Origin of the sequence: Chimaeribacter californicus, assembly GCF_002858675.1 — a bacterium.
GTDB classification, from domain to species: Bacteria; Pseudomonadota; Gammaproteobacteria; order Enterobacterales; family Enterobacteriaceae; genus Chimaeribacter; species Chimaeribacter californicus.
Genome location: NZ_PJZF01000023.1, coordinates 1 through 57,671, shown reverse-complemented (window position 1 = coordinate 57,671; position 57,671 = coordinate 1). Strand labels below are relative to the sequence as shown.

The following is a 57,671-nucleotide window of genomic DNA, read 5'->3' as shown; positions in this document are numbered from 1 at the left end:
GCGGACACTGGAAGCCTTCAGTAAGGCGAATTTACCGCCAGAGGTAAAGCTGGTATTTACCGGCAAGCCGAATGAAGAGCTGACCACCTTAATGGAAAAATTAAAGGTGACCGACCGGGTACATTTTACCCACTTTGTCGCCCTGGAAGATTTGCCTTCACTCTATAAGAGCGCAAGCGGCCTGGTATTTGCCTCGCTGTATGAAGGATTTGGCCTGCCGGTTATTGAAGCCATGGCCTGCGGCACGCCGGTGATTACCTCGAATACCACCTCATTGCCGGAAGTGGCGGGCGATGCGGCTATTTTGGTCAACCCACTGGATGTGGACGATATTTCAACTGCAATGAACCAGCTCTATTTTAATGAGGCATTGCGGGAAAAACTGATTGCGAAAGGATTCATTCAGGCGAAGAAATTTTCGTGGGAAAAAACCGCTGAGAAAGTCAGGAAAGCCCTGAATGAAGTCATTGCCGAGGAACACAATGGAAAATAACTATAGCGTAGGGTTTGTCACCGATTGGCTGGTGACCTACGCCGGTGCCGAGAAGGTGCTGAGCGAACTGGTGCAGATCTACCCGGACGCGGATCTCTACTCCGTGATTGATTTCCTGTCTGACAAAGATCGCCAGAAAATCGGCAACAAACGCGCCATCACCTCCTTCGCGCAGAACCTGCCGCGGGTGAAGAAGAAGTACCAGAACTACCTGCCGCTGATGCCGCTGGCGATTGAGCAACTGGATGTCTCCGCGCATGACGTGGTGCTCTCCAGTTCCCACGCGGTGGCAAAAGGGGTGCTGACCGGCCCGGACCAGCTGCACATCAGCTATGTGCACTCACCGATCCGCTACGCCTGGGACCTCCAGCACCAGTACCTGCGCGGTGCCGGGCTGGACAAAGGGCTGAAAGGCTCGCTGGCCAAGTACCTGCTGCACAAGATGCGCCTGTGGGACTACCGCACTGCCAAGGGTGTTGACCATTTCATCGGCAACTCGCAGTTTATTGCCCGCCGTATCCACAAGGTATACGGCCGCAAGGCGGATGTGATCTATCCGCCGGTGAACGTTGATCGCTTTATGCTGAATGAGAACAAAGAAGAGTTCTACTTCACCGCCTCGCGCATGGTGCCGTACAAGCGTATGGACCTGATCGTCGAAGCCTTTGCCGCCATGCCGGACAAAAAACTGGTAGTGATTGGCGACGGCAGCGAGATGGAGAAAGTGAAACGCCTGGCTAAGCCCAACATCGAGATCCTGGGCTTCCAGGATGACGCCACGCTGGTGGATTACATGCGCCGCGCCAAGGCGTTTGTGTTTGCCGCTGAGGAAGATTTCGGTATCTCCCCGGTGGAAGCGCAGGCCTGCGGCACGCCGGTGATTGCCTTCGGCAAGGGTGGGGCGCTGGAAACCGTGCGCCCGCTGGGCGTGGCGCAGCCGACCGGCCTGTTCTTTGACGCGCAGACCGTGCCGAGCCTGGTGGCCGCCGTTGAACGTTTCGAACAGAACCGCGACGCGATTACCGCCGCGGACTGCCGGCTGAATGCCACCAAGTTTTCAGAAGCGCGTTTCCGTCAGGAGATGCGGCAATACGTCGATGCCAAATGGCAGGCGTTCAACGAATCCAAGCAGATCATTTACTAGGTGTAAGGGGAAATCTCATGAGCTCAACGAAACTCTATCCAGTGATTATGGCAGGCGGCTCCGGCAGCCGTTTGTGGCCCTTATCCCGTATTCTTTACCCGAAGCAGTTCCTGAACCTGAACGGCAGCGAGACTATGCTGCAATCCACGCTGAAACGCCTGGATGGGCTGAGCTGCCAGAACCCGGTGGTGATCTGCAACGAAGTACACCGCTTTATTGTGGCGGAACAGCTGCGTGAAATGGGCAAGCTGACCAAAAACATCATTCTGGAGCCGGCCGGCCGTAACACCGCCCCGGCGATCGCCCTGGCGGCCCTGACGGTGGACCAGGCTGAAGGCGCGGACGAAGACCCGCTGATGCTGGTGCTGGCCGCAGACCACGTGATCAAAGACACCGCCGCTTTCCAGAAAGCCGTGACTGACGCCATCCCGTATGCGCAGGAAGGCAAACTGGTGACCTTCGGCATCGTGCCGACCGGCCCGGAAACCGGCTACGGTTACATCAAGCGCGGCGAAGCCGTGGCGCTGGACAACCCGGTCAACGCGCCGGATGAAGTGGCGTTCAGCGTGGCCGAGTTCCGTGAAAAACCGGATCTGGCCACCGCCCAGGCGTACCTGGAGAGCGGCCACTACTACTGGAACAGCGGCATGTTCCTGTTCCGTGCCAGCCGTTACCTGGAAGAGCTGAACAAATTCCGCGCCGACATCGGCGGGGCCTGTGCCGACGCCGTGGGCACCATCGACCCGGACCTCGATTTCGTGCGGGTGGACGTGGACGCGTTCCTGCGCTGCCCGGACGAATCCATTGACTATGCGGTGATGGAAAAAACCCAGGACGCCATCGTGGTACCGATGGACGCCGGCTGGAGCGACGTCGGCTCGTGGTCTTCCCTGTGGGAAATCAGCGAGAAAGACGAACTCGGCAACGTGCATCAGGGTGATGTCATCAGCCACAACTCGCAGGACAACTATGTGTTTGCAGAGTCAAGCCTGGTGACCACCGTGGGCGTGCAGAACCTGGTGGTAGTGCAGACCAAAGACGCCGTGCTGATTGCCGACGTTAACCAGGTGCAGGACGTGAAGAAGATCGTTGAGAAGATCAAATCCGCCGGTCGCCAGGAACACCACATTCACCGCGAAGTTTACCGTCCGTGGGGCAAATATGACTCCATCGACGCCGGTGCGCGTTACCAGGTGAAACGCATCACCGTGAAGCCGGGCGAGAAACTCTCCCTGCAGATGCACCATCACCGTGCTGAGCACTGGGTGGTGGTCGCCGGGACGGCCAAAGTCACCAAGGGCGAAGAGCAATTTATCCTGACGGAAAATGAATCCATTTATATTCCGCTGGGTGAAACCCATTCGCTGGAAAACCCCGGCAAAATTTCGCTGGATTTAATTGAAGTGCGCTCGGGCGCCTATCTGGAAGAGGATGATATTGTCCGTTTCCAGGACAATTACGGCCGGGTGTAATTTACCCTTTATTATCTTTTTATTATTCACCAGATTATTATTCACCAGGGCGTGCCGTTTCCGGCACGCCGGTGTGGGATATTTTGCTCAAGGAACTGTATATGCCAACTTCATTGTCATGCTTTAAAGCCTACGATATTCGCGGTCAATTAGGTGAAGAACTTAATGAGGATATTGCTTACCGGATCGGGCGTGCCTATGGGGAATATCTGAAGCCGGAGACGATTGTCGTCGGTGGGGATGTGCGTCTGACCAGCGAAGGGCTGAAACTCGCCCTGGCCAAAGGGTTGCAGGACGCCGGCACCAACGTGATTGACATCGGCCTGAGCGGCACGGAAGAGATCTACTTCGCCACCTTCCACCTGGGCATTGACGGCGGCATCGAAGTCACCGCCAGCCACAACCCGATGAACTACAACGGCATGAAGCTGGTGCGTGAAAACGCTAAGCCGATCAGCGGCGACACCGGCCTGCGCGATGTGCAGCGCCTGGCGGAAGCCAACGATTTCGCCCCGGTTGACCCGGCCAAACGCGGCAGCTACAAGCAGATCTCCCTGCTGGATGCCTACACCGAACACCTGCTGGGCTACGTGGACCTGAAAAACTTCACCCCGCTGAAGCTGGTGCTCAACTCCGGTAACGGCGCGGCCGGCCATGTGGTTGACGCCATCGAAGCGCGCTTCAAAGCGCAGGGCGTGCCGGTGGAGTTCATCAAGGTGCACCACGAGGCGGACGGCAACTTCCCGAACGGCATCCCTAACCCGTTGCTGCCGGAGTGCCGCGCAGACACCACCGCCGCCGTGCTGGCGCACAACGCCGACATGGGCATCGCCTTTGACGGTGACTTTGACCGCTGCTTCCTGTTCGACGAAAAAGGCCGCTTCATTGAGGGTTACTACATCGTCGGCCTGCTGGCCCAGGCGTTCCTGGAGAAAGAGCAGGGCGCGAAAATCATCCATGACCCGCGCCTGAGCTGGAACACCGTGGACATCGTCACCACCGCCGGCGGCGAGCCGGTGATGTCCAAAACCGGTCACGCGTTCATCAAAGAGCGTATGCGCAAAGAAGACGCCATCTATGGCGGCGAAATGAGCGCGCACCACTACTTCCGCGACTTCGCCTACTGCGACAGCGGGATGATCCCGTGGTTGCTGGTGGCTGAGCTATTGTGCCTGAAGAAAAAATCGCTGGGCGAGCTGGTCTCTGACCGCATGGAAGCCTACCCGGCCTCCGGCGAGATCAACAGCGTGATTGCCAACCCGAAAGAGGCGATTCAGCGCGTGTACAACCGTTTCGCCCCGGACGCGCTGAACATCGACCAGACCGACGGCATCAGCCTGGAGTATGCCGAGTGGCGCTTCAACCTGCGCAGCTCCAACACCGAGCCGGTGGTGCGCCTGAATGTGGAATCACGCCGTAATACCGCGCTGATGAATGAAAAAACCGAAGAAATATTAAAACTATTACGGGATTAATTTTTACTTGGCACAAACGGGCAGCGCTCAGGCACGCGTTGCCCGTTTGATACCTTCTTGGCAAGTATGAATATATAAGAAGAGTCAATTATGCGCGTTTATAATGTAAATTTGAGTGGCTTTTTTGTTAAGCTGTCACTGGCAATATCCGATTTCCTGTTCTTTAATCTCTCGCTGTTTTTCGCGATCGCGATATTACGTCATGTCACTGACGACGTGTATCTCTATATTCCGCGCTACGAGATGACCTCTTTCTATTTAGCGCATCTGTTGCTCTCATTGATTGCGGTGGTCTGGTTCTGGGTTCGCCTGCGCCATTATACCTACCGTAAGCCGTTCTGGTTCGAGCTGAAAGAGACCCTGCGCACCCTGGCGATTTTCGCCATTATCGCCCTGGCGATGGTGGGCTTCTCAAAATGGGAATTATCCCGTTACTTCTGGCTGCTGACCTGGGTCACTATTCTGATCACCGTTCCGCTGGCGCGTTCGATTGTGAAACGCCTGCTGAACAAGATGGGGTACTGGCGTAAACAGACCGTGATCATCGGTAACCAGAAAAACGCCCGCGAAGCCTATGTGGCGTTGCAGAGTGAAGAAGTGCTGGGCTTTGACGTGGTGGCGTTCTATGCCGTCACCCCGTGCAGCGATACCGAAATGATGGGCAAGCCGGTGATTCAGGATGAGAAAACCCTGTGGGACCTCACCAACACTGAAGATACCCAGTTCATTGTGGCGGTGGAGTTTGAAGAGCACTCGCTGCGTGACTACTGGCTGAAAAACCTGGCGAAACATCAGTGCCGTTCGGTTTCCGTGATCCCGACCCTGCGTGGTGTGCCGCTGTACGGTACCGACATGTCGTTCATCTTCAGCCATGAGGTGATGATTCTGCGGGTCAGTAACAATCTGGCGAAACGCACCTCACGTATGATTAAGCGCGCCTTCGACATTTTTGGCTCGCTGGTGATTATGCTGCTGCTGGCACCGGTGCTGTTTATCCTGATGTATCTGGTGTCGAAAGATGGCGGCCCGTCGATCTACGGCCATGAGCGTGTAGGGCTGGGCGGCAAGAAATTCAAATGCCTGAAGTTCCGGTCGATGGTGACCAACTCTCAGGAAGTGTTGCAGAACCTGCTGGAAAACGACGCCGAAGCGCGTGCGGAGTGGGACAAGGACTTCAAACTGAAGAACGACCCGCGCATCACCAAGGTGGGCAAATTCATCCGCCGTACCAGCCTGGATGAGCTGCCGCAGCTGTGGAACGTGTTCCGTGGTGATATGAGCCTGGTCGGCCCGCGCCCGATTATTGAGAAAGAGCTGGAACGCTACGCCGGTGAGGTGGACTACTACCTGATGGCCAAACCGGGCATGACCGGCCTGTGGCAGGTCAGCGGCCGTAATGATGTGGATTATGACACCCGTGTCTATTTCGATGCGTGGTATGTCAAAAACTGGTCACTGTGGAACGACATCGCGATTCTGTTCAAGACCGTGAACGTGGTGCTGAAGCGCGATGGTGCATACTAAGAATTCTACTATTCTTAGTGATCGTTGAACGTATAACCAAACAAGTTACTACCTACACGAAAGGGAAGAAAAACCTATGGCGAATTTGAAAGCGGTAATTCCTGTAGCAGGGCTGGGGACACGTATGTTGCCTGCAACGAAGGCGATCCCAAAGGAGATGTTGCCGGTCGTGGATAAACCTCTGATCCAGTATATCGTGAATGAGTGCGTCGCCGCAGGGATCAAGGAGATCGTACTGGTCAGTCACTCCTCCAAGAATGCCATTGAAAACCACTTCGATACCTCGTTCGAACTGGAAGCAGTGCTGGAATCCCGCGTGAAGCGCCAGCTGCTGAAAGAAGTGCAGGCCATCTGCCCGCCGGACGTCACCATCATGCAGGTGCGCCAGGGCCAGGCCAAAGGCCTGGGCCATGCGGTACTGTGCGCCCAGCCGATGGTCGGTGACTCACCGTTCATCGTGCTGCTGCCGGACGTGCTGCTGGATGACTCCACCGCTGACCTGACCCGCGAGAACCTGGCGGCGATGGTGAAGCGCTTCGAAGAGACCGGCCACAGCCAGATCATGGTTGAGCCGGTGCCGGAGAAAGATGTCTCCAAATATGGCGTGGCAGACTGCAACGGTGTGGAGATCGCCCCGGGCGAAAGCACCGTGATGTCCGCCGTGGTCGAGAAGCCGAAGCAGGAAGAGGCGCCGTCCAACCTGGCCGTGGTGGGCCGTTATGTGCTGTCCAAAGACATCTGGCCAATCCTGGAGAAAACCCCGCCGGGTGCCGGTGATGAAATCCAGCTGACCGACGCCATCGCCCTGCTGATGAAGCAAGAGCCGGTAGAGGCGTTCCACATGAGCGGGAAATCCCACGACTGTGGCGACAAACTCGGTTACATGAAAGCCTTCGTGACCTATGGCGTGCGCCATGACACCGAAGGCAAGAAGTTCGCCGAATGGCTGAAGAAGCTTGACGCCTGATTTTACTGATTCTCTTCAATTGCATTGAGCTGTGAGGACTTTTATGACGACGTTGAAAGCGGTTATTCCGGTGGCGGGGCTGGGCATGCGTATGCTGCCCGCAACCAAAGCGATTCCGAAAGAGATGCTGCCGATAGTTGATAAACCGATTATCCAGCACATCATCAATGAGTGCGTGGCTGCCGGCATCAAGGACATCATCCTGGTGACCCATTCCTCCAAGAATGCCGTCGAAAACCATTTCGACACCTCATTCGAACTGGAAGCGATGCTGGAAGCGCGCGTGAAGCGCTCGCTGCTGGAAGAAGTGCAGTCCATCTGCCCGAAAGGCGTCACCATCATGCATATCCGCCAGGGCCAGCCGCTTGGCCTGGGCCATGCAGTGCAGTGCGCCAAACCGCTGGTGGACGGCTCGCCGTTCGTGGTCGTGCTGCCGGACGTGCTGATTGACGATGCGCAGGCCAGCTACCAGCGTGACAACCTGGCGGAAATGGTCCGGCATTTTGAAGAGACCGGTGAAAGCCAGGTTCTGGTACAGCCGCTGGGCGCAGAGGAGCTGCCGAACTATTCGGTGATCAGCTGCGAAAATACCGCGCTGCAACCGGGCGAAACCAGCCGTATCACCAAAATGGTAGAGAAGCCGGATGATACCACCGGCCTTGACTCCAACCTGGCGGCAGTAGGGCGCTACGTGCTCTCGGCGGACATCTGGCCGTTCCTGGAGAAGACCGAGCCGGGTGCCTGGGGCCGCATTCAGCTGACCGATGCCATTGATGCCCTGAAGGATCACAGCCCGGTCAACGCGCTGGCGCTGAAAGGCACCGCCTATAACTGTGGTGAGAAGCTGGGCTATATGCAGGCTTACGTCAGTTACGGCCTGCGTCACGACAAGCAGGGCGAGGATTTCAAACAGTGGCTGGCTGAATTTAAAAAGCAGGCCACTGCCTGAGGCGCTCCCCGCGCACTCTGCCATCCTGTTAGATCAGGCTGCCGGGCGCGGTTCCCCCCATCCGGGGGGGCCGCGGCCCGGCCCATCGTTATGCGCTTCCCTTTATTGAATCACAGACTGGTCTGGCTGCCCGTTGTGGCCGGCCGGTCTGCGTTTTTTTGCGCGCTGTTTTCCGCTTTTGTTATGAGGTTCTGATGCGACTGCTTAAAAATTTGACCGATAAAACTAAAAATACGATTAACACTTCCCGCCGGTCGGCACTGACCAAAGTGCTGGTGGGTACACCTCTGGTCGCATTGCTCACGCTCGAAAAAACCCAGGCCGCGCCCGCCGCTGCCGCCCCTATCACCACGCTGCCGCCTGACAATGAGATGACCGGGAAAGATCTGCGCCGCATGATGCGCGCCAGTGACGGCCTGAAATCGATTGGGCGCTGTTCCAACATCCGCGATCTGCGGACCATTGAGCCGACCATTATCGGCCAGAAAATTGACGTGGCCAGCTACCATCCGGGCTGGTCAGACATCGCCAACGGTGCGCTCGGCGGCGGTGAGTTCTGGTATGACGCCGCAGACACCTCCTCGCCGGATGACGGCGGCCGGGTGATTGTCACCAAAGGCGGCAAGCGCTGGAAACGCATCACCGACCAGCTGCTGCCGAGCCATTTCGGCTGCGTGCCCGGCGGCAAAGTGGACGTCACCGACAATATGCGCCGCTACATCAACGCCTGTCAGGGCGGGGTGGCGGACTTCACCAACGGCCCGTGGCTTATCAGCGGTACCCTGGATTTGACCAACCTGTCGAAAATTGTCAGCGACAGCACCGGCAAATTCATGGTGGACACCGAAAACTTCCACGGTGACTGGGCGATCCAGCTCGGTGACCCGAAACAGAAAGCCGGGCAGGGCCGCTGCGGCAGCGTCTCGCTGGACGGCATCCTGATCGCGCACTCCCACAGCCGCAGCCGCAAGCTGAACGGCATCTATATGAAAGGCAGCTGGCTGAACATCGGCCATGTGCGTGCCGAGAACTTTAACGGCATCGGCATCTATCAGGATTCGGTGTGGGATTCCACCACCCAGCGGTTGTCGGCAGAGCTGTGCGGCAACATCAGCACGCCGCAAATCAAGCTCGGCAGCAACGGCGACACCCATAACGCCTCGCACATCGTCAGTATCCAGAGTGAGCAGGCCTACCACTATTCGCTTTACATTGATGTGCTGCGCGATGTGATTGACAACATCCACGCTGAGCGCACCTACATCCTGACCAATGATGACGGCACCAAGCTCCAGTCAAATGTCAAATACCGCAACGTGTTTATCCTGCTCGGCAACTCGATAATCAACCACGCCGTGATGGACGCCGCGACCACCAAAACCGCGCCGGACGGCACGCCGGTCACCAGCCACCAGCTCTCTGTCAACCTGAATGCCGACTATGGCGCGGTCAACACCCTGAACGCCCGCAACAGCATTCTGTGCACCAATTTCGGCCATCTCTCCACCTTTGATGTGGTGGCGTGCGACGCGTGGTACTTCTCCGATCCGGTGACCAAACTGTCGATTTCCGACCTGCGCGCCAAACGCGTGGTCGCTTCCTCCGATCTTCAGTTCACCAACTGCGTAATTTCAGAGGAATTCGAATTACGCTTTAACGCAAAAAATGTGACCATGAGCTCGGTAGATATCGGATTAATTGATTTTACAGCGGAATATCAGGGCGACATCAGCTTCTCCAACTGTCATATCAAGACGGTGAAGGGGCTGGGCAAGCCGAAACCGGCGTTCTCCGTCACGGTATTCCGCGATTGCCGTATCGATAACCTCACCGGGGCCAACGGCTCGCGGGCCAGATTCTACGGTGGATTCATTAACGCCATTAATCTGGCCTCGGGCAGCAGCACGGAATTCTACGATCTCTCCTGCGGCAGTTTCGGCTACCAGGGCAGCGCGGAATTCATCACCCGCGGGGTGCGGGCGCAGAAGGTGAACAACTGGGCACACCCGCAGCATGTGCCGTTCCCGGCGGGCACCACCACCGATGTGCTGGGTGAGATTAAGGCCGGTCAGCCGTTCCGCTACATCAACGTGGACGGCAAAACCGGCTGGCGCGGTGAGAAGTAAGGCGGGGCAGGGACACGCCGTCAGGCATAAGCAGTAACGACGAAGACGCCGTGGCCCGCCTGCGCAGGCAGGCGGGCAGGACAGGTAAAATAAAAGGCGCCAGGGAGGCAGGAGACGCGCCTGGCAGCCGGTTAAGGAAAAGCACGTCATGACCTTTTGGCAAGTGGACATAACAATATGAGCTTACGCGAGAAAACAGTAAAAGGGGCCAAGTGGTCCGCCATGTCGACCTTTATCGTGATCGGGCTGAGCTTCCTGCAGATGACGATTCTGGCGCGCATGATTGACGGCCGGGAGTTCGGGCTGCTGACCATCGCCATGGTGGTGATCGCGCTGGCTGACACCCTGTCCGATTTCGGTATCTCCAACTCGATTATCCAGAAAAAAGATATCACTGAAGTCCAGCTCACCACGCTTTACTGGCTGAACGTGTGTATCGGCATTACCGTCAGCGTGCTGGCCTTTGCATTCAGCGGGCTGATTGCCCACCTGCTGCATGCGCCGGGGCTGGAGCCGCTGATCAAGGTGCTGGCGCTGGCGTTCCTGGTGATCCCGCATGGTCAGCAGTTCCGCGCGCTGATGCAAAAGGAGCTGGAGTTCTCCACCATCGGCATGATTGAGTCGCTGTGTGTGCTGGTCGGTTTCGTGACCACGCTGGCGGTGGCGTATGTCTACCCGTTTGCCATGGCAGCCATCATCGGTTACCTGGTCAACGCAGCGGTGCGTACCGCGCTGTTTGCCTACCACGGCCGTAAAATCTACCGCCCGAGCTTCAAATTCTCATTCCCGGCGGTGAAGGAAAACATCAAATTCGGCGCGTACCTTACCGCCGACAGCCTGGTGAACTTCATCAACACCAACGTCTCGACCGCCATCCTGGCGCGCACGCTGGGCCCGGTGGTGACCGGGGGCTATAACCTGGCGTACAACGTCGCGGTGATGCCGCCGACGCGCCTGAACCCGATCGTGACCCGTGTGCTGTTCCCGGCGTTCTCCAAAATCCAGGATGACATCACCAAGCTGCGTGACAACTTCTACAAGCTGATCTCGCTGGTCGGGGTGATTAACTTCCCGGCGCTGCTGGGGCTGATGGTGGTCTCCAACAACTTTGTGCTGTTTGTGTTCGGCCAGAAGTGGGCCTTCATCACCCCGATTCTGCAGATCCTCTGCATCGTCGGCCTGCTGCGCTCCGTGGGTAACCCCATCGGCTCGCTGCTGATGGCGAAGGCGCGCGTGGACATCAGTTTCAAATTTAATGTGTTCAAAGTCTTCCTGTTTATCCCGGCGATGATTATCGGCGCGAAAATGGGCGGCGCGGTGGGTGTGGCACTCGGTTTCCTGCTGGTGCAGATCCTGAACACCTACCTCAGCTATTTCATCCTGATCCGGCCGGTACTGGGCAAAAGTTATCGCCAGTATGTGGAGAGCCTGTGGCTGCCGTTCAAGATGACTATTCCTACCATTGTCGTCAGTTGGGCGGCAGGGTTTGCGTTACAGTCCCACCTGTCAGTGGGATCGGTGTTGTTTATTCAGATAGTGCTGGGTGTCGCTGCGTTTGCCCTGGTGTTGTTGTTCAGCCAGGCACCTCTGGTGTTGGAAGTGAAAGCGCAATTAATTAAAAACGAGAAATTACGGAAATTATTTAGGGCGGAATGCTAACCATGAATCATATGCAAACTTTGAAAAATGACTTGTCTGTTATCGAAAAAGTAGTACCGCGCGGCAGTAAAATTATTTACCTGGACTATCCGCTGCATCTTAACGTGGGCGACTTGCTGATTTTGAAAGGGGCAGAACAATTTTTTAAAGAGAACAACTATGATGTGCTGGTTCGCCGCTCGGACCAGACCAGTATGCAGTATGTGGAAAAAACCCGGAGCATTCCGCAGGATGTCACCATCGTGCTGCACGGTGGCGGCAACTTCGGCGACCTCTACCCGGCGCACCAGCGCCTGCGTGAGGCGGTGGTCACCAAGTTCAAAAACAACCGGGTGATCATTCTGCCGCAGACCGTTCACTTCAAAGAGCAGGCGAACCTGGAGGCTTCCGGCCGCATCTTTAAACAGCACCCGAACCTGACCATCTTCTGCCGCGACACCACCAGCAAGCAGATCCTCGAGACCCATTTCTGCGACAACGTGGTGCTCTGCCCGGATATGGCCCAATCCCTGTGGAACATTTTCCCGCAGCAGCGTAAAGAGAACATCAAACACGACCGGATGTGGATGATCCGCCGTGACATCGAAGAAACCAACCTGAGCAGCCTCGGCGAAACGCCGGACCCGGCGCACTGTGTTGACTGGCACGATATCTGTACCGACCGCGATCGCGAGTTCATGGTGATGATGCACCGCTTTGAACGCCTGAACCGCAAGATCCCGGGCAACCTGTTCCCCACCACCCGCATGTGGTATCGCTATACTGACAAGCTGGTGGCGCGGGTCAATGAGCTGTTCATGTCATATCAGTCAGTGACCACCTCGCGTATGCACGGCCATATCCTGTGCTGCCTGCTGAAGATGGACACCCGGCTGCTGGATAACTCTTATGGCAAGAACTCCGGTTACTATGAATCCTGGACCAAGTCGGTTCCCGGCTGTGAGTTAGTGAAACTATGAGCACAGACAAATCATCTGCGACACTTTCCGTCATTATCCCGGTATACAACGTCAAAAATTACCTGGAGACCGCGGTCGATTCGATCCTGAACCAGACGGTGACGCCGTCTGAGGTGGTGATCGTTGATGACGGCTCCACGGACGGCTCCGGCGATATGCTGGAGCAGTTATACGGGCATATTCCTTTTGTGCGTATTGTACATACGGAGAACCGGGGCCTCGGCGAGGCCCGCAATGAAGGTAACCGCCACGCCACCGGCGACTATATCTACTATTTCGACTCGGATGACGTGGCAGTGCCGACGCTGGTGGAGAGCTTTTACCGCCACCTGGCGGAGCACCCGGCGCTGGACATCTACTGCTTCTCGGCGGCGTCGTTCTGGGATGTGGTGCCGGAAGACCCGGAGGCCGCCAAACTGTTGCCGCAGTATGATCGTCAGCTCGACCAGCCTTATGAGAGCGGCGTCAGCGCGTTTAATATCCTGTCAGAGCGCAGTGCGTTTTACCCGAATGCCTGGCTGTATGTGTTCCGCCGCGCGCTGATTGTCGACAATAACCTCTGGTTTATGCCGATCATCCACGAGGATGAGGAGTTCACGCCGCGCCTGTTCTTTGTGGCGCAGCAGGTGGTCTCCTCCACCGAAGTGCTGTTCCGCCGCCGGGTGCGCATGGGTTCGATCATGCAGACCAACCGCAGTGAGCGGAACGTGGTTGGCTATATCGAGAGCATCCGCAGCCTGGAAGCGCTGAAATCTCAGGCGCAGGACAGCACGGTGATCAAGAACCTCTCAACCCGCATCCTGAATAACATCATCGCCATCTACCGCATCCTGAAAGAGGATGGGGTGGTGCTGTCGGACGAGAGCAGCCGCCGTTTCAATGACCTGCTGGAGCGCAACAGCACCCCGCAGGTCAAGCTGGCCGGCCGCAGCCTGTTCGCTTTCCGCGTCTATAACTTTGCCCAGCGCCGCGCAAAACAGCTGTTCGGCAGCTGAGCGCCCGGTGTCACGCGACAGCCCCGGCCGCACGCCGGGGGCTGTCAGTCTGGGGGGACGTGGGGTATGATGAAAAAAGAGTGAAATTGCAACACGTTACCCATCTATCTTTCTGTCAGTCTGGCCGATGTGCCAATCAGGAGTGACTATGTCTATTCTCGTTACCGGCGGTGCCGGTTTTATCGGTTCCCATACGGTGCTCAGCCTGTTGTCACGCGGTGATGACGTGGTGGTGCTGGATAACCTCTCCAACGCCTCTGCGGAATCCCTGCACCGGGTCGAGCAACTGGCCGGCAAGGCCCCGGCCTTCTACCAGGGCGACATCCTTGACCGCGCCTGCCTGCAAACCATTTTTGCTGAGCACCAGATCGAGGCGGTGATCCACTTTGCCGGCCTGAAAGCGGTGGGGGAATCCACCCGCAAGCCGCTGGAGTATTACGAGAATAACGTCAGCGGCACCGTGGTGCTGCTGGAAGAGATGCGCCGCGCCGGCGTCTACAACTTTATTTTCAGCTCCTCCGCCACCGTCTACGGCACCGATGCGCCGGTGCCGTATGTGGAGACCACCCCGATCGGCGGCACCACCAGCCCTTACGGCACCTCCAAACTGATGGTGGAGCAGATCCTGAAGGATTACGCCAAAGCGGATGAGAAGTTCAAGGCGATTGCCCTGCGTTACTTCAACCCGGTTGGCGCCCATGAGTCCGGCCTGATTGGCGAAGACCCGAACGGCATCCCGAACAACCTGCTGCCTTACATCGCCCAGGTGGCGATCGGCAAACTCGAGTCGCTGGGGATTTTCGGCGGTGACTACGAGACCAAAGACGGCACCGGCGTGCGTGACTACATCCACGTGATGGACCTGGCGGAGGGCCACCTGAAGGCGATGGATCACCTGCCTAACCTGCAGGGTTACAAAGCCTACAACCTGGGGGCCGGTGTCGGTTACTCGGTGCTGGAGATGGTGCAGGCGTTTGAGAAGGCCTCCGGCCGCAAAGTGCCGTACAGCATCAAGCCACGCCGTGACGGCGACCTGCCGGCGTTCTGGGCCGATGCCTGCCTGGCCAAGCAGGAGCTGGACTGGGAAGTGACGCGTGACCTCGACACCATGATGCGCGACACCTGGAACTGGCAGAGCAAGAACCCGAACGGCTACAAGGCGTAACTGCCCGGCTGTTGACGAAAGGCACCTGCGGGTGCCTTTTTTGATCGCGGTGCCTGGGTTTTTGCAGGCAGGGCAGGGGGTTAGCGGGGCATAATTCGCTGCGGGATCTGGTCAGGCGGGCGGCAGCGTGTATACTGCGGCGGCGCGAATTCGGATTATTCGCACTGTTATGTCAGCGGACGTACACGCAACGCAGCCCGGCGAGGGCAGCGCGGGCGGGGCTTCCGCTGCCCCTGGTTACCCGCGAAGAGGTAAGTGACATCATGATGAAAGCTGTTATCCCGGTTGCCGGCCTGGGCACCCGTATGCTGCCCGCCACCAAGGCGATCCCGAAAGAGATGCTGCCGATTGTGGATAAACCCCTGATCCAGTACATCGTCAATGAGTGCGCGGCCGCCGGCATCAAAGAGATTATCCTGGTAACGCACTCCTCCAAAAATGCCATTGAGAACCACTTCGACACCTCGTTTGAACTCGAAAGCATGCTGGAGACGCGCGTCAAGCGCCAGTTGCTGGACGAAGTGCAGTCGATCTGCCCGAAAGGCGTCACGGTGATGAACGTGCGCCAGGGGCACTCCAAAGGGCTGGGCCATGCGATTCTCTGCGCCCGCCCGCTGATTGGCGATGCGCCGTTCGCCGTGCTGCTGCCGGACGTGCTGATGGATGATGTCTCCTGCGACCTGAAGAAGGACAACCTGGCCGCGATGCTGGCGCGTTTTGAAGAGCAGCAGACCAGCCAGATCATGGTCGAGCCGGTGCCGCAGCAGGACGTCTCCAAATACGGCATCGTGGACTGTGCCGGCAAAGCGCTGGCGGCCGGTGCCTCCACGCCGATGCATGCGATTATTGAGAAGCCGGATGCCGACAAAGCGCCGTCTAACCTGGCGGTAGTGGGCCGGTATGTGCTGTCGAAGGAAATCTGGCCGCTGTTGCAGGTGACGCCGTACGGCGCGGGCAATGAGATCCAGCTCACTGATGCCATCGCCATGCTGATGGCCGAACACCCGGTTGAAGCCTATGCGATTGTCGGCCGTTCCCACGACTGCGGCGACAAGTTCGGCTACCTGAAAGCCTTTGTTGAGTACGGTATGCGCCACCCGACCCAGGGCGCGGCGTTCAGCGCCTGGCTGAAGCAGACCCTCGCTTCCTGAGCCGCCATAGCGCGCAGCCATAAAAAAAGCACAGCCTGCGCTGTGCTTTTTTGTCTCACCGGGCGGGGGGTTACTCCGCGATCAGATCTTTCAGGTATTTCCCGTAAGCGGTTTTCGCCAGCATCTGCGCCTGTTCCGCCACCTGCTCAGCACTCAGCCAGCCTTTGCGGAACGCAATCTCTTCCAGGCACGCGACCTTGAAGCCCTGACGTTTCTCAATGGTGTGGATGAACTGCGAGGCTTCAACCAGGCTGTCATGGGTGCCGGTGTCCAGCCAGGCAAAGCCACGCCCCAGCAGTTCCACCTTCAGCTCACCCTGTTGCAGGTACATTTCATTCAGGGTGGTGATCTCCAGCTCGCCGCGGTGCGACGGCTTGACCTGCTTGGCCATCTCCACCACGCGCTCGTCGTAGAAATAGAGCCCGGTCACCGCCCAGTGGGATTTCGGTTGCAGCGGCTTCTCTTCAATCGACAGCGCATTGAAGTTGTCATCGAACTCCACCACGCCGAAGCGCTCCGGGTCCATCACCTGATAACCGAACACCGTGGCGCCGTGGGTGCGTTCAGCCACGGATTCCAGCTTCTTGCCGAAGCTCTGGCCGAAGTAGATGTTGTCACCCAGCACCAGGGCGCAGCGCTCACCGTTGATGAACTCCTCACCAATGATAAACGCCTGGGCCAGGCCATCCGGGGACGGCTGCTCAGCGTAAGAGAGCGACAGGCCAAACTGCGAGCCGTCACCCAGCAGGCGTTTGAATGCCGGCAGGTCATCCGGGGTGCTGATAATCAAAATTTCCCGGATACCGGCCAGCATCAGCACAGAGATCGGGTAGTAGATCATCGGCTTGTCATAAATAGGAAGCAGTTGCTTCGAGATGCCGCGCGTAATCGGGTAAAGGCGGGTGCCGGAGCCGCCCGCTAAAACGATGCCTTTCATTGACTCACCTTCCAGGTAATTATTTTTGCAGGCCGAGACGCTCGCCGGCGTAGGCGCCGTTTTGCACGCGTTGCCACCACTCTTTATTGGTCAGATACCATTGCACGGTTTTCAGGATACCGCTCTCGAAGGTCTCTTCCGGTTTCCAGTCCAGGGTGCGCTCAATTTTGCTGGCATCAATGGCGTAGCGCATATCGTGGCCCGGACGGTCGGTGACATAGGTGATCAGGTCAGCAAAATGGGTAACGCCGGCCGGTTTGTCGGCAATCAGCTCATCCAGAATGCCGCAGATGGTTTTCACTACATCGATGTTTTTACGCTCGTTATGGCCGCCGATGTTGTAGGTTTCACCAATCTCACCTTCGGTCACCACTTTATACAGCGCACGCGCATGGTCTTCGACGTAGAGCCAGTCGCGGATCTGCTGGCCGTTGCCGTACACCGGCAGCGGCTTGCCGGCCAGCGCATTCAGGATAATCAGCGGGATCAGTTTTTCCGGGAAATGGTACGGGCCGTAGTTGTTGGAGCAGTTGGTCACCAGCGTCGGCAAACCGTAGGTACGCTGCCAGGCGCGCACCAGATGGTCACTGGAAGCTTTTGAGGCGGAGTAAGGGCTGCTCGGTGCATACGGGGTGGTTTCGGTAAACAGGTCATCGGTGCCGTGCAGGTCACCATACACCTCATCGGTGGAGATATGGTGCAGGCGGAAGGCCGCTTTGCGCTCGCCTTCCAGCGTTCCCCAGTAGTGGCGGGCCGCTTCCAGCAAGGAGTAGGTGCCGATGATATTGGTTTCAATAAAGGCGGCCGGGCCGTCGATAGAGCGGTCAACATGGCTCTCAGCGGCCAGGTGCATCACAACGTCAGGCTGGTAATCGGCAAACAGCGTGTCGAGGGCAGGGCGGTCGCAGATGTCCACCTGCGCGAAATGATAACGTGCATTGTCCGCCACTGCGGCCAGCGACTCCAGGTTCCCTGCGTAGGTGAGGCTGTCCACCACCAGAACGCTGTCGTCCGTGTGGTTAATGATGTGGCGCACCACCGCCGAACCGATGAACCCTGCTCCACCCGTAACCAAAATTTTCATAAACGTAGACTCATATCTGGAATATTTACTCTCACGTCACTGGCGTGAGTCGCTCAGACGTATCGATGGCACCCGGTCGCCGGATGCAACACCCTGATACAAAACCGACGAATTATACCTGTTGGCAAGATATGCTCAACAGGAATGGTCGAGGATTTAAAGATAAGTAAAACTGAGGCAATTCTTATTTTTCAGATTAATCGCAAAGTAAATGAGAATACAGGGATCGGCCGGGCATCTTACCGGGCAATAATAAGCCAAAATAAAATAAACACTAAAATTAATAGGATGCTAATCATGCAGTAAACAGCGCTTATTGTGTGAAAAACCACCGGCTGCAAGCGAAAGCGGGTCTTAAACCGGCGCGGGCGGTGGATATTGAAAAGGAGTTGTGAAGTAGAACACGGAACGTGTAACCTTCACGCTGTTTAACCCGAGATATTTCCTTTAAGAAGGTTCTGGCATAACGATCATCTGTGCTAACATTTTGGGATAAATTACACCCGCAATCAGACGCATACTTGATATGTTTTTGACAGGGTATTTTCCCAGCGGAATGAGATATCGGCAGCACGTTGGCGTGTCAGTATATGAGTGAATGACGAAATGAATGTGATTGAGACCCGGGTCAAAGGTGTGAAACTGATCGAGCCTAACGTTTTTGGCGATCAGCGCGGCTTCTTTTTAGAAACGTTCCAGCGGGATCGCTATCAGGAAATGCTTGATATCGATCTGGAATTTGTTCAGGACAACCACTCGCGCTCCTCGCAGGGTGTGTTGCGCGGCCTTCATTTCCAGACGGCCAGACCCCAGGGGAAACTGGTGCGTGTCGTGCGGGGTGAAGTGTTTGATGTCGTGGTCGATATCCGCCCCGATTCCCCCTCTTTCAGGCAGTGGGTCGGCGTGACCCTCTCCGAAGAGAACAAAAACCAGCTGTGGGTGCCGCCTGGCCTGGCGCACGGGTTTGTCGTGATTTCAGAGTTTGCCGATTTTGAATACAAGTGCACGGATTACTATGATCCGGCCAACGAAGGCTGCCTGATTTGGAACGACCCGGAAGTGGGCATCGACTGGCCGGTGGCTGAGCCGCGCCTTTCGGCGAAAGACCAGCTGGGCAAAACGTTCTCTGAATTGTTCTGAACAGACGCAGTGCCTTTTACCGAGGCCCCGGGAGAACCCTGGGGCCTTTTCCCTTATAAAGGCTGAGTGACCGATCTTTATCCAAGGTAATAAAAACGATTATGAAACTGTTGATTGTTGGCGGGGCCGGGCAAGTGGGCAAGGAACTGGTATGCCGTGCGCCGGCAGACTGGGACGTTCTGGCGGTAGATCGCCAACAGCTGGATATTACAGACAGCGCAGCGGTTCTCCGGCAGGTTACGGACTTCGCGCCGGATGTCATTATTAATGCGGCTGCCTACACCGCCGTTGACCGTGCGGAGAGCGAGCAGGTGCTGGCGTACGCCATTAACCGGGATGGCCCTGCGGCCCTGGCGGCGGCGGCAGAGACCACCGGCGCGGCGTTGCTGCACATTTCGACCGACTATGTCTTCCCCGGGGATAAAGAGGGCACCTATCAGGAAAATGACCAGACCGGCCCGACCGGCGTCTATGGCGCCAGCAAACTGGCGGGTGAAGAAGCGGTTGCGGCGGCCTGCCCGCGCCACATTATTTTGCGCACGGCCTGGGTGTTTGGTGCCTACGGCAATAACTTCGTCAAAACCATGATCCGCCTGGCCCGGGATCGTGACCAGCTCTCCGTGGTCAGTGACCAGCTTGGCAGCCCAACCTATGCGGGTGACATCGCGGACACGCTGCTGGCCATCGCGCGCCGGGTGGCCGGCAACGCGGATGCGCCCTGGGGCATCTACCATTACAGCGGGGCACCTTATACCTGCTGGTCTGATTTTGCGGACGCGTTGCTGAGCCAGGCTGTCGAGGCCGGCATCATTGCCGCGAAACCGCGCATCAACCCTATCACCACGGCAGAATACCCTACGCCTGCGCAACGCCCGGCCAATTCCCGGCTGGATTGCCGCAAAATTGAGGCGGCTTTCGGGATTGCCCCCAGCGACTGGCAGGCTGCCCTGCGTGACATCACACGCTATGCATAACGGCATGGCTCAGCAATGCTGGTTCACCATACCCCTGTAAGTACCGCACTGCCGCCCATACCGGGCGGCATAAAAAGCGTGCCGGCAGGGTTCAGGACGTAAGGTAAAAGAAAGGTAATGAATCCACATTCACGTAAGCCCGCCTCGCTGCTTTCGCTGGCGGCAACCACCTGGGGGCACCGGAACCTCATTTTTCAGATGGCCAAACGGGATGTTATAGGCCGCTACAAAGGCTCTGTCATGGGGCTGCTCTGGTCTTTTATTAACCCAATCTTTATGTTGGCAGTCTACACGCTGGTCTTCTCCGTGGTGTTTAAGGCCCGTTGGGCGGGCGGCGGTGCCACTGAGTCAAAAACAGATTTTGCGGTGATTTTGTTTGTCGGGCTGATTATTCACGGGCTGTTTTCTGAAGTGCTGAACCGGGCACCCTTCCTGATTGTGCATAATGCGAACTATGTCAAAAAGGTCGTGTTTCCGCTGGAAATCCTGCCGATTGTCACCCTCTGCTCCGTGCTGTTTCACAGCCTGATCAGCCTGCTTGTCTTGGTAGCCGCCTTCTTTATTTTTAATGGCTTCCTGCACTGGACCGCCATCTTCGCTCCGCTGGTGTTTTTGCCGTTGCTGTTTTTGACGCTGGGGCTGGCATGGTTTATTGCCTCGCTGGGGGTCTTTCTCCGTGATGTGGGCCAGACCGTGTCACTGCTGATGGTCGTGACCATGTACCTGTCTACAGTGTTTTTCCCGATTTCTGCCCTGCCGCAAGAGCTTCAGCCCGTGATTCTGCTCAATCCGCTGACCTTTATTATTGAACAAGCCAGGGCAGTATTGATCTGGGGGAAAATGCCTGATTTTGTTGGCCTGGGCACCTATACCCTGGTGGCCCTGGTGGTGATGTGGCTGGGTTATGCTTGGTTCCAAAAGACGAGAAAAGGGTTTGCTGATGTCCTCTGAAGATTTTGCGATCCGCATTGAAAATATAAGCAAATGCTATCAGGTTTACGAAAGCCCGGTTCGTCGCCTCAAACAGTTCATTGTGCCGCAACTGGATCGCCGCCTTGGCCGCCAGCCACGGGTCTACCACCAGGACTTCTGGGCGCTGCGGGATGTCTCACTGGAGCTGCCGCGCGGCCAGACCATGGGGATTGTCGGCCGCAATGGTTCCGGTAAATCGACCCTGTTGCAGATCATTGCCGGCACCCTGACGCCGACCTCCGGTGACGTCAAGGTCAATGGCCGGGTAGCGGCGCTGCTGGAGCTGGGGGCGGGGTTTAACACCGATTTCAGCGGGCGCGACAATGTGTATCTGAACGCCTCTCTGCTGGGTCTGAGCAAAGAGGAGACCGATGCCAAACTGGATGACATTTTGTCGTTTGCTGACATCGGCCACTTTATCGACTCCCCGGTACGTGCCTACTCCAGCGGGATGCTGGTGCGCCTGGCGTTTGCCGTGCAGGCGCAGATTGATCCGGAAATTCTGATTGTTGACGAGGCGCTCGCGGTCGGCGATGCCAAGTTCCAGGCCAAATGTTTTGCCCGCCTGAAAAAGCTGAAAGAACAGGGCACCTCCATTCTGTTTGTTTCCCATGCCACTGAACAGATTGTCACCCATTGCGACAGTGCGCTGCTGCTGGATGGCGGTAATGTCCAGGTACAGGGGAAACCACGGGATGTGGTGAACCGCTACCTGGATATTCTGTTTGGCAAACCCCAGGCGGAAAAAGGGGCGCGTGAAGAGGCTGAAGCGCTGATTGAAGAAGCCGTAATCGGTGAAACGGCGCGCTCGGCACGGGAGGAGGGGAAAACGACCCCGGCCTCAAGCGGCGCATTGAAAAATCTGGTGAATGGCGCGTATGAAGAGCGGGTGAATTATAACCCGGCGGAATACCGCTGGGGCGACCGGGCCGCCGAGCTGGTGGACTTCCACCTGCAACAAGGGGATGAAACCTACCCAAGCCAGGTTATTCCCCGTAAACCCTTGACACTGTTGTTCAAAGTCAGGTTCCACCAGCACGTGGTACGTCCTATTTTTGGTTTTGCCATCAAAACCAAAGAAGGGGTCACCGTTTATAACACTAACTCAGAGTGGCAGTCGGTGCCTTGGATTGATGAAGGGCAGGCAGGGCAGGAAAGCGTTGTGTCGATTACGCTTCCGATGATGTTGCCTGAAGGCGATTTTTTTGTCTCAGCAGGTATTGCCAGCAGTTCCCTGCAGGGTGAGGTCACGCCTCACGATCGTCGCTATGACTCTATTCATCTGGCCGTTGGCTCAGTAACTACATTCACCGGTTTGGCTGATTTGAATGCGAGAATTAACTTTGAAACTCAGTAATATTCACTCTGTTTTGCTTTCCAATAATTTTATCCGCGCGGAAGACAGCGGTGTCTGGTGCCCGCCGGTGCTGCCTGACTTCGCTTACAGCGATGGCGATGAAGCTGAAAATTACGTCTGGCAAACCATTAAGGCCGCCGATGATGTCAGTGTTAACTCAAATGAACTGGCGAAGGCGATAAAAGACTGGCCATCGACTTACCATCTCAGTTCACGTCGCTCCAATTTATTACGGCCGTTTAAAAGTTGGTTTGCCGGTAAGCGGGTGCTGGAAATTGGCTGTGGCTGTGGGGCGATAACCCGTTTCCTGGGGGAAATGGGGGCCGAAGTGGTCGCCGTTGAAGGGAGTCTTCGCCGCGCCAGTATTGCCCGACAGCGAACGCGCGATCTGGAGAATGTTGAAGTCATCTGCTCACCCAGCGACCGCCTGCCCGATTTAGGCCAGTTTGATGCGGTGCTGCTGATTGGTGTGCTGGAGTATGCGCGTGTTTTCCTGGGGCCCGACGGGCAGCAGGAGATGCTTGCTTTCTGCCGCGGGCGTATGCTGCCAGAAAGCAAACTCTTTATTGCCATCGAAAATAAGCTGGGCATCAAGTACTTTGCGGGTGCCAACGAAGATCATGTCAATTTGCCGATGTATGGCATCAATAATGCGTACCATGAGCATGGTGTCGTCACCTTTGGTCGCCAGGAGCTCTGTACCTTACTGCATGAGGCAGGTTTTACCGACACTCAGACGTACCTGCCGTTGCCTGACTATAAACTGCCGGTATCCATGGTGACCCCGCTGGGGTGGCATGAACATGCAGAAGCGCTTGGGCCGCTCGCGGTAGAAAGTGCGCATAAAGATAAGCAGGTCATTGCGGAAAATGTGTTCTCTTTGGAACAGGGCATCAGCAATATCTGGAAAAACGGGCTGGCCGCCGATCTTTCCAGCTCTTTCCTGATGATCTGCAGCCAGCAGCCGCAAGACGCCATCACGGAAAATGTGGCGGCTTATCACTATTCTGACAGCCGGTTACCCCAGTACTGCAAAGAGATACAGTTTACCCACCTGGAAAAGGGAAAACTGACGATTACGCCTGAAGGCCCCTCTATGGAGGCCGGGAACACTAACCCGGTGCATAACATCGGTGGCGAGAGCCAATTCTATTCCGGTGCCTCTCTGTGGTCAGGCCTGACCTATATTGTTAACCGCCCTGACTGGTTGATAACGGAAGTCGGGGACTGGGCACGGGGCTGGGTAAATGAGCTGTTGCTGCGTGCAGATAAAGTCTCCGGCAATCTTGATAAGACATTGTCTCTCCCAGCGACTTATCAGGATGCACTCCCTTTCAATATGATTCGCCAGGATAATGGTAAGGTCGTTTACTTCGATCAGGAGTGGATTGCTAATGAGCCAATTTCTTTGGGTTATATTGTATTCCGGGGTGTTTTCCACTCTCTGTTACGCATCACCTCTTTCGCGGCCACCCGGTTCTACCACACCAATAATCTGGGCAGATTTACGCTGGATGTCCTGCAGTCTATCGGTTTTAATTGCGATGAACAGGATCTTGAGGCTTACCTGCACCAGGAAGCCCGGTTTATGGCTTTCGTCCAGTTGAAAGAAGAGAAACAGATCTACCCTGTGCTCAGGGATGTCTCTTGTAAATTCCGTGCCCCATCCTTTGCCTCCTTGCGTAAGGAGGGTGAAAAAGCGGTCGAAAACGTGGCCCAGTTGCAAGAGACCCTGGATGAGGCGAAAGCCTTACTTGTTCAGAAAGAGGCGCGACTTCAGCAACTGGAGCAGGAGCAGCAGGCCCAGGCGCAGATTCTGGCCCAGCAGGCCCAGTTGATTGAGCGCCAGAACCACGATATTGCCCAGCTGCTGGGGTCAGCCAGCTGGAAAATATCCTCGCCACTGCGGGTTGTTGGGCGCCGTATGCCGATGTCGGTACGGGCGCCGGCGAAGCGGATCTTTATCCGTTGTTTTTATATTGGACAATCACTGAAAGTCAAAGCCGGAAAAGTGCTGCGCCGTGGCAAGGCTGCCCTTTCCACGCGTCTGGCACATTCCACTACTGCCCAGCAACTTAAACATAAGAGCCGGAACGCCGCCCGAAGCCTCTACTACAAAGTCCCTGAGCGCCATAAAGGGCGTCTGCTTACTCTGGCTATGAAAGTCAGGCCGGGCTGGTTCCTCCATCATCCTGCTTATCAGCAGCAGGCCTATCGTGAAAACCTGGCCACGGGCAATGCGCTGCAGCAACCACATGCTTTCTTTAACCGGGAACCGGATGGCCACTATCACCTGGCGGAACGGCCTGCGGACTATGTGTATATTCCGGCGGCTAAGCCTCATTACTTTAACGAAATTGTTGCCGGATTTGCTCACAAGCCTACCTTCTCGATTATTGTACCGATCTACAATACGCCGCTGGATTTACTGGAACTCATGGTGAATTCAGTGCGTAACCAATGGTATCCGGAGTGGGAACTGATCCTGGCCAATGACGCCAGCCCCGATCCGGCCATTACGCCGGCGCTGAATGCGTTTGATGACCCACGTATTAAAGTAGTGCAGCTGGAAGAGAACCGGGGGATTGCGGGTGCCACTAACGTGGCCATCGACAATGCCACCGGGGAATATATTGTTTTCCTGGATCATGATGATGAGCTGACAGATGACTGCCTGTTTGAGCTGGTCAAATGCATCAATGCCGAAGATCCTGACTTTATCTACAGCGATGAAGATAAGTTCACCCCGGAAGGGCATTTCTCGCAGCCACACTTCAAGCCGGACTGGTCGCCTGACACCATGATGGGCACCATGTTTACCTGCCATGTCGCCTGTGTGCGCCTCAGTGTGGCGCGCCAGCTCGGCGGGTTACGTTCTGAGTTCAATGGCTGCCAGGACTGGGACTTCATCCTGCGCCTGACAGAGATAACGGATAAGATCAGCCATATTCCCAAGGTGCTGTATCACTGGCGCATTATCCCGGCTTCTGTGGCCTCAGATATGACAGCCAAGCCCTATGTGCTGGCTGCTTCCCGTGCGGTACGCGAAAGTGCGCTGGAACGCCGTGGCCTTAAAGGGACAGTGGAAGAGTTACCCAACTATCCGGGCTACTTTCGGGTTAACTATGCCGTCAGCAATGAGCCGTTAATCTCCATTATCATTCCTACGCGTGATAATCATGATGTTCTGGCCCGCTGTATCGACTCCATTCTGACAAAGAGCCGCTATCCGCACTACGAAATTGTGGTAGTTGATAATGGCTCACAGAAGCCGGAGACAGTAGCGTATCTATCCCACCTGGCTAGCCAGCCAAAAATCAGGATGCTCCGCCACGATAAACCGTTCAACTTCTCGGAGCTGAACAACCGTGGTGTTGAAGTGGCGCAAGGCAGTATTCTGCTGTTCCTGAACGATGATACGGAAGTCCTGCAGGAGGACTGGCTGGAGCGGATGGCCGGTTATGCGCAGTTGAAACATATTGGCGCAGTGGGCGCAAAACTGGTGTATGGCGATCAGCAGACCCTCCAGCACTCCGGCGTCCTGAACCTGCAGAACGGGCCGATGCATGCCTATATGCGCCAGCATAAAGACCATCCCGGCTATTTCCTGCGCAACCAGATTGAATATAACTGGCTGGCGGTAACCGGGGCCTGCCTGATGGTAGAGCGGACCAAATATGAGCAGATCAATGGGTTTGATGAAACCTTCCCGGTTGCTTATAACGATGTTGATCTTTGTATGAAACTGGTGGAAAACGGCTTCTATAACGTTATGTGCCAAAGCGTCACCCTGGTTCATCATGAATCGGTATCGCGCGGGCTGGATCATATGGATGCGGAAAAAGTAGCGCGCTTACATCGGGAGCTGAGTCATCTCTACAGTAAGCATCCGCACTATTTCCAGTACGATCCGTTCTACAATTTGAACTTTGCGCCGAATGGCTACAACTTTGAGATTATGCAATAAGTGCGGGGAAAGAGAATGAATTCCACTACTATCAAGGGACAGGCGTTGGACGCACTTTATACTTTGGCGGCTTCCGCCAAAGTCATCTCTTTTGATTTTTTTGACACCTTGTTTACCCGGCCGCTGACCGACCCGGAAGATGCCTTTGATCTGATTGGGGCGCAATACAATGTGCCGGAATTCCGCCAGCTGCGACGCAAAGCGCAGGCTGACGCATTCCGGCAAATGGTAAAAGAGAAGCGTAAAGAGATTACGCTGACGGGCATTTACCAGCATTTCAGCGCCGGGAACCTCCCGGCAGAAACCTTGAAACAGGCTGAGTACGATCTGGAACTGAAGCTGGTTCAGCCTAACCCGGAACTTTTTGATTTATTCAGACAATGGCGCGAACAGGGAAAAGAGGTGGTCATTACGTCCGATATGTATTTCGGCCGTGACTTTTTCCTGAAGGTTCTGAAACGCTACGGTATTACCGATGTCCCGCTTTTTATTTCCGCGGATTGTAATGCCACCAAACGCGATACCGGCGAATTGTTTGATTATATTATTCGCCAGTATCATGTTGAGCCTAAAGAGATCCTGCATATTGGTGATAACTACCTGGCGGATGTCCAACGCCCGCAGGAGAAAGGGCTGCTGGCATTCCATTACCAGCCTCAACCGCCGATTGAAAAAAACAAAGGCGAAAGCCTGGTCAGCTCGCTTACCAAGGGCATGCTGCGTTGCGATGCTGAACAGCGTATCAAACCAGGTACCTTTGAAGAGTTCGGTTACCGTTATCAGGCACCCGCTACCCTGGGCTTTTTACGCTGGATCAGTGAGCAGTGCCGGCAGGACAATATTGACACCCTGCTGTTTGTGTCGCGGGACGGTTATACCCTGGAAAAAATGGCATCCGGTTATGACGGCATCACGTTACCTTCATTCCACTATTTCATGGGATCCCGTATTGCCTTTAACCTGGCCTTGATGGATGAGGCCAATTATGAGCAGCACCTCGCCTTCCTGATGTCGGGCGCGGATGGGTTATCGCCGGGCGAACTCCTGGAGCGCATCGGGCTTGAGCCGCCGGTTGAAAAAATCATGACGGAGATCGGGCTGCCGGCGACCCTGATTATTGGGCCTGAGAATTACGACCTGGTCAGGAAGTTCCTGATGGCTTACCGGGCAGAAATTGTGAAAATCTGCCGGCGTAACCGCCGCGGGCTTTATATGTATCTCCACCTGCTGGGTATCCGCTCCGGCAGCAGGGTGGCGCTGGTCGATGTAGGCTGGAGCGGCACCACGCAAGAAGCCTTCGAGCGGGCAGTCAAACCTATGCTGGATATCAGTGTGGTTGGTTATTACTTCTGTCTGGCCAATACGCATGAGCGTCGCCGCCGGGAAGCGACCCATACGATGAAAGCGTTGGTCAATGCTTCAGCCGCGCCTGCGTCGATGATAGACAGTATCTATGAGAACCGTATGGCAGCAGAATTATTCTTTTCTGCCCCTCATAACACCATTATTGGTTACCAACCTGTTGGACAGCGTGTCGTACCCATAGATGATCCGGGCCGGGCCAAAGCGAAAGATCACAACCAAATTAACGCCCGGTTAAATCAGGGGGTTGATATCTTCATGGAAGATTATCCGGCCTTTGAGAAGCGCATGGAGGTCACATTATCTCCCTGGCAATTGGCACAGCCGCTGATTGAGTTAGTCTCCAACGATAAGTGGCGGGCGCACGAATTGTTCCGGATGGTTGAAAATTTTGACTCCTGGGGCAGCTCACGCAACCAGACTGTTAAATTTGAAGATTACTTCAAGCACTGATGGTCATATCTAAACCGGTCTCTTCCTCTGTCGCCATTCTGCTCGGTACCTATAACGGTGCCGGGCATCTGGCTGCCCAGCTGGACTCTTTCCGTGCGCAGACTTACCCGCACTGGACGCTGTGGGCGTCAGATGATGGGTCGACGGATAATACCCCGGCATTGATTGAGCAGTTTCTGCGGCAGCCGGGCGTGAAGGGGCAGTTGCTGTCCGGCCCGCGGCGGGGATTCTGTGACAATTTTATGTCGATGGTGTGTCATCCGGCGATCGAGGCGGAGTATTATGCTTTTGCTGACCAGGATGATGTCTGGCTGGATGACAAGCTGAGCCGGGCGGTGGCCTGGCTGGAAACGGTCGACCCGGCGGTGCCGGCGCTGTATTGCTCGCGTACCCGGCTCACGGACGCGGAAGGCACGCCCACCGGGCTGTCGCCGGACTACCGTAAAGCACCGGGGTTTGGTAATGCGCTGTTGCAGAACATTGCCAGCGGCAACACCATGGTCTTTAATCAGCAGGCACGGCGGCTGTTGCAAAAGGCGCAAGGTACGCCGATGGTGGTGCATGACTGGTCACTCTACCAGATTGTCAGTGGCTGCGGTGGTGCCATCCGGTTCGATCCCACCCCCACGGTACTCTACCGCCAGCATGGGAATAATCAGATTGGTAACGGCATGTCACCCCTGCGTCGTCTGCGTAATTTTATTGCGGCGCATAAGGGAAGGGCAGCCGGCTGGAATGACCGTAACTATCAGGTGCTGATGCGTGTGGCCGATTCTCTGACCCCTGACAACGCCCGGCGGCTGGCGGCGTTCAGGCAGATCCGCCACAGCAGCCTGCTGACGCGCCTGCGGTTAATGGCGGCGTCCGGCCTTTACCATCAGCAGCCCGCAGGCATGCTGACCACGCTCACGTATGTGCTGCTCAACAGACTTTAATTTTGGTGTCTTTGGTGAAAATAATTGCTTCTCTGGTGCTGTATAAGCACCTGTATCAGGATGTTCAAGAAACGCTGACCTCGCTGTTCAATGAGGAGAGCATTGCAAAGGTGGTCATCGTGGATAACGGTGCCCACTGCGGCTGGCTCTCTACCCTGACCCATGAGAAGCTGGAAGTCATCACGCTGCCTGTCAACCGCGGTTTTGGGGCGGGCCATAACGCGGTAATTACGCGCTACCGCCTGCAGGCAGAATTTATCCTGATCTGTAACCCGGACATCGCCTTTGAGCAGGGCGAAGTGGACAAACTCTACGCCTTCAGCGTACGCCACCAGACCGGGTTGTCGATCCCGAAAGTGGTCTACCCGGACGGCAGCCTGCAACATGGTTGCAAATTGCTGCCGTCGCCCTACCAGTTGCTGATCCGCCGGTTTATCTCGCGCTTTTCCAGCAATATCAACACCGAATATGAGCTGCGTAATGCCGATTACAGCCGGCCGTTCTTTGCGCCGTCGCTCTCCGGCTGCTTTATGTTGCTCAGCCAGCGCGCCTTGTCAGACGTCGGCGGGTTCGATACCCGTTTCTTCCTCTATCTTGAAGATGTGGATCTCTCGCGCCGTGTCTGCCAGGCCCAGCATGTGGTGCGTTATTGCCCGGACGCGTTGGTGATCCATGAATCGCAACGCCGTTCTTACCGTGATGTCCGGTTTTTGCTGTTCCATATCACCTCTGCTATCCGCTACTTCAATAAGTGGGGCTGGTTCAGTGACCGGCAGCGTAAAAGTCTTAATCAGCGCTGCCTGGCCGAACTGCCCAACGCCAAATAACCGCGGCGGGCGCGGTTTTGGCAGGGCATCTGCGCATTGTTCGCTAAAATTAAGCGTCAGCCGGCGCATTTTGCCCTGTATTTTTTCAATGTTACCGGTAAAGTAATCCGGCAGACCCGCAAGGCGGCAGGGAAGGGCGTGTGCAGGCAGCCGTGCGTTGTAAGAAGAATGTAATGGCTGCGATAGGTACACGGGCGCCTTTTCTCATGTACAATGCGGGTGTTCATCTGTGAGATCCGGCGCATTAAATCCCCTGATAACAGAGGGTTATGCAGTAATCGGGTTATCGTATATTTCAGACAGGAGTTGCTAATGTCCAAACAACAGATCGGCGTTGTCGGTATGGCGGTCATGGGCCGTAACCTCGCGCTTAACATCGAAAGCCGTGGTTATTCCGTTTCCATTTTTAACCGTTCAGGCGATAAGACCGACGAAGTCATCGCTGAGAACCCAGGCAAAAACCTGGTTCCGCATTATACGGTTGAAGAGTTTGTTGAGTCGCTGGAAAAACCGCGTCGCATCCTGCTGATGGTGAAGGCCGGCGAAGCAACCGACAAAACCATCGCCTCCCTGACCCCGCACCTGGATAAGGGTGACATCCTGATCGATGGCGGCAACACCTTCTACAAAGACACCATCCGCCGTAACCGCGAACTCTCTGAGCAAGGCTTCAACTTCATCGGTACCGGTGTTTCCGGCGGTGAAGAGGGCGCGCTGAAAGGCCCGTCCATCATGCCTGGCGGTCAGAAAGAAGCGTACGAACTGGTTGCCCCGATCCTCGAGCAGATCGCAGCCCGCGCCGAAGGCGAAGCCTGTGTGGCCTATATCGGTGCTGACGGTGCCGGCCACTACGTGAAAATGGTGCACAACGGCATCGAGTACGGCGACATGCAGCTGATTGCTGAAGCTTACTCGCTGCTGAAAAATGCCCTGAACCTGAGCAACGACGAGCTGGCGAAAACCTTCAGCGAGTGGAACGAAGGCGAACTGAGCAGCTACCTGATCGACATCACCAAAGATATCTTCACCAAGAAAGATGAAGAGGGTAACTATCTGGTGGATGTGATCCTGGACGAAGCCGCCAACAAAGGCACCGGGAAATGGACCAGCCAAAGCTCCCTGGACCTGGGCGAGCCGCTGACCCTGATCACCGAATCCGTGTTTGCTCGCTACCTCTCCTCACTGAAAGAGCAGCGCGTTGCGGCCTCTAAAGTGCTGAGCGGCCCGGCGGTGAAAACCGTGGAAGGCGACAAAGCCGAGTTCATCGAGAAAGTGCGCCGTGCGCTCTACCTCGGTAAAATCGTCTCTTACGCACAGGGCTTCTCCCAGCTGAAAGCCGCCTCTGACGAGAACAACTGGGATCTGAACTACGGCGAAATCGCCAAGATCTTCCGCGCCGGCTGCATCATCCGCGCCCAGTTCCTGCAGAAGATCACCGATGCCTACGCAGAAAACGCCGCTATCGCAAACCTGCTGCTGGCGCCGTATTTCAAAAACATCGCTGACGAATACCAGCAGGCGCTGCGTGACGTGGTGGCCTACGCGGTGCAGAACGGCATCCCGACCCCGACCTTCTCTGCGGCCATCAGCTACTACGACAGCTACCGTTCTGCGGTGCTGCCTGCGAACCTGATCCAGGCACAGCGTGACTACTTCGGCGCGCACACCTACAAGCGCATCGACAAAGACGGCGTGTTCCACACCGAGTGGCTGGACTAATCTCCGCCCCGGCGTAACCGCCATCCACAAAAAAGCCGCCGGGTAACTGCCCGGCGGCTTTTTTTATGGCGCAGCGTCAGCGGTTACTGGTGGCGCTGGCGCAGGTTGGCGATCACGTCGCTCAGGGAGAGATCCTGATCCTGCAACAGCACCAGCAGGTGATACACCAGGTCGGAGGCCTCGTTGGTCAGCTCATTGCGGTCATGCACCGTGGCGGCCAGCGCTGTCTCCACGCCTTCTTCCCCGACTTTCTGGGCGATGCGCTTGGTGCCGCTGGCATAGAGGCTGGCGGTGTAGGAGCTGGCCGGGTCGGCGGTTTTACGGCTGGCGAGCAGCTGTTCAAGCTGGTAGAGGAAGCCCCAGTCGCTGGCGGCCGGGCTGAAGCAGCTGGAGGTGCCGAGGTGGCAGGTCGGGCCGATCGGGTTGGCCAGCACCAGCAGGGTGTCGTGGTCACAATCCGCGGTGATGCTCACCACCTTCAGGAAATGGCCGGAGCTCTCGCCCTTGGTCCACAGCCGCTGTTTGGTGCGGGAGAAGAAGGTGACGTTGCCGCTCAGCTCCGTGGCCTCCAGCGCCGCCGGGGACATGTAACCCAGCATCAGCACCTCGCCGGAGACCGCATGCTGAATAATGGCCGGCATCAGGTTGTCGGTTTTTGCCCAGTCAAGCTGGGCTTTTTGCTGTTCAGTTAACACAGTCGGATCTCCACGCCATTCTCTGCCAGGTAAGTTTTCAGCTCACCGATATTGATAATTTGTTTATGGAACACCGAGGCGGCCAGTGCGCCGTCAACGCCGGCGACCTTAAAAGCGGCCAGGAAGTGCTCCATGGTGCCGGCGCCGCCGGAGGCGATCAGCGGCACATGGCAGGCGTCGCGTACCAGTTTCAGCTGGGTCAGGTCATAGCCGTTGCGCACGCCGTCCTGGTTCATCATGTTCAGCACAATCTCACCCGCGCCGCGCGCCTGCACCTCTTTCACCCAGTCCAGCGTCTGCCAGGTGGTGACTTTGGTGCGGCTCTCGTCGCCGGTGTATTGGTTGACGTGATAAAGGCCGGTGTCGGCGTCAAACCAGGTGTCGATGCCGATCACGATGCACTGCACGCCGAAGCGGTCCGCCAGCCGGGTGATCAGCTCCGGGTCCGCCAGCGCCGGGGAGTTGATGGAGATTTTATCCGCGCCGAAAGAGAGGATCTGCGCCGCGTCATCGGCGGTTTTAATGCCGCCCGCCACGCAGAACGGGATGTCGATCACTTCCGCCACCCGCGCCACCCAGCTTTTATCCACCACCCGGCCATCTGACGAGGCGGTGATGTCATAAAACACCAGTTCGTCCGCCCCTTCCTGCGCATAGCGCTGCGCCAGCGGCACGATGTCGCCGATGATCTCATGGTTGCGGAACTGCACGCCCTTGACCACCTGGCCATCTTTCACATCGAGACAGGGGATTATCCGTTTTGCCAGCATGCGATCGCCTCTTTCACGTTGAATTTACCTTCCAGCAGGGCGCGCCCCACAATCACACCCTGTACGCCGCTGTCGCGCAGGGCGGCGATGTCGTCCAGGTTGCCGATGCCGCCGGAGGCCTGAAACGCCACCTGCGGGTAACGGCGGCTTACGTCGCGGTAGAGCGCCACGTTAGAGCCGGCCAGCGTGCCGTCACGCGAAATATCGGTGCAGAGCACATGCTTCAGGCCAAACGGCAGGTAGGTGTCCACCAGCTGTTCCAGCGTGGCGTCGGAGTTCTCCTGCCAGCCGCTCACCGCCACCTGTTTGTTGCCGGCCGCGTCGATGCGCACGTCCAGCGCCAGCACCAGCGCGTCCGGGCCGAAGCGCTCAAACCAGCCCTGTACGGTTTTTTGCTCTTTAACGGCGGTAGAGCCGACCACCACGCGGGCCGCCCCGGCCGCCAGCAGAGCCTCGACATCCTGCTCGGTGCGGATGCCGCCGCCAACCTGCACCGGCACGCTGACCCCGGCCAGCAGGCTGCGCAGCAGCGGGATCTGGCGCGCGGCAGGGTCTTTCGCGCCGGTAAGGTCCACCAGATGCAGCACCTGCGCCCCTTGTTGCTGATAATCCTGTAAACGCGGCAGCGGGGTGTTGCCGTAGTCACGTTGCTGGCCGTAGTCGCCCTGGTGCAGCCGCACCACGCTGCCGTCGATCAGATCCAATGCGGGAATAATCATGCTGCTCACATCTCCAGAAAGTTTTTCAGCAGTTGCGCGCCCGCGGCACCGGAGCGCTCGGGGTGAAACTGCACGCCGAAGAAGTTGTCTTTGGCGACGGCGGCGGTGAAGGGCTCGCCGTAATGGCCCTGAGCGATGGTATTGGCGCATACGGGCATGGCGTATCCATGGACAAAGTAGAAGTAGGCATCATCAGCAATGCCGCGGAACAGGTGGCTGTCAGCATTCGCCGTGACCTGGTTCCAGCCCATGTGCGGCAGCGGCAGGCCGCGGTCTTCCATTTTGATGACCGGCGTATCAATAATCCCCAGCGTCGGCACGCCGCCGTTCTCCTCACTGGAGGAGGCGAGCAGCTGCATCCCGAGGCAGATGCCCAGCACCGGCTGGGTGCAGGCTTTGATCAGGTCGATTAAATCACGCTGTTCCAGCTGATCCATCGCCGCCTGGGCGGTGCCCACACCGGGCAGGAACAGCTTGTCCGCGCGCAGCACCACGTCGGCGTCACGGCTCACTACCGGGGTATAACCCAGCCGCTGGATGGCGTAATTCACCGAAGAGAGGTTGGCGCAACCGGTATCCAGAATCACCACGTTCATCACAGCACTCCTTTTGAGCTCGGCAGGGTGTTGCCGTCCACCTTGATCGCCTGGCGCAGGGTCCGGCCAAAGGCTTTGAACAGGCTCTCGACGCGGTGGTGATCGTTCTTGCCCTTGGTTTTCAGGTGCAGGGTGCAGGCCATCGCGTAGGAGAGCGAGCGGAAGAAGTGCTCCACCATCTCAGTGCTGAGGTCACCCACGCGCTGGTAGCTGAACTCCGCTTTATACTCCAGGTGCGGGCGGCCGGAGATGTCCAGCGCGCAGCTGGCTTTGCACTCATCCATCGGCAGCACAAAGCCGAAACGGCCGATGCCGCGCTTGTCACCCAGGGCTTTGTTCAGCGCCTCGCCGAGCGCCAGCGCGGTGTCTTCCACCGTGTGGTGATCGTCGATGTAGAGATCGCCGTTCACCTCAATGTTCATGCGGAAGCCGCCATGGGTGGCGATCTGGTCCAGCATATGGTCGAAGAAACCGACGCCGGTCTTGATCTTGCTGTCGCCTTCGCGATCAAGCCAGACATCCACCTCAATCGCGGTTTCACGCGTCACGCGTTTCACATGGGCGTGGCGGTCACGCTGGGTCAGCTGTTTCTCAATCGCTTTCCAGTTCAGCGTGTCGCGCTGGTAGCGCAACCCGGCAATGCCCATGTTCTGCGCCAGCACGATGTCGGTTTCACGGTCGCCAATTACATAGCTGTTGGCGGTGTCCATCACGCCGCTCTCCAGATAGGAGGTTACCAGCGCGGTCTTCGGCTTGCGGCAGGCGCAGTTGTCGGCCGGCAGGTGCGGGCAGATCAGCGTCTCATCAAAGCGGATGCCCTGGGAGGTCAGGATCTGCATCATCAGGTTGTGCGGCGGATCAAAGGTCTCCTGCGGGAAGCTGGCGGTGCCGAGGCCATCCTGATTGGTGATCATCACCAGCCGGAAGCCCGCCGCCTGTAACGCCAGCAACGCCGGGATCACATCCGGCTCCAGCGCCAGCTTATCCAGCCGGTCAACCTGGAAATCCTCCGGCGGCTCGGCAATCAACGTACCGTCACGGTCAATAAACAGAAACTTCTCGCTCACATCGGCTCCTTGCTGGGGCTGTTAAGGGGGGCGGCCGCGGCCGGCAGCGCGCGCAGGGCGTCAATCACCCGGCGGCACTCGTCCGGGGTGCCGACCGTGATGCGCAGGCATCCGGCCAGTCCCGGCTGTTTGTTCTGGTCACGCAGGATAATGCCCTGATCCCATAAGGATTTAAATACCGCTGAGGACTCGGTGAAGCGGGCCAGCACATAGTTGCTCTCGCTGGCAAACACCTGCTCCACGCCGTTGCACTGTTGCAGCGCCTGCATCAGCCAGGTGCGGCTCTCCAGCACCCCGGCCACGCGGGCGCGCATCGCCTTGATGCCTTGCTCACTCAGCGCCTGTGCGGCGATGTCCGCCACCGGGGTAGAGAGCGGGTAGGGGGCGATCACTTTCAGCAGCAGCGCAATCAGCGCCTCGTTCGCCAGCGTGAAGCCGCAGCGCAGCCCGGCCAGCGCAAACGCCTTGGAGAGCGTGCGCAACACGGCCAGGTGCGGGTACTCGGCCAGCCAGCCGGTGACGGTGGCCTGCGGGCAGAACTCGATATAGGCTTCATCTATCGCCACGATCGCCCGGCCGCGCGTCATCTCCAGCACCTCGCGCAGGGCCGCCGGGTCAATCAGGTTGCCGGTCGGGTTATTCGGGCTACAGATATAGACCAGCTTGACGCCGTCGAGGTTGCGCGTAATCGCCGGCAGATCGAGCTGCCAGTCCGCTTTGGCGGGCACGGTGCGGCGCTCAACGCCAAAGGTCTCGGCGCTGACGCCATACATGCCGTAGGTGGGCGGGCAGTAGAGCACGGCGTCCCGGCCCGGTTCGCAGAAAGCGCGGATCAGCAACTCAATGCCCTCATCCGCCCCGCGGCTTACCAGCACCTGTTCCGGCAGCAGCCCGGCATAGGCGGCGTAACGTGCAATCACCTGTTTCGGCTGGCACTCAGGGTAACGGTTGAAGGTCTGGGCGGTCAGCTCGAAATGCGGCGCTTGTGGGTATTCATTGGCATTCAGCCAGACGTCACCGTTGCCGCCGAGGCGGCGGGCGGACTGGTAGGGCGTCAGTTCCCGTACATTGGCGCGCGCCAGCGCGCTGATGTCGTCACGATCGGTCATTGTTGTTTCTCCCGGAGGGCGGCCACGCGCAGGGTCACGGCGTTTTTGTGGGCGGTCAGCTGCTCCGCCTGGGCCAGCGTTTCAATGGTGGGGGCGAGTTGCAGCAGCCCCTGCGGCGTCAGTTTCTGCACCGTCATCCGTTTCTGGAAATCCGCCAGCCCGAGGCTGGAGTGGGTCGCGGTGTAGCCGTAGGTCGGCAGCACGTGGTTGGTGCCGGAGGCGTAATCGCCCGCCGACTCCGGTGACCAGTCACCAAGGAACACCGACCCGGCGCTGGTGATGCTCTCCACCAGCGCGTCCGGATCGCGGGTTTGCAGGATCAGGTGCTCCGGCCCGTAACGGTTGCTGATCTCAATGCATTGAGCCAGGTCGCGCGCCACGATCAAGCGGCTGGACGCCAGCGCCTGGCGGGCAATCTCACTGCGTGACAGGGTCGCGAGTTGCTCCTCGACGGCCACCGCCACGGCGTCAGCCAAGGCGCGATCCGGCGTTAACAGCACCACCTGGGAGTCGGGGCCGTGCTCCGCCTGCGACAGCAAATCAGAGGCGACGAACGCCGGGGTGGCGCCGCTGTCGGCAATCACCAGCACTTCACTCGGCCCGGCGGGCATGTCGATCGCCGCGCCGTCGAGCTGCTGGCTCACCTGACGTTTCGCTTCGGTGACATAGGCATTGCCCGGCCCGAAGATTTTGTCCACTTTCGGCACGCTGCCGGTGCCGAACGCCATCGCGGCAATCGCCTGCGCGCCGCCGATCTGGAACACTTCCTTAATCCCGCACAGCTGGGCCGCGTAAAGGATCTCATCGGCAATCGGCGGCGGCGAGCAGAGCACCACGCGGCGGCAACCGGCAATGCGCGACGGCGTGCCGAGCATCAGCACCGTGGAGGGCAGGGGCGCGGAGCCGCCGGGAATATAGAGGCCCACGGCGTCAATCGGGCGGGTCACCTGCTGGCAGCGCACGCCCGGCTGGGTTTCCACATCCACCACCGGCAGTTTCTGCGCGTTGTGGAAGGTTTCGATATTGCGCACCGCCACGGCCATCGCCTGCTTCACGTCGTCACCCAGGCGGGCGGCAGCGGCAGCAATCTCGGCGTCGCTGACGCGGATGGCGTCAATGGTGGTCTTGTCGAACTGGGCGCTGAAATCACGCAGTGCGGCGTCGCCCTCCTGCCTGACCCGGCTGAGGATCGCCTGGACAGATTCCGTTACCCGCGCCGAGGCGGAAACCGCCGGGCGGGTCAGCAGCGCCTGCTGTTCGGCGGCGCTGCACTGCTGCCAGTCAATAATCTGATCGAATGCGCGCATGGTTACTCCATCATCTTCTCAATCGGCAGCACCAGAATCGAACTGGCACCCAGGGCTTTCAGCTTCTCCATGGTTTCCCAGAACAGGGTTTCACTGCTGACCATGTGCATCGCCACGCGGTTCTGGTCACCGGCCAGCGGCAGGATGGTCGGGCGCTCCGCCCCCGGCAGCAGGGCGATCACCTCTTCCAGACGCTCGCTTGGCGCGTGCATCATGATGTATTTGGATTCACGCGCCTGGATCACGCCATGGATGCGGGTCATCAGGCGGTCAATCAGCAGCTGTTTCTCCTGCGGCATCTCGCCGTCACGCTGGATCAGGCACGCCTTGGAGCGGTAAATCACCTCGACTTCACGCAGGCCGTTGGCCTCCAGCGTCGCACCGGTAGAGACCAGATCGCAGATGGCGTCCGCCAGGCCGGCGCGCGGTGCCACTTCCACCGAGCCGTTCAGCAGGCAGGCTTTAAATGCCACACCCTGTTTGTCGAGGTATTGCTTGAGGATGTGCGGGTAAGAGGTGGCGATGCGGGCATTCTGCAAACTGCGCGGGCCGGTGTAGTCAAAGTCCAGCGCGGCAGCCAGTGACAGGCGGCACCCGCCGAAGTCCAGGCGGCGCAGGGTGGTGTAACGCGGGTCGTCACCCTGGGCGCGGCGGCTGAGCAGCTCCTCTTCCAGCACGTTCTCGCCAATGATGCCGAGATCCACCACGCCATCCATCACCAGGCCGGGGATGTCATCATCCCGCACGCGCAGAATGTCGATCGGCATATTCTCCGCGAAGGCGATCAGGCGCTGTTGCTGCAGGTTGATTTTAATCCCGCAGCGCGCCAGCAGCTCCTGCGACTCCTCGCTCAGGCGACCCGATTTCTGCATGGCTATCCGTAAACGTGTTTTATCCAACATGGTGACGCCCTCTTACCCGTAATAGTGATTAAAAAATTCTTTATGATGAAGGAGTTAAAAAAAAAGCCCCCGGAAGAATCTTCCGGGGGCTTTTCTGTCGCGTTCTGCCGCCACTGGAAGATTCGTTAAACGTCTTCCAGCACACATCGCCTGAAAGACTAGTCAGGGTGATGGTGATGATGGTGGTTGAACTGAACGCGATTCATAATCATTTTCTCGTCTGTTTGGGTAACCGGCACACAGGCCGGTTCAGATTTAACTGTTGATTAACCTAAACCATCGGCACGGCGTCACGCAACCTTTTTTTATGAGGATGATTTATTTTCATCCCGGCGGCTTATTCATCACTGGCGGTAATAGAATAAGCAAACGGTATTGCTATGCGCCGCTCTCAGGCCAGTCCTATTGCTGGTGGGTGCCGGGCGGCGTAGCGTGGCAATGAGAACAGGCCACTGCAGGAGAAAAAAGATGGAAAACGTGGCGATAAAAAAAGTCGCAATTGTCGGGTTAGGCTGGCTGGGTATGCCGCTGGCGCTGGCCCTCAAAGCCCGGGGAATGGAGGTTGTCGGCAGCAAAACCACCCCGGATGGCGTGGATGCCGCGCGCATGGCCGGCATTGAATGCTACCCGCTGGAGATTACGCCGGAGATGGCGTGTGACGCGGACGATCTGGCGCAACTGCTGGATGTGGACGCGCTGGTGATCACCCTGCCGGCGCGCCGTACGCCGGAAGGCAGCCGGCTCTATTTACATGCGGTACAGCTGCTGGTGGACAGCGCGCTGGCGCATCAGGTGAAACGGATTATCGTCACCAGTTCTACCGCCGTATATGGCGACCAGCCGCGGGAGGTAGATGAAGAGAGCCCGCTCGACCCGGTCACCCACAGCGGGCAGGCGCTGGCCGAGCTGGAAGTCTGGCTGCACCGCCTGCCTAATATCGCGGTGGATATCCTGCGCCTCGGCGGGCTGGTGGGGCAGGATCGCCACCCAGGGCGTTTCCTGGCCGGGAAAACCGGCATCAAGAATGGGTCGCACGGCGTCAACCTGGTGCATCAGGACGATGTGATTGCCGCCATCCATGTGCTGCTCAGCCGGCCGGGCGGCAACCGCACCTATAACCTCTGTGCGCCGCAGCACCCGCAGAAGCAGGCGTTTTACCGCAGCGCTGCGGAGCGTCTGGGGCTGACGCCGCCGCAGTTCGACGCCCATGACGGCAGCGCCGGTAAAATTGTTGACGGCAGCCGCATCTGCCGCGAGCTCGGTTTTACCTATCAGTTCCCCGATCCGGACCGCATGCCGGTCAGCTGATGCTTTCCACCTTCCCAGCGGTAAAAAGGGCAGCCCACGGGCTGCCCTCTGTTTATGTCACTGCCCGCCACGCTCATTTTCAGGTGACTTCCCACCCAGCACAACAGATGGCCGCCCTCCGCAAAGAAAGGTGAGCGCCGCTGCAAAACCGGCATGCACGCTGAAAAGGGCATGCTTGTTAAAAACGTGTAAATAAAAAGATCTCTATATAAAGGTGGACACGTTAATTATTTTTTTAGCATTAACACTAAAGTTTCTTTAATTAATGCCGATAATAAGAATTCCACGAATTAAATAATATCTATTCGCATTTATTAAGCGCATTTTGCCTATCCTGCCCTCCGGCCGGGAGGCTTTCGCGTGCCACAGAAACATTTTTTTACCTTTCCTGTCTTGTTGCACCCACCCAAAAGTTGTTCTTAACCTTTCACACACGATTGCTCAAAAAATGAGCAGTTGCGATGCGTGCCTTAACCAAAATTATCGGTACAAATCCTAGGCAGTTGATTCGGCTCAGCTTCCTGAAAAAAGCAGTGAATCAGCACGCCATACTGACTATTTGCCTTAAAACCAGCATGAAACACTACCAATTCCGCTTTCCTGTACACAAGTTCGAATTGATCTGAAAAAGGGCGAATATTTGCCTTTAAGGGGGGTATTTTTAGCCGGATTTTTACATTGGCATGATTTTTAAACCGCATTTTGATGACCTAAACGAAACTTTTACGCTTTTCAGGCTAATATTTATTTTATTTTTGTGAGCACCATCACACTTTTTCGAAAATTCTTACTCCCCTCCGTTGTGCAGCTACCGGTATCGAGAGTAGAGTTGCGCCAATTAGGAATAATCCTAAGAAAATGTGTAAAAGCGTTTCAGAGACGAAACAGTTTCAGCGCGGAACGGCCTCCTAAAAACGTAAGTTTTCTTTGACCAAGCGGTCAATTTTTACGCTGTCAAGTCTTTTTTGTCATACATTAGGAACACGATTTCGGCCGGTTACGGCCTAATCACCAAGGTCAGTCTTGGGGAATTACCTGAGACATGAAATATTCTTTTTAACTGCTTATGTTAAGAAACATAAACAGCCAGGCGGGGTTAATGAGTATGTCCGAATTACTCAAACATATTTATGACATTAACTTGTCGTATCTGCTTTTAGCACAGCGTTTAATCAATGACGAAAAAGATGCAGCCATGTTCCGCCTGGGCATTGATGAGGCCATGGCAGATGCACTGGCGCAGTTAACCCTGCCGCAGATGGTCAAACTGGCGGAAACCAATCAGCTGCTTTGCCAGTTCCGTTTTGAAGACCACAAATCGATCGAGCGCCTGACGCAGGCCTCACGGGTTGACGATCTCCAGCAGATCCACACCGGCATCCTGTTATCCAGCAATATGCTGAAAAGCCAGGCGCAGGCCGACTCCGCCGCTGCAGCACAAAAGAAAAGGGCGATGTAATGAGTGAGAAAAGCATTGTTCAGGAAGCCAAAGATATTCACCTGGCGATGGAGCTGATTACCCTGGGGGCGCGCCTGCAGATGCTGGAGAGTGAAACCCAGCTCAGCCGCGGCCGCCTGATCAAACTCTATAAAGAGTTGCGCGGCAGCCCGCCGCCGAAAGGGATGCTGCCGTTTTCCACTGACTGGTTCATGACCTGGGAACAGAACATCCACTCGTCGATGTTTTATAACATCTACCTGTTCCTGACCAAGAAAGGGCGCTGCAACGGGGTGGAAGGGGTGATTAAAGCCTACCGCCTCTATCTGGAGCAGTGCCCGCAACAGGCGGGCGAGCCGCCGGTTCTGGCCCTGACCCGTGCCTGGACGCTGGTGCGCTTTGTTGACAGCGGCATGTTGCAGATGTCTGGTTGCACCTGTTGCAGCGGGGCCTTTATTACCCATGCGCACCATCCGGCCAACACCTTTGTGTGCAGCCTGTGCCAGCCGCCGTCCCGCGCAGTAAAAAGACGTAAACTTTCGCCGCAAATGGCCGATATAACTCCTCAAACGCTGGACGAACAGGTCAAGCGCGCAGTTTGAGCGGAATAACGGCAACCTACTGAATTGGGGCCGGCAACAGGCCGGCCCGGTTCAGCAAGCACTACCCCCCGATGTTCCGTGTCCGTGGCGTAAGCCCGGCCTCTCCCGCTGTGCGTAACACCCCGCCTTTCCAACCACTTTATTAAGGAATCATCGTGTTAGTTATCATAGGTTACATCCTGGTATTAGGCGCCGTCCTGGGCGGCTACATGATGGTCGGTGGTGAACTGGGCGCACTCTATCAACCCTCTGAGCTGATCATCATCGGCGGTGCGGCCGTGGGTGCCTTCTTCGTCGGCAACAACGGCAAGTCGATCAAAGCGACCATGCGCGCGCTGCCGAAACTGATGCGTGGCTCCAAATACAACAAAGCGGTCTACATGGATGTAATGGGGCTGCTCTACCGCCTGCTCGCCAAATCACGCCAGCAGGGCATGTTGTCCTTGGAGCGCGATATCGACTCCCCACCAGACAGCGAAATTTTCTCTAATTATCCGCGCATCCTGGCCGATAAAGTGCTGATGGAATACATCACCGACTATCTGCGCCTGATGGTGAGCGGCAACATGAACTCCCATGAAATCGAAGCGCTGATGGACGAGGAGATCGAAACCTTCGAGCACGAGAGCGAAGTCCCGGCCAGCAGCCTGTCGCTGATCGGTGACTCGCTGCCGGCGTTCGGCATCGTGGCCGCGGTAATGGGCGTGGTGCACGCCCTGGCCTCGGCGGATCGCCCGGCGGCCGAGCTGGGTGAGCTGATTGCCCACGCGATGGTCGGTACCTTCCTCGGCATCCTGCTGGCGTACGGCTTCATCTCGCCGCTGGCCTCGGTGCTGCGCCAGAAATGCGCGGAAAACGTCAAGATGATGCAGTGCATCAAAGTGACGCTGCTGTCGAGCATTAACGGTTATGCGCCGCAGATTGCGGTGGAATTCGGCCGTAAGACCCTTTACACCAGCGAGCGCCCGTCCTTCGTTGAGCTGGAAGAGCACGTGCGCAAAACCAAATCCCCGGCTGGTCAGACAGCGGAAGAGAAGGCATGAAACAACAAAATCACCCGGTGATCGTGGTTAAAAAGAAGAAAGCCAAGCATGGCGGCGGCCACCACGGGGGATCATGGAAGATTGCGTACGCTGACTTTATGACAGCAATGATGGCCTTCTTCCTGGTGATGTGGCTGATCTCCATCGCCAGCCCGAAAGAGCTGACGCAGATCGCCGAATATTTCCGCACGCCGCTGAAGGTCGCCATTACCGGCGGCCAGCGCAGCAGCGACAGCGAAAGCCCGATCCCCGGCGGCGGCGATGACCCGACGCGCCAGGAGGGCGAAGTGCATAAATCGACGCCGAACCACGCTGAGCAGATCGCTGAGAACGCAAAACTCGAGAAACTGCATGAGGATCTCGACCAGTTGATGGAGTCCGATCCGCGCCTGCGCGCCCTGCGCCCGCACCTGCTGATCACGCTCACGGAAGAGGGGCTGCGTATTCAGATCATCGACAGCCAGAACCGGCCGATGTTTAAGACCGGCAGTGCGCTGGTGGAGCCGTACATGCGTGACATCCTGCGTGCCATCGCGCCGATTCTGGATCACTTCCCGAATAAAATCAGCCTGGCGGGGCACACCGATGACATGCCGTATGTCACCGGTGAACGCGGCTACAGCAACTGGGAACTCTCCGCAGATCGCGCCAACGCCAGCCGCCGTGAAATGGTGTATGGCGGCCTTACCGAGGGCAAAGTGCTGCGGGTCATGGGGCTCGGCTCCACCATGCAGCTTAAAGATCACCAGGCTGATGATGCCATTAACCGCCGCATCAGCATTCTGGTGCTGAATAAAGAGGCGCAGGCGCACATCGAACGTGAAAACAGCGAAAGTGCGGCGGTGGACATCAGCCAGCCTGACGCGCTGAAAACCCTGGCACCCACCGGGCAGGGCGCAGCGGCAACGCCGTCTGTACCGGCGACAGCCGCGGCGGGCCAACCGGCTGCCCCCGCAGAGGCAGCACCGATTCAACAACCGACTCAACAACCGACCCCGGTAGCGGCACCTGTGCCGGCGGCCACTCAGGCAGCGCGGCCTACCGCCGCCCTGCCGGCCGCACCGGACAGCCAGGCTGCACCGGGCAGCCGCGACTCACAGCAGAGGTGACACCGTGAGCATGGATATCAGTGATTTTTATCAGACGTTTTTCGACGAAGCGGATGAATTGCTGGCGGATATGGAGCAGCACCTGCTGCTGCTTGACCCGCACAGCCCGGACATCGAGCAGCTCAACGCGATTTTCCGCGCGGCGCACTCGATAAAGGGCGGGGCAGCAACCTTTGGTTTTTCAATCTTGCAGGAGACAACCCACCTGCTGGAAAACCTGCTGGACGGGGCGCGCCGCAGTGAAATGCAGCTCAGCACCGAGATCATCAACCTGTTTTTGGAAACCAAAGATATTATGCAGGAGCAGCTGGACGCCTATAAATCCTCCCAGGAACCGGACGCAGAGAGCTTTACCTATATCTGTGCCGCCCTGCGCCAGCTGGCGCTGGAAGCCCAGGGCGGGGAGGCCGCGGCCGCCCCTGCCGCGGCACTGGCTGCCGCAACATCACCGGCTACCGCAACAGCAGCCTCACCGGCTGCCAAACCGGCCGCCGGCGGTGGCCTGCATATCCGCCTCAGCGGGCTGAAGCCACAGGAGATCCCGCTGATGCTCGAAGAGCTGGGCAATCTCGGCGAGGTGACCAACCCGCAACAGACGGACAGCACGCTGGACGTGACCCTGGTAACGTCCGTGGATGCGGATGACATCAGTGCAGTGCTCTGCTTCGTGCTGGAACCGGAACAGATCAGCATCGGCCAGGTGGCTGCGAACGATACGCCGGTTGTAGCGGCGAGCGCCCCGGCAGCTGTGGCCCCGGCCGCACCGGCCCCGGTCGCCGCCGCGCCGGCCGCGGCTCCAAAAGCAGAGGCACCGAAAGCGGCGAAAGCCGCCAAGGCGGCCGAATCCACCAGTATCCGCGTGGCGGTCGAGAAGGTTGACCAGCTGATTAACCTGGTGGGTGAACTGGTGATTACCCAGTCGATGCTGGCGCAACGCTCCGGCACCCTGGACCCGGTCAACCACGGTGACCTGCTGAACAGCATGGGGCAGTTGCAGCGCAACGCCCGCGATCTGCAGGAATCGGTGATGTCTATCCGTATGATGCCGATGGAATATGTCTTCAGCCGCTTCCCGCGTCTGGTGCGTGACCTCGCCAGCAAACTGAACAAGCAGGTGGAACTGACCTTGCAGGGCAGCTCCACAGAACTCGACAAGAGCCTGATTGAACGCATTATCGACCCGCTCACCCACCTGGTGCGCAACAGCCTCGACCACGGCATCGAAAACGCCGCGACCCGCGAGGCCAACGGCAAAAACCCGGTCGGCAACCTGATCCTCTCCGCAGAACATCAGGGCGGTAACATCTGCATCGAGGTTATTGATGACGGCGCCGGGCTGAACCGTGAGCGTATTCTGGCGAAAGCCGCCTCTTCCGGTTTGCCGGTCAGTGAGAACATGACGGATGAAGAGGTCGGGATGCTGATCTTCGCACCGGGCTTCTCCACCGCCGAACAGGTCACTGACGTCTCCGGCCGTGGTGTCGGCATGGACGTGGTGAAACGGAACATCCAGGAGATGGGCGGCCATGTTGAGATCCACTCCCAACAGGGCAAAGGTACTACCATCCGCATTCTGCTGCCGCTGACGCTGGCCATCCTTGACGGCATGTCGGTGAAAGTCGGGAAAGAGGTCTTCATTCTGCCGCTCAACGCGGTGATGGAATCCCTGCAACCGCTGGCAGAAGATCTGCACCCGCTGGCCGGGGGCGAGCGCGTATTGCAGGTGCGCGGCGAATACCTGCCGCTGGTGGAGCTGTTCCGGGTGTTTGACGTGGCGGAAGCCCGCACCGAAGCCACCCAGGGCATCGTGGTGATCCTGCAAAGCGCCGGTCGCCGCTACGCCCTGCTGGTTGATCAGCTGATCGGCCAGCACCAGGTGGTGGTGAAAAACCTGGAGAGTAACTACCGCAAGGTGCCGGGTATTTCTGCGGCCACCATTCTGGGCGACGGCAGCGTGGCGCTGATCGTTGATGTCTCCGCGCTTCAGGCGCTGAACCGTGAAAAACGGGTATCGGGTGTGGCCGCCTGAGGCTGCCCCATTATCTAGAGCCGCATAACGAGTAGGGTAACTAACATGGCAGGACTGGCAACTGTGACAAAACTGGCGGGCGAAACGGTAGGACAGGAGTTCCTGATCTTTACGCTGGGTGACGAGGAGTACGGGATTGATATCCTCAAGGTGCAGGAGATCCGCGGATACGATCAGGTAACGCGCATCGCCAACACCCCCTCCTTTATTAAAGGCGTTACCAACCTGCGCGGCGTGATTGTGCCGATCATCGACCTGCGGGTGAAGTTTGCCCAGCAGGGCGTCGAGTACAATGACAACACCGTGGTGATTGTGCTCAATTTTGAGCAGCGTGTGGTCGGCATTGTGGTGGACGGCGTCTCTGACGTGCTGTCACTCACCACGGAGCAGATCCGCCCGGCACCGGAGTTTGCGGTGACGCTGGCAACGGAATACCTCACCGGCCTCGGCTCCCTTGGCGAGCGGATGCTGATCCTGGTCGACATCGAAAAGCTGCTCAGCAGCGAAGAGATGGCGCTGATGGAAGTGGTCGCCAAAGCCTGATGAAAATACCCTTTCCCCGGCGGGGAAAGGGTATTTTTTTACCGTTCTGTGTTATCCTGCGCTGCTATTTTTATTCCTTCCCTTTTTCTGCCGTAAAGTAATAATCCTCAGAATTATTAATTGCCCCTGCTATTTATTTTCTAATAAGTTATTTTGTACTGGCTTTAAATTGTGAAATTAAATGGCACTATTTATTATCGCTTCCTTAATAGCGTGACTGTGCCTTTTGGCACATGTCGGATGGTTTTTATAATCCTATAAGGAAATAACGATGAAATTGATAAAGAAAAGCCTGCTCTGCCTGGCCGTGTCTGCCCTGTTTACCGCAGGGTCTGTCCTGGCCGCTGACCAGGGCCAGGGGAAAATTACCTTTAAAGGCCTGGTGATTAATGCGCCGTGCTCGGTTGATCCGGAGAGCGTGGATCTCCAGGTGTCGCTGGGTGAAGTCTCTGATAAAGCGCTGGCCACCGGTGTCTCCGCCGCCGTGCCGGTCAACATCCAGCTGAATGACTGTGTTCTGGATGGGGCCACGCCCATCACCAAGGTAAAAGTCAGGTTTGACAGCACCAACGTCACCACGGAAAACGCCGATTTGCTGGCTAACCTGCACGCGGGCGGCGCGCAAAATGTGGGGGTGCGGCTGTTGCAGGAAAACGAACAGCATATCGGCATCGGTTCCACGGTTGAAGTCCCATTGGTCGGCACCAATAAAACCCAGATCCTGAAATTCAAAGCCCATATGGAACCGGTGGGCGGCGCCCCGACACCGGGGGATGTGGAAGCCTCAGCGCATTACGTTCTCGAATATCTCTGATCGCTTTTATGCGGCGTTTGCCGTATATCTTCCACCGCCGGGGACACCCCCGGCGTTTATTTTCTGCCGGCCATCCAGATTATTATGCCGTTAAACACGTTTTCTGTTAGAAAGAAAATAATCATCGCCCTCGCGTCTCTGGCTATTATTTCCTTCCCCCTGCGTGCCGTCGAATTTAATCTCCATGCCCTGGATGCCGAGGCGCGCAATAATATCGACCTTGCGGCCTTTTCCGAGCCCGGCAGTATAACGGCCGGTGATTATCTGGTCACGGTGACGGTAAATGGCCAGCAACTCCCTGACCCGGTTCTGCTGACCTGGCGCGCCACCCCACAGGCCACCGGGCCGCAACCCTGTATCCCTGATTTCCTGGCCGACGCCCTGGGCCTGCAACCAGAGATTCGCCGTGCGCTGCCGCAGGCACAGGGCTGCGTCTCTTTCACGGCCCGCCCGGAGATCACCTTTACCCTGGACAGTGCCAGCCAGACGCTGGCGATCGCAGTGCCGCAGGCGTGGCTGGCCTATACCGACAGCCAGGGGGTGCCGCGATCGATGTGGCACCACGGCATTGGCGGCGCATTCCTCGACTACACCCTGTTTGCCGCCCATTACGCCCCGCAGCAGGGGGAGGCGCAAACCGACCTCAGCGCCTACGGCACCGCCGGGCTTAATCTCGGCGCGTGGCGCGTGCGCGGCGACCTGGATTATTTTACCGGCGATAAGGCGGAAAGCGAAAGCGACGTCAGCCTGTCGCGCCTCTATGCGTTCCGGCCGCTGCCGTCAATCAACAGCAAAGTTACCCTGGGCGAAACCGATTTTCACTCCGATATTTTCGATAGCTTCGCGTTTACCGGGGTTGCGCTGGAGAGTGATGAGCGGATGCTGCCCTACACTCTGCGCGGTTATGCGCCTCAGATCAGCGGGATTGCCAAAACCCATGCCCGCGTCACCCTCAGCCAGAATGGCCGCACCCTCTACCAGACCGACGTGCCGCCCGGCCCGTTCGTCCTTCAGGATCTCAGCGAGGCGTATCAGGGCGCGCTGGAAGTGACCGTGACCGAAGAGGACGGCAGCCGAACCCGCTTCACGGTAGAGGCGGCGACGGTGCCGTTCCTGACCCGCAAAGGGCAGTGGCGTTATAAGCTCTCCGGCGGCCGGGTGGCCGGGCAGGGCAGCGGCGCAACGCGGCAGCCAGACTTTTACAGCGGTGAGTTCTCCTGGGGCGCATTTAACCAGACCTCCCTGTATGGCGGCCTGCTGATCGGCGGCAGTGATTACCGGGCGCTGTCGCTGGGGGCCGGGCAGAACCTGACGCATCTGGGGGCGGTCTCTTTTGATGTCACCCAGGCGCAGGCGGCGCGGCCGCACCAGGCTGCTGCGCGCGGCCACCGCTACCGTATTAACTACAACAAACGCTTTGCCGCCAGTCACAGCGAGCTCGCCTTCTCCGGCGCCCGTTATGCTGACCGGCGTTTCCCCGCCTTACCTGATCTGGCCCGTGGCGGGCCGGCGGGCGGGCACGAAGAGAAGCAGACCTTCAGCCTCACCGCTAACCAATATATTACGCCGCTGGCCCTGTCGCTGGCGCTCAGCCTGCGTAACCAACGCTATTGGCAGGGCGCGGATGAGCACACCTACAGCCTGACGCTGGGCCGGATGTTTGACCTCGGGCCGTTGCGCAGCATTTCCGCCTCGCTCTCTGCCGGCCGTACCCACAGCGAGCGGGGGGAGCGCGATAAGCAGATTTACCTCTCGTTCAGCCTGCCGCTCAATGACGGCGACCGCCTCAGCTACAGCGTGCAACAGGGCGACGGGGTGGATCAGCTGCTGAGTTATGCCGCCTTCCCGGATCGCGACAGCAACTGGGGCATGAGCCTGGGCCACCAGCACGGCGGCGGCCGGGAGGGCGTGCTGGCGCGCGGCAACGTCCAGCAGCGCAGCGCATTGGGTGAGCTGGCCATGGCCGGCAGTTACAAACAGCAGGCTTATCACTCCCTTAATGCAAGCTGGGCCGGTTCCCTGACCGCCACCCGCCACGGCGCGGCGCTGCACCGCTACAACCAGGGCAATGAACCCCGGCTGATGGTGGACGGCAACGGCGTGGCGGCGATCCCACTCAATAACGGCAGCGCCGTCACCAACCCGTTCGGTGTGGCAGTGATCCCTACCCTCAGCAGTTACCAGCCCATTGAGGTGCGGGTTGATGTCAACCAACTGCCCGATGACGTCACGGTGCATAACAATGTGCTGCGCCAGACCTTCACCGAAGGGGCGATTGGTTACCGGCCGCTGAATGCGGTGCAGGGCGGGAAAGGCGTGGTGGTTATCCAGCTGGCGGACGGCACCTTCCCGCCGCTGGGGGCGGAGATCGTTGATGAGGAAAGCGCGCGCAGCGTCGGCATGGTCAGCGAGGCGGGGATGGCCTATTTGCAGGGTGTCGCGCCGGGCCATGCGCTCCGCGTGCAGTGGAGCGGGGGAGACCCGTGCCGCCTCACGCTGCCGGAGACCTTCGCCACTGCCGGAGAGGCACGGCGGCTGACTTGCCGCGCACCCTGACCGGCAAGGCCGGCCATAACCACCATTTTTCAGGCCGGCAGCGCCGGCCGTTATCGGGAGCTATCACTATGAAAAAATTATCTTTTCTCTTGCTGCCCGGCGTGCTCTGCGCCGCGGTAACCAGCCAGGCCGCCGTCAACCTCGACCGCACCCGCCTGATCGCCTATGAGGCGGATAAATCGGTGAGTTTGATGCTGACCAACCAGAGCAAGGCGCTGCCGTATCTGGCGCACGCCTGGGTGGAGAATGCGGCCGGGAACAAAGACACCTCGGTGTTTATGGCCCTGCCGCCGCTTCAGCGGCTGGAGCCGCAGGCCAACAGCCAGGTTAAACTGGTGCGCCAGCCGGGCGCGGCGGCGCTGCCCAACGATCGTGAAAGCCTGTTCTACTTCAATGTACGGGAAGTGCCGCCCAAAGCCACCCAGCGCAACGTGATGCAGCTGGCGACCCAAAGCCGCATCAAACTGTTCTACCGCCCGGCGGCGATTGCTGACCTGCCCGCCATTCCCTGGCAGGAGCGCATCCAGGTGACGCGCACCAGCCGCTCACTGACCCTGAATAACCCGACGCCCTATTTCATCACGGTGGGGTTTGCCGGGAACCGCAACCAGCCGGGCATGAAGGCGTTTGCCGGGGTGATGGTGCCGCCGTTCGGCAACGTCAGCGGTGACATTGACAACACACTGCAACCGGCCTTCTTGCTCGGCTACATCAATGACCATGGTGCCCTGAACATGCTGTCTGTGTACTGTGCGGCGCACCAGCCCTGCCGGGTAGAGCCGGACAACGGGGCCGCATCATGAGGGGGGCGGCCCTGCTGCTGCTCGGCCTGCTGCTGTTTTCCGGCCGGGCGCTGGCGCTGGACTGTTACCTGAACGGGCCGGGCGGGCCGGTGGATTTCACCGGGCAGGTTGATCCCTTTGCGGTGCCCGCGACCGCGAAGCCCGGTGACATCATCTGGGAGAGCAGCGACTACAACATCACCGTCTACTGCGACAACAACGCCGCCGACCGGCAAGAAAATGAGAATGTTTTCGCCTGGATCAACCCTTATCCGTCACCCACCGATCTCTACTACCAATTGGGCGTGGCCTTTAACGGCCGGCATTTTGACACCGGCGGCGGCCTGTATGGGCTGGATACCCACCAGTGCGTGGATAACCAGTTTCTGGCGGATGACCCGGTCTTGGTGCGGGAGAACCCTGAAAAGCTCTGTTCAGGGAATGCAGCGGAGGTGCACACGTCGCGTACTTTCAGCGTGCGTTTCCGCCTCTATGTGAAGCTGAACAGCCTGCCGCCGCCGGGCTACCGGAGCGCACTGAACACCTATGCGCTGATGCAGTTTGACGGCAAAGGCGGCATCAACCGGCTGGCGGATGCCCGTAACCTGAAATACCGCCTCAGCGGCCTGAACAATATCACCGTGCTGGATTGCGGGGCCACGCTGGCCGTGCACCCGGAGAGCCAGATCGTGGATTTCGGCACCTTTAGCGCCGTTGAGCTGGCCGCCGCGCCGCGTGAGCGTGCGTTCTCAATGACGGCCACCAAAACCCAGGATCACAGCTGCAGCACCGGGTTCCGGCTGGCTGCCGAGTTCTACACCGACCAGCCACTGCTGGCGGGCAACACCGCCCTCGATCTGCAAAACGGCCTGATGCTGAAAATTCTGGAGGCAAAAACGCCGCAGGTTTTCAACCGCTATTTTCTGTTTGCGGACTTCAGCACCGGCTCGCTGAGCGTTGAGAAAGCCTTTAGCGCCCAGGTGCTGCCTATCCCCGGCCGCCCGGTCATCCCCGGCCCGTGGGAAGCCACCACGGTTTTCAAGATTAACTACTACTGATTTTCCCCCCGGGCAGGCGATGAGCCTGCCCCCACGCTTTTCAGCAAATGCCGCATAAAGTTCCCTTCTATGGTGCCGATAACATGTTCAGTTGAATCACCTACTAAGGGACATCATGTTAAAGCGAATGAAAGTGGTCACCAGCCTGGTCATCATGCTGGCGTTGTTCGGCGCACTGCAACTGGCGTCAGGCGGCCTGTTTTTCACCGCCCTGAAAAACGACAAGGATAATTTTGCTACCTCGCAGCGCATCCGCCAGCAACAGGCAGAGATGAATGCGAGCTGGATCTACCTGCTGCAAACCCGCAACACCCTGAACCGGGCGGGTATTCGCTACATGCTGGACGCCAACCAGATGGGCAGCGGCGCGACCGTGAAAGAGCTGGTGGCCGTGGCACAAAAGGATCTGGAGATCGCCGGCCAGCACTATGCCAACTATCAGAAAATCCCCCTCGATGCCGGCCAGAACCCGCGCTACGCCGATGAAGTCAAAAAGAACTATGACATCCTGCACGGCGCGCTTGCGGAGCTGATTGAGCTTATCAGTATCGGCCGCATCAATGACTTCTTTGAGCAACCGACCCAGAGCTATCAGGACGGCTTTGAAAAGGCGTTCGTCAATTACATCGACCAGAACGACAAGCTTTACGACCACGCGGTGAAGGACAGCGAGTCTTCCTTCGGCAACGCCATGTGGGTGCTCGGCACGGTGCTGGTCCTGGTGCTGTTACTGATTGCCGCCGCCTGGTTCGGCATCCAGAGCGCGCTGATTACGCCGCTTAACCGCCTGATTGAGCACATCAAACACATCGCCGCCGGCGACCTGACCCACCCGGTAGAAGGGGCAGGGCGTAACGAGATGGGCCAGCTGGCCGCCAGCCTGCAACACATGCAGGGCGAACTGATCACCACCGTCAGCGGTGTGCGCCACGGGGCCGATGCCATTTACAGCGGCGCGAGCGAAATCTCTGCCGGCAACAATGACCTCTCCTCACGCACCGAGCAGCAGGCTTCCTCACTGGAACAGACCGCCGCCAGCATGGAGCAGCTCACCGCCACGGTGAAACAGAACGCCGAAAATGCCCGTCAGGCCAGCCAGCTGGCGCTGAGCGCCTCCGAAACCGCGCAGAAAGGCGGCAAGGTGGTGGCAAACGTGGTGCAGACCATGCAGGAAATTGCCGGCAGTTCGCAGAAGATTGCTGACATCACCGGCGTTATCGACGGCATCGCCTTCCAGACCAACATCCTGGCGCTGAACGCCGCGGTGGAAGCCGCCCGCGCCGGTGAGCAGGGCCGTGGCTTTGCCGTCGTCGCCGGTGAAGTACGTAACCTGGCGCAGCGCAGCGCCCAGGCCGCGAAAGAGATCAAAGGGCTGATTGATGACTCGGTGGCCCGAGTGGATACCGGCTCCATTCTGGTAGAGAGCGCCGGTGACACCATGAGCGACATCGTCAGTGCCGTCACCCGCGTGACTGACATCATGGGCGAAATTGCCTCGGCGTCAGATGAACAGAGCCGCGGCATCGAGCAGGTCGGGCTGGCCGTCACCGAGATGGACCGCGTGACCCAGCAGAACGCCGCGCTGGTGGAGGAATCCGCTTCCGCCGCTGCCGCACTGGAAGAGCAGGCGAGCCGCCTGACCCAGTCCGTGGCGGTGTTCCGCCTCACCACCCACCAGCAGCGTGACGCGGTAGCCGAACTGGCCCCGAAAAGCCCTGCCACGGCCCCGGTGCTGAAAAAACCGGCCATGGCGGCCACCACGACCACAGAGAATTGGGAAACCTTCTGACCGGCGGCAACGCCTGACAGAGGCCACAGGACGGTGACTACCCTGCCGGCATGGTGCCGGCAGGCGCAAACAACCCGCAGCAGCACAGGAATACCGAGATTGAGTAACAACACAGCGCTTTGTTTGCACCTTGAGGGGGCGTTATGAACCGGCAACCACTGACCCCGGAACCTGATTTGGCCTCATTGTCACAGATGGCCCAGCGCCTGCCGCTGTCTGATGTGCATTTCCGCCGCATCAGCCAGCTGATTTACCAGCGTGCCGGCATCGTACTGGCCGACCACAAACGTGAAATGGTGTACAACCGGCTGGTACGCCGCCTGCGCACCCTGGGAATGAACGATTTCGGCCAGTATCTGGCGAAACTGGAGCAGAACCAGAACAGCGCAGAGTGGCAGGCGTTTATCAACGCCCTGACCACCAACCTGACGGCGTTCTTCCGCGAGGCGCACCACTTCCCGATCTTGGCGGAGCACGCCCGGTCGCGCGGCGGCAGCTACAGCGTCTGGAGCACCGCGGCCTCGACCGGCGAAGAGCCGTACTCCATCGCCATGACGCTGATGGAGGCGCTCGGCAACCGCGGCAACGGCGCGCAGGTGATCGCCTCTGACATCGACACCCAGGTGCTGGAGAAGGCCACCGCCGGTGTTTATCGCCAGGAGGAGCTGCGTACCCTGAGCCCGCAACAGATGCAGCGTTTCTTCCTGCGCGGCACCGGCCCGCATGAAGGGCTGGTACGGGTGCGGCCGGAGCTGGCGGCGATGATCACCTTCCAGCCGCTGAACCTGCTGGCACCGGAGTGGGCGCTGCCGGGGCAATTTGACGCCATTTTCTGCCGTAACGTGATGATCTATTTCGATAAAGAGACCCAGGAACGCATCCTGCGACGTTTCGTTCCCCTGCTGAAGCCGGGCGGGCTGATGTTCGCCGGTCATTCTGAAAACTTCAGCCAGATCAGCCGGGAGTTCTGCCTGCGCGGCCAAACCGTGTACAGCCTGGCCAAGGAGAAGTCATGAGTAAAATCAGGGTACTGAGTGTTGATGACTCAGCACTGATGCGCCAGTTGATGACTGAGATCATCAACAGCCACCCGGACATGGACATGGTCGCCACCGCGCCCGATCCGCTGGTGGCCCGTGATCTCATTAAAAAATATAACCCGGACGTGCTGACGCTGGACGTCGAAATGCCGCGCATGGACGGGCTGGATTTCCTCGAGAAGCTGATGCGGCTGCGGCCGATGCCGGTGGTGATGGTCTCCTCCCTGACCGGCAAAGGCTCGGAGATCACCCTGCGGGCGCTGGAACTGGGGGCGATTGACTTCGTCACCAAGCCACAGCTCGGCATCCGTGAAGGGATGCTGGCCTACAGCGAGATGATCGCCGACAAGATCCGCACCGCCTCCAAGGCGCGGCTGACCCAGCGCCAGCCGGCCACCGGCAGCCCGGCGATGCTCAGCCACGCGCCGCTGCTCAGCAGTGAGAAGCTGATCGCCATCGGCTCCTCTACCGGCGGCACTGAGGCTATCCGCCATGTGCTGCAGCCGCTGCCGCCGTCCAGCCCGGCGCTGATGATCACCCAGCATATGCCGCCGGGCTTTACCCGCTCGTTTGCGGAGCGGCTCAACAAGCTGTGCCAGATAACAGTGAAAGAGGCGGAAGATGGCGAGCGCGTGCTGCCGGGCCACGCCTATATTGCGCCGGGTGACCGGCATATGGAGCTGGCGCGCAGCGGTGCCAACTACCAGATCAAAATCACCGATGGCCCGGCGGTCAACCGCCACCGGCCGTCAGTGGATGTGCTGTTCCGTTCGGTGGCGCAGTACGCCGGACGCAATGCGGTGGGGGTGATCCTGACCGGGATGGGCAACGACGGTGCCGCAGGCATGTTGGAAATGCACCGGGCGGGCGCCTACACCCTGGCGCAGAACGAGGCCAGTTGCGTGGTATTCGGCATGCCGCGTGAAGCCATCGCCTCAGGTGGTGTCAGTGAGGTGGTGGACCTGAGCCAGATAAGCCAGCGGATGCTGGCGCAAATCTCAGCCGGGCAGGCGCTGCGCATCTGATGCGCCGTGTCTTTTAACATGAGCAACTTCGCTCAGAACCGAACAATAAACCTTAGTTAGGAGTACGTATGGCAGATAAGAACCTTCGCTTCCTGGTGGTGGACGACTTCTCCACGATGCGCCGCATCGTCAGGAACTTGCTGAAAGAGCTGGGCTTTAACAACGTGGAAGAGGCTGAAGACGGGGCTGACGCCCTGAACAAGCTGCGCAGCGCGCCGTTTGATTTCGTGGTCTCTGACTGGAACATGCCGAACATGGACGGCCTGCAACTGTTGCAGACCATCCGTGCTGACGCTGCCCTGGCCGCGATGCCGGTGCTGATGGTCACGGCGGAAGCCAAGAAAGAGAACATCATCGCCGCCGCCCAGGCCGGCGCAAGTGGCTACGTGGTGAAACCGTTCACCGCCGCAACTCTCGAAGAAAAGCTGAATAAGATCTTCGAAAAACTCGGGATGTAAGGAGAAGGGTATGGCACAACAACACACGCCCGCGTTGGAAGCCGCATCCGCCGGCGACATTATTTCGCGCATCGGGCAACTGACGCGCATGCTGCGTGACAGCATGCGGGAACTGGGGCTGGATCAGGCGATTGCGCAGGCGGCGGAGGCCATCCCTGACGCCCGCGACCGGCTGGACTATGTGGTCACCATGACTGCACAGGCCGCTGAGCGCGCGCTGAACTGCGTTGAAGCCGCACAGCCGCGCCAGAACGAACTGGAAACCGGGGCGAAAGCGCTCTCCGGCCGCTGGGACGCATGGTTTGAAAACCCGATTGAGCTGGCGGATGCCCGTGAGCTGGTGACCGACACCCGTCAGTATCTGGGTGCGGTGCCGGATCACACTGGGTTCACCAATGCTCAGTTGATGGAGATCATGATGGCGCAGGATTTCCAGGACCTTACCGGTCAGGTCATCAAGCGCATGATGAGTGTGGTACAAGAGATTGAAACGCAGTTGCTGATGGTGCTGATGGAGAACATCCCCGATCAGACGGCCAAGCCGAAGCGTGAAAATGACAGCCTGCTCAATGGGCCGCAGCTCGATGCAAATGGTGTGGGGGTTGTTGCCAGCCAGGCACAGGTTGACGATTTGCTCGACAGTCTGGGCTTCTGATTCAGAGCCGGAATCCCTCCACGGATAACGTGGGGGGATTTTTTTTGCCTGCGGCAGGGGGCGGCTGCACCGCCGCAAGTATAGTGGCTTGTTTCGGTTGTTTATGTGTCGTTGTCTACCTGGCTTTCAGCGCCTCAACCGAGCAGGGCCTGCCGGCGCACCGGCCCTGCACCCGCGCGCTTTCGGTGGTGTGGCTGAATCATTGCCCGCTACCGCGGGTGGCCCTCATTTCGCCTCCGGGCTTTCCGGGCCGCCGCAGTGTAGTGGTCCAGTTATTTAGGACACGTTCAGCGGTTTTATTTTCTGCCTTTCTTTTTCGATGGGCGACAGCCCATCGTTACTGCGATGAGGTCTTATCCGGTTGTAATAACCTGTCAGATAAAGTCTCACATCCTGCTCTGCCTCTTCATCATTCGCGTATCCCTTCGGCGGCAGCCACTCCGTTTTCAGG

At 58.1% G+C, this 57,671-nt stretch carries 49 protein-coding genes and 1 other annotated feature (1 of these 50 running past the window's edge); of the genes, 38 read left to right on the top strand and 11 right to left on the bottom strand.

From position 1 onward, the window contains the following. The 13 genes from CYR55_RS19965 to galU (CYR55_RS19905) form a co-directional block, all read left to right on the top strand. On the top strand, positions 1-493 hold the 3' portion of the coding sequence (locus CYR55_RS19965) for a glycosyltransferase family 4 protein (protein WP_101818094.1). 515 nt of this gene lie to the left of the window's left edge; the window shows 493 of its 1,008 coding nt (coding positions 516-1,008); its start codon lies off the left edge, out of view; it ends in the stop codon at positions 491-493. Then, on the top strand, positions 483-1,637 hold the full coding sequence (locus tag CYR55_RS19960) for a glycosyltransferase family 4 protein (protein ID WP_101818093.1): 1,155 nt from the start codon (positions 483-485) through the stop codon (positions 1,635-1,637). Before CYR55_RS19965 ends, CYR55_RS19960 begins: the two co-directional genes overlap by 11 nt. 17 nt (positions 1,638-1,654) lie before the next feature. Continuing rightward, complete coding sequence (gene cpsB / locus CYR55_RS19955; RefSeq protein ID WP_101818092.1) at positions 1,655-3,109, top strand: mannose-1-phosphate guanyltransferase; 1,455 nt, start codon at positions 1,655-1,657, stop codon at positions 3,107-3,109. A gap of 101 nt (positions 3,110-3,210) precedes the next feature. Then, complete coding sequence (gene cpsG, locus CYR55_RS19950) at positions 3,211-4,584, top strand: phosphomannomutase CpsG (protein ID WP_101818091.1); 1,374 nt, start codon at positions 3,211-3,213, stop codon at positions 4,582-4,584. Positions 4,585-4,674: 90 nt separating this feature from the next. Then, positions 4,675-6,108, top strand: a complete 1,434-nt coding sequence (gene wbaP, locus CYR55_RS19945) for an undecaprenyl-phosphate galactose phosphotransferase WbaP (RefSeq protein ID WP_101818090.1) — start codon at positions 4,675-4,677, stop codon at positions 6,106-6,108. A gap of 76 nt (positions 6,109-6,184) precedes the next feature. Then, positions 6,185-7,075: a UTP--glucose-1-phosphate uridylyltransferase GalU gene (gene galU, locus CYR55_RS19940; protein ID WP_165699637.1), complete on the top strand. Its 891-nt coding sequence runs from the start codon at positions 6,185-6,187 to the stop codon at positions 7,073-7,075. 43 nt (positions 7,076-7,118) lie between these two features. Then, positions 7,119-8,024, top strand: a complete 906-nt coding sequence (locus CYR55_RS19935; protein WP_101818089.1) for a sugar phosphate nucleotidyltransferase — start codon at positions 7,119-7,121, stop codon at positions 8,022-8,024. 194 nt (positions 8,025-8,218) lie between these two features. Beyond that, positions 8,219-10,150, top strand: a complete 1,932-nt coding sequence (locus CYR55_RS19930; protein WP_101818088.1) for a hypothetical protein — start codon at positions 8,219-8,221, stop codon at positions 10,148-10,150. Positions 10,151-10,327: 177 nt separating this feature from the next. Beyond that, the gene (locus tag CYR55_RS19925; RefSeq protein WP_101818087.1) at positions 10,328-11,809 is read left to right on the top strand and encodes an MOP flippase family protein; all 1,482 of its coding nucleotides are present in this window, start codon (positions 10,328-10,330) and stop codon (positions 11,807-11,809) included. Positions 11,810-11,820: 11 nt separating this feature from the next. Beyond that, a complete protein-coding gene (locus CYR55_RS19920) occupies positions 11,821-12,768 on the top strand; it encodes a polysaccharide pyruvyl transferase family protein (protein WP_165699636.1) in 948 nt (315 codons plus the stop codon). Next, a complete protein-coding gene (locus CYR55_RS19915) occupies positions 12,765-13,763 on the top strand; it encodes a glycosyltransferase (RefSeq protein ID WP_101818085.1) in 999 nt (332 codons plus the stop codon). The genes CYR55_RS19920 and CYR55_RS19915 overlap by 4 nt, the downstream gene beginning before the upstream one ends. 148 nt (positions 13,764-13,911) lie before the next feature. Continuing rightward, the gene (gene galE, locus CYR55_RS19910) at positions 13,912-14,928 is read left to right on the top strand and encodes a UDP-glucose 4-epimerase GalE (protein ID WP_101818084.1); all 1,017 of its coding nucleotides are present in this window, start codon (positions 13,912-13,914) and stop codon (positions 14,926-14,928) included. Positions 14,929-15,191: 263 nt separating this feature from the next. Continuing rightward, entirely contained in the window at positions 15,192-16,079 is an 888-nt protein-coding gene (gene galU / locus CYR55_RS19905) for a UTP--glucose-1-phosphate uridylyltransferase GalU (RefSeq protein WP_101818083.1), read from the top strand. A 70-nt stretch (positions 16,080-16,149) separates the two neighbouring features. On the opposite strand, the gene rfbA is transcribed toward galU (CYR55_RS19905), so the two are convergent. Beyond that, entirely contained in the window at positions 16,150-17,016 is an 867-nt protein-coding gene (gene rfbA / locus CYR55_RS19900) for a glucose-1-phosphate thymidylyltransferase RfbA (RefSeq protein WP_101818082.1), read from the bottom strand. 19 nt (positions 17,017-17,035) lie between these two features. Further along, positions 17,036-18,100: a dTDP-glucose 4,6-dehydratase gene (rffG, locus tag CYR55_RS19895; RefSeq protein ID WP_101818081.1), complete on the bottom strand. Its 1,065-nt coding sequence runs from the start codon at positions 18,098-18,100 to the stop codon at positions 17,036-17,038. A gap of 606 nt (positions 18,101-18,706) precedes the next feature. On the opposite strand from rffG, the gene rfbC reads away from it, so the two are divergent. The 9 genes from rfbC to gndA all read left to right on the top strand — a co-directional run bounded on the left by rfbC (position 18,707) and on the right by gndA (position 31,806). Beyond that, positions 18,707-19,240 carry a dTDP-4-dehydrorhamnose 3,5-epimerase gene (gene rfbC / locus CYR55_RS19890; RefSeq protein WP_101818114.1) on the top strand — a complete coding sequence of 178 codons (534 nt, stop codon included), beginning with the start codon at positions 18,707-18,709 and terminating at the stop codon, positions 19,238-19,240. Between the two features lie 101 nt (positions 19,241-19,341). Next, positions 19,342-20,214 carry a dTDP-4-dehydrorhamnose reductase gene (rfbD, locus tag CYR55_RS19885; protein ID WP_101818080.1) on the top strand — a complete coding sequence of 291 codons (873 nt, stop codon included), beginning with the start codon at positions 19,342-19,344 and terminating at the stop codon, positions 20,212-20,214. A 117-nt stretch (positions 20,215-20,331) separates the two neighbouring features. Continuing rightward, positions 20,332-21,165 (top strand): ABC transporter permease, encoded by an 834-nt coding sequence (locus CYR55_RS19880; RefSeq protein WP_101818079.1) that lies wholly within the window; start codon positions 20,332-20,334, stop codon positions 21,163-21,165. Further along, positions 21,155-22,543, top strand: a complete 1,389-nt coding sequence (locus CYR55_RS19875; RefSeq protein WP_101818078.1) for an ABC transporter ATP-binding protein — start codon at positions 21,155-21,157, stop codon at positions 22,541-22,543. Before CYR55_RS19880 ends, CYR55_RS19875 begins: the two co-directional genes overlap by 11 nt. Continuing rightward, on the top strand, positions 22,530-26,510 hold the full coding sequence (locus tag CYR55_RS19870; RefSeq protein WP_206604050.1) for a glycosyltransferase: 3,981 nt from the start codon (positions 22,530-22,532) through the stop codon (positions 26,508-26,510). Before CYR55_RS19875 ends, CYR55_RS19870 begins: the two co-directional genes overlap by 14 nt. A gap of 15 nt (positions 26,511-26,525) precedes the next feature. Then, positions 26,526-28,325 carry an HAD family hydrolase gene (locus CYR55_RS19865; RefSeq protein ID WP_146001010.1) on the top strand — a complete coding sequence of 600 codons (1,800 nt, stop codon included), beginning with the start codon at positions 26,526-26,528 and terminating at the stop codon, positions 28,323-28,325. After that, the gene (locus CYR55_RS19860; protein ID WP_101818076.1) at positions 28,325-29,260 is read left to right on the top strand and encodes a glycosyltransferase family 2 protein; all 936 of its coding nucleotides are present in this window, start codon (positions 28,325-28,327) and stop codon (positions 29,258-29,260) included. Before CYR55_RS19865 ends, CYR55_RS19860 begins: the two co-directional genes overlap by 1 nt. A gap of 14 nt (positions 29,261-29,274) precedes the next feature. Further along, the gene (locus tag CYR55_RS19855) at positions 29,275-30,087 is read left to right on the top strand and encodes a glycosyltransferase family 2 protein (protein ID WP_101818112.1); all 813 of its coding nucleotides are present in this window, start codon (positions 29,275-29,277) and stop codon (positions 30,085-30,087) included. A 312-nt stretch (positions 30,088-30,399) separates the two neighbouring features. Beyond that, on the top strand, positions 30,400-31,806 hold the full coding sequence (gndA, locus tag CYR55_RS19850) for an NADP-dependent phosphogluconate dehydrogenase (RefSeq protein WP_072928447.1): 1,407 nt from the start codon (positions 30,400-30,402) through the stop codon (positions 31,804-31,806). Positions 31,807-31,889: 83 nt separating this feature from the next. Here the strand turns inward: gndA and hisIE are convergent, their stop codons facing one another. The 9 genes from hisIE to hisL all read right to left on the bottom strand — a co-directional run bounded on the left by hisIE (position 31,890) and on the right by hisL (position 39,177). Then, positions 31,890-32,501: a bifunctional phosphoribosyl-AMP cyclohydrolase/phosphoribosyl-ATP diphosphatase HisIE gene (hisIE, locus tag CYR55_RS19845; protein WP_101818075.1), complete on the bottom strand. Its 612-nt coding sequence runs from the start codon at positions 32,499-32,501 to the stop codon at positions 31,890-31,892. Continuing rightward, positions 32,495-33,271 (bottom strand): imidazole glycerol phosphate synthase subunit HisF, encoded by a 777-nt coding sequence (gene hisF / locus CYR55_RS19840; RefSeq protein ID WP_101818074.1) that lies wholly within the window; start codon positions 33,269-33,271, stop codon positions 32,495-32,497. The genes hisIE and hisF overlap by 7 nt, the downstream gene beginning before the upstream one ends. Next, on the bottom strand, positions 33,253-33,990 hold the full coding sequence (hisA, locus tag CYR55_RS19835; protein WP_101818073.1) for a 1-(5-phosphoribosyl)-5-[(5-phosphoribosylamino)methylideneamino]imidazole-4-carboxamide isomerase: 738 nt from the start codon (positions 33,988-33,990) through the stop codon (positions 33,253-33,255). The genes hisF and hisA overlap by 19 nt, the downstream gene beginning before the upstream one ends. Before the next feature lie 5 nt (positions 33,991-33,995). Further along, positions 33,996-34,586 (bottom strand): imidazole glycerol phosphate synthase subunit HisH, encoded by a 591-nt coding sequence (gene hisH, locus CYR55_RS19830; protein ID WP_101818072.1) that lies wholly within the window; start codon positions 34,584-34,586, stop codon positions 33,996-33,998. Next, positions 34,586-35,653 carry a bifunctional histidinol-phosphatase/imidazoleglycerol-phosphate dehydratase HisB gene (gene hisB, locus CYR55_RS19825; protein ID WP_101818071.1) on the bottom strand — a complete coding sequence of 356 codons (1,068 nt, stop codon included), beginning with the start codon at positions 35,651-35,653 and terminating at the stop codon, positions 34,586-34,588. The genes hisH and hisB overlap by 1 nt, the downstream gene beginning before the upstream one ends. Further along, positions 35,650-36,762, bottom strand: a complete 1,113-nt coding sequence (gene hisC / locus CYR55_RS19820) for a histidinol-phosphate transaminase (RefSeq protein WP_101818070.1) — start codon at positions 36,760-36,762, stop codon at positions 35,650-35,652. The genes hisB and hisC overlap by 4 nt, the downstream gene beginning before the upstream one ends. After that, complete coding sequence (gene hisD, locus CYR55_RS19815; RefSeq protein WP_101818069.1) at positions 36,759-38,069, bottom strand: histidinol dehydrogenase; 1,311 nt, start codon at positions 38,067-38,069, stop codon at positions 36,759-36,761. The genes hisC and hisD overlap by 4 nt, the downstream gene beginning before the upstream one ends. Positions 38,070-38,071: 2 nt before the next feature. Then, positions 38,072-38,971 carry an ATP phosphoribosyltransferase gene (gene hisG / locus CYR55_RS19810; protein WP_101818068.1) on the bottom strand — a complete coding sequence of 300 codons (900 nt, stop codon included), beginning with the start codon at positions 38,969-38,971 and terminating at the stop codon, positions 38,072-38,074. A 57-nt stretch (positions 38,972-39,028) separates the two neighbouring features. Then, positions 39,029-39,154, bottom strand: a sequence feature (His leader region). Further along, entirely contained in the window at positions 39,130-39,177 is a 48-nt protein-coding gene (gene hisL, locus CYR55_RS19805) for a his operon leader peptide (RefSeq protein WP_002231208.1), read from the bottom strand. Its footprint overlaps the feature before it by 25 nt. A 277-nt stretch (positions 39,178-39,454) precedes the next feature. Here hisL and CYR55_RS19800 point away from each other — a divergent pair, with 277 nt between their 5' ends. From CYR55_RS19800 to cheZ, 16 genes are all read left to right on the top strand, one after another. Further along, positions 39,455-40,279, top strand: a complete 825-nt coding sequence (locus CYR55_RS19800) for an SDR family oxidoreductase (protein WP_101818111.1) — start codon at positions 39,455-39,457, stop codon at positions 40,277-40,279. A gap of 1,099 nt (positions 40,280-41,378) precedes the next feature. Further along, positions 41,379-41,738, top strand: a complete 360-nt coding sequence (gene flhD / locus CYR55_RS19795) for a flagellar transcriptional regulator FlhD (protein ID WP_101818067.1) — start codon at positions 41,379-41,381, stop codon at positions 41,736-41,738. Beyond that, complete coding sequence (gene flhC / locus CYR55_RS19790; RefSeq protein ID WP_101818066.1) at positions 41,738-42,319, top strand: flagellar transcriptional regulator FlhC; 582 nt, start codon at positions 41,738-41,740, stop codon at positions 42,317-42,319. Before flhD ends, flhC begins: the two co-directional genes overlap by 1 nt. A gap of 155 nt (positions 42,320-42,474) precedes the next feature. Beyond that, positions 42,475-43,362: a flagellar motor stator protein MotA gene (motA, locus tag CYR55_RS19785; RefSeq protein ID WP_101818065.1), complete on the top strand. Its 888-nt coding sequence runs from the start codon at positions 42,475-42,477 to the stop codon at positions 43,360-43,362. Next, a complete protein-coding gene (gene motB, locus CYR55_RS19780) occupies positions 43,359-44,471 on the top strand; it encodes a flagellar motor protein MotB (protein ID WP_101818064.1) in 1,113 nt (370 codons plus the stop codon). The genes motA and motB overlap by 4 nt, the downstream gene beginning before the upstream one ends. A gap of 4 nt (positions 44,472-44,475) precedes the next feature. Beyond that, positions 44,476-46,500 carry a chemotaxis protein CheA gene (cheA, locus tag CYR55_RS19775; RefSeq protein ID WP_101818063.1) on the top strand — a complete coding sequence of 675 codons (2,025 nt, stop codon included), beginning with the start codon at positions 44,476-44,478 and terminating at the stop codon, positions 46,498-46,500. 45 nt (positions 46,501-46,545) lie between these two features. Then, on the top strand, positions 46,546-47,043 hold the full coding sequence (gene cheW / locus CYR55_RS19770) for a chemotaxis protein CheW (protein WP_072928461.1): 498 nt from the start codon (positions 46,546-46,548) through the stop codon (positions 47,041-47,043). Between the two features lie 271 nt (positions 47,044-47,314). Then, positions 47,315-47,857, top strand: a complete 543-nt coding sequence (locus tag CYR55_RS19765) for a fimbrial protein (protein ID WP_101818062.1) — start codon at positions 47,315-47,317, stop codon at positions 47,855-47,857. Between the two features lie 84 nt (positions 47,858-47,941). Then, positions 47,942-50,413 carry a fimbria/pilus outer membrane usher protein gene (locus tag CYR55_RS19760; RefSeq protein WP_101818061.1) on the top strand — a complete coding sequence of 824 codons (2,472 nt, stop codon included), beginning with the start codon at positions 47,942-47,944 and terminating at the stop codon, positions 50,411-50,413. A gap of 68 nt (positions 50,414-50,481) precedes the next feature. After that, entirely contained in the window at positions 50,482-51,216 is a 735-nt protein-coding gene (locus CYR55_RS19755) for a fimbria/pilus periplasmic chaperone (protein ID WP_101818110.1), read from the top strand. Then, entirely contained in the window at positions 51,213-52,253 is a 1,041-nt protein-coding gene (locus tag CYR55_RS19750) for a fimbrial protein (protein ID WP_101818060.1), read from the top strand. The genes CYR55_RS19755 and CYR55_RS19750 overlap by 4 nt, the downstream gene beginning before the upstream one ends. Positions 52,254-52,368: 115 nt before the next feature. Then, entirely contained in the window at positions 52,369-54,042 is a 1,674-nt protein-coding gene (locus CYR55_RS19745) for a methyl-accepting chemotaxis protein (protein ID WP_101818059.1), read from the top strand. A 143-nt stretch (positions 54,043-54,185) separates the two neighbouring features. Continuing rightward, positions 54,186-55,058, top strand: a complete 873-nt coding sequence (gene cheR / locus CYR55_RS19740) for a protein-glutamate O-methyltransferase CheR (RefSeq protein WP_101818058.1) — start codon at positions 54,186-54,188, stop codon at positions 55,056-55,058. Continuing rightward, positions 55,055-56,107 (top strand): protein-glutamate methylesterase/protein-glutamine glutaminase, encoded by a 1,053-nt coding sequence (locus CYR55_RS19735; protein ID WP_101818057.1) that lies wholly within the window; start codon positions 55,055-55,057, stop codon positions 56,105-56,107. Before cheR ends, CYR55_RS19735 begins: the two co-directional genes overlap by 4 nt. 68 nt (positions 56,108-56,175) lie before the next feature. Beyond that, the gene (gene cheY / locus CYR55_RS19730) at positions 56,176-56,565 is read left to right on the top strand and encodes a chemotaxis response regulator CheY (protein ID WP_072928468.1); all 390 of its coding nucleotides are present in this window, start codon (positions 56,176-56,178) and stop codon (positions 56,563-56,565) included. Positions 56,566-56,575: 10 nt separating this feature from the next. Then, positions 56,576-57,220: a protein phosphatase CheZ gene (cheZ, locus tag CYR55_RS19725; protein WP_101818056.1), complete on the top strand. Its 645-nt coding sequence runs from the start codon at positions 56,576-56,578 to the stop codon at positions 57,218-57,220. Positions 57,221-57,671: the final 451 nt, after the last annotated feature.

Bases quoted from the DNA above. Each gene is read 5' to 3' on its own strand.
- CYR55_RS19960 (WP_101818093.1), top strand. From the start codon at position 483: ATGGAAAATAACTATAGCGTAGGGTTTGTCACCGATTGGCTGGTGACC.
- cpsB (WP_101818092.1), top strand. From the start codon at position 1,655: ATGAGCTCAACGAAACTCTATCCAGTGATTATGGCAGGCGGCTCCGGC.
- cpsG (WP_101818091.1), top strand. From the start codon at position 3,211: ATGCCAACTTCATTGTCATGCTTTAAAGCCTACGATATTCGCGGTCAA.
- wbaP (WP_101818090.1), top strand. From the start codon at position 4,675: ATGCGCGTTTATAATGTAAATTTGAGTGGCTTTTTTGTTAAGCTGTCA.
- galU (WP_165699637.1), top strand. From the start codon at position 6,185: ATGGCGAATTTGAAAGCGGTAATTCCTGTAGCAGGGCTGGGGACACGT.
- CYR55_RS19935 (WP_101818089.1), top strand. From the start codon at position 7,119: ATGACGACGTTGAAAGCGGTTATTCCGGTGGCGGGGCTGGGCATGCGT.
- CYR55_RS19930 (WP_101818088.1), top strand. From the start codon at position 8,219: ATGCGACTGCTTAAAAATTTGACCGATAAAACTAAAAATACGATTAAC.
- CYR55_RS19925 (WP_101818087.1), top strand. From the start codon at position 10,328: ATGAGCTTACGCGAGAAAACAGTAAAAGGGGCCAAGTGGTCCGCCATG.
- CYR55_RS19920 (WP_165699636.1), top strand. From the start codon at position 11,821: ATGCAAACTTTGAAAAATGACTTGTCTGTTATCGAAAAAGTAGTACCG.
- CYR55_RS19915 (WP_101818085.1), top strand. From the start codon at position 12,765: ATGAGCACAGACAAATCATCTGCGACACTTTCCGTCATTATCCCGGTA.
- galE (WP_101818084.1), top strand. From the start codon at position 13,912: ATGTCTATTCTCGTTACCGGCGGTGCCGGTTTTATCGGTTCCCATACG.
- galU (WP_101818083.1), top strand. From the start codon at position 15,192: ATGATGAAAGCTGTTATCCCGGTTGCCGGCCTGGGCACCCGTATGCTG.
- rfbA (WP_101818082.1), bottom strand. From the start codon at position 17,016: ATGAAAGGCATCGTTTTAGCGGGCGGCTCCGGCACCCGCCTTTACCCG.
- rffG (WP_101818081.1), bottom strand. From the start codon at position 18,100: ATGAAAATTTTGGTTACGGGTGGAGCAGGGTTCATCGGTTCGGCGGTG.
- rfbC (WP_101818114.1), top strand. From the start codon at position 18,707: ATGAATGTGATTGAGACCCGGGTCAAAGGTGTGAAACTGATCGAGCCT.
- rfbD (WP_101818080.1), top strand. From the start codon at position 19,342: ATGAAACTGTTGATTGTTGGCGGGGCCGGGCAAGTGGGCAAGGAACTG.
- CYR55_RS19880 (WP_101818079.1), top strand. From the start codon at position 20,332: ATGAATCCACATTCACGTAAGCCCGCCTCGCTGCTTTCGCTGGCGGCA.
- CYR55_RS19875 (WP_101818078.1), top strand. From the start codon at position 21,155: ATGTCCTCTGAAGATTTTGCGATCCGCATTGAAAATATAAGCAAATGC.
- CYR55_RS19865 (WP_146001010.1), top strand. From the start codon at position 26,526: ATGAATTCCACTACTATCAAGGGACAGGCGTTGGACGCACTTTATACT.
- CYR55_RS19860 (WP_101818076.1), top strand. From the start codon at position 28,325: ATGGTCATATCTAAACCGGTCTCTTCCTCTGTCGCCATTCTGCTCGGT.
- gndA (WP_072928447.1), top strand. From the start codon at position 30,400: ATGTCCAAACAACAGATCGGCGTTGTCGGTATGGCGGTCATGGGCCGT.
- hisF (WP_101818074.1), bottom strand. From the start codon at position 33,271: ATGCTGGCAAAACGGATAATCCCCTGTCTCGATGTGAAAGATGGCCAG.
- hisA (WP_101818073.1), bottom strand. From the start codon at position 33,990: ATGATTATTCCCGCATTGGATCTGATCGACGGCAGCGTGGTGCGGCTG.
- hisH (WP_101818072.1), bottom strand. From the start codon at position 34,586: ATGAACGTGGTGATTCTGGATACCGGTTGCGCCAACCTCTCTTCGGTG.
- hisC (WP_101818070.1), bottom strand. From the start codon at position 36,762: ATGACCGATCGTGACGACATCAGCGCGCTGGCGCGCGCCAATGTACGG.
- hisD (WP_101818069.1), bottom strand. From the start codon at position 38,069: ATGCGCGCATTCGATCAGATTATTGACTGGCAGCAGTGCAGCGCCGCC.
- hisG (WP_101818068.1), bottom strand. From the start codon at position 38,971: ATGTTGGATAAAACACGTTTACGGATAGCCATGCAGAAATCGGGTCGC.
- flhD (WP_101818067.1), top strand. From the start codon at position 41,379: ATGAGTATGTCCGAATTACTCAAACATATTTATGACATTAACTTGTCG.
- flhC (WP_101818066.1), top strand. From the start codon at position 41,738: ATGAGTGAGAAAAGCATTGTTCAGGAAGCCAAAGATATTCACCTGGCG.
- motB (WP_101818064.1), top strand. From the start codon at position 43,359: ATGAAACAACAAAATCACCCGGTGATCGTGGTTAAAAAGAAGAAAGCC.
- cheW (WP_072928461.1), top strand. From the start codon at position 46,546: ATGGCAGGACTGGCAACTGTGACAAAACTGGCGGGCGAAACGGTAGGA.
- CYR55_RS19765 (WP_101818062.1), top strand. From the start codon at position 47,315: ATGAAATTGATAAAGAAAAGCCTGCTCTGCCTGGCCGTGTCTGCCCTG.
- CYR55_RS19760 (WP_101818061.1), top strand. From the start codon at position 47,942: ATGCCGTTAAACACGTTTTCTGTTAGAAAGAAAATAATCATCGCCCTC.
- CYR55_RS19755 (WP_101818110.1), top strand. From the start codon at position 50,482: ATGAAAAAATTATCTTTTCTCTTGCTGCCCGGCGTGCTCTGCGCCGCG.
- CYR55_RS19750 (WP_101818060.1), top strand. From the start codon at position 51,213: ATGAGGGGGGCGGCCCTGCTGCTGCTCGGCCTGCTGCTGTTTTCCGGC.
- CYR55_RS19745 (WP_101818059.1), top strand. From the start codon at position 52,369: ATGTTAAAGCGAATGAAAGTGGTCACCAGCCTGGTCATCATGCTGGCG.
- cheR (WP_101818058.1), top strand. From the start codon at position 54,186: ATGAACCGGCAACCACTGACCCCGGAACCTGATTTGGCCTCATTGTCA.
- CYR55_RS19735 (WP_101818057.1), top strand. From the start codon at position 55,055: ATGAGTAAAATCAGGGTACTGAGTGTTGATGACTCAGCACTGATGCGC.
- cheY (WP_072928468.1), top strand. From the start codon at position 56,176: ATGGCAGATAAGAACCTTCGCTTCCTGGTGGTGGACGACTTCTCCACG.
- cheZ (WP_101818056.1), top strand. From the start codon at position 56,576: ATGGCACAACAACACACGCCCGCGTTGGAAGCCGCATCCGCCGGCGAC.